The 57671-nt window shown below is 38.7% G+C and carries 53 protein-coding genes, 2 rRNA genes, 1 pseudogene, 2 riboswitches and 1 other annotated feature; of the genes and pseudogenes, 20 read left to right on the top strand and 36 right to left on the bottom strand.

Annotated features, from left to right (window positions below; translation table 11 throughout):
* Positions 1-113: 113 nt before the first annotated feature.
* Positions 114-284 carry a hypothetical protein gene (locus tag AC3CH7_RS21920; RefSeq protein ID WP_012292701.1) on the bottom strand — a complete coding sequence of 57 codons (171 nt, stop codon included), beginning with the start codon at positions 282-284 and terminating at the stop codon, positions 114-116.
* A 248-nt stretch (positions 285-532) separates the two neighbouring features.
* Between AC3CH7_RS21920 and AC3CH7_RS21915 the strand changes: the two genes are divergently transcribed.
* Together AC3CH7_RS21915 and gerQ are read left to right on the top strand one after the other, a co-directional pair.
* On the top strand, positions 533-958 hold the full coding sequence (locus tag AC3CH7_RS21915; RefSeq protein WP_012292700.1) for a cell wall hydrolase: 426 nt from the start codon (positions 533-535) through the stop codon (positions 956-958).
* 22 nt (positions 959-980) lie between these two features.
* The gene (gene gerQ, locus AC3CH7_RS21910) at positions 981-1316 is read left to right on the top strand and encodes a spore coat protein GerQ (protein WP_008176019.1); all 336 of its coding nucleotides are present in this window, start codon (positions 981-983) and stop codon (positions 1314-1316) included.
* Positions 1317-1391: 75 nt separating this feature from the next.
* Here the strand turns inward: gerQ and AC3CH7_RS21905 are convergent, their stop codons facing one another.
* The 5 genes from AC3CH7_RS21905 to AC3CH7_RS21885 form a co-directional block, all read right to left on the bottom strand.
* Positions 1392-2564 carry a M20 family metallopeptidase gene (locus AC3CH7_RS21905; RefSeq protein WP_031418450.1) on the bottom strand — a complete coding sequence of 391 codons (1173 nt, stop codon included), beginning with the start codon at positions 2562-2564 and terminating at the stop codon, positions 1392-1394.
* Positions 2565-2719: 155 nt separating this feature from the next.
* Entirely contained in the window at positions 2720-3100 is a 381-nt protein-coding gene (locus AC3CH7_RS21900; protein WP_012292698.1) for a DUF423 domain-containing protein, read from the bottom strand.
* Between the two features lie 27 nt (positions 3101-3127).
* Entirely contained in the window at positions 3128-3397 is a 270-nt protein-coding gene (locus tag AC3CH7_RS21895) for a YwdI family protein (RefSeq protein ID WP_012292697.1), read from the bottom strand.
* A complete protein-coding gene (locus tag AC3CH7_RS21890) occupies positions 3397-3573 on the bottom strand; it encodes a uracil-DNA glycosylase (RefSeq protein ID WP_488381888.1) in 177 nt (58 codons plus the stop codon). Before AC3CH7_RS21890 ends, AC3CH7_RS21895 begins: the two co-directional genes overlap by 1 nt.
* 75 nt (positions 3574-3648) lie before the next feature.
* Entirely contained in the window at positions 3649-4326 is a 678-nt protein-coding gene (locus AC3CH7_RS21885) for a uracil-DNA glycosylase (RefSeq protein WP_031418449.1), read from the bottom strand.
* Between the two features lie 174 nt (positions 4327-4500).
* Here AC3CH7_RS21885 and thiD point away from each other — a divergent pair, with 174 nt between their 5' ends.
* The 4 genes from thiD to bshB2 all read left to right on the top strand — a co-directional run bounded on the left by thiD (position 4501) and on the right by bshB2 (position 7470).
* Positions 4501-5331 carry a bifunctional hydroxymethylpyrimidine kinase/phosphomethylpyrimidine kinase gene (gene thiD, locus AC3CH7_RS21880; protein ID WP_036166839.1) on the top strand — a complete coding sequence of 277 codons (831 nt, stop codon included), beginning with the start codon at positions 4501-4503 and terminating at the stop codon, positions 5329-5331.
* Positions 5332-5597: 266 nt separating this feature from the next.
* On the top strand, positions 5598-5879 hold the full coding sequence (locus AC3CH7_RS21875) for a hypothetical protein (protein ID WP_031418447.1): 282 nt from the start codon (positions 5598-5600) through the stop codon (positions 5877-5879).
* Positions 5880-6416: 537 nt separating this feature from the next.
* Positions 6417-6767: a YojF family protein gene (locus AC3CH7_RS21870; protein ID WP_008176033.1), complete on the top strand. Its 351-nt coding sequence runs from the start codon at positions 6417-6419 to the stop codon at positions 6765-6767.
* Positions 6768-6780: 13 nt separating this feature from the next.
* Entirely contained in the window at positions 6781-7470 is a 690-nt protein-coding gene (gene bshB2, locus AC3CH7_RS21865; protein ID WP_012292692.1) for a bacillithiol biosynthesis deacetylase BshB2, read from the top strand.
* Between the two features lie 47 nt (positions 7471-7517).
* Here the strand turns inward: bshB2 and AC3CH7_RS21860 are convergent, their stop codons facing one another.
* A complete protein-coding gene (locus tag AC3CH7_RS21860; protein ID WP_488381887.1) occupies positions 7518-8261 on the bottom strand; it encodes a TerC family protein in 744 nt (247 codons plus the stop codon).
* Positions 8262-8596: 335 nt separating this feature from the next.
* Between AC3CH7_RS21860 and ilvA the strand changes: the two genes are divergently transcribed.
* Positions 8597-9859: a threonine ammonia-lyase IlvA gene (gene ilvA / locus AC3CH7_RS21855; RefSeq protein ID WP_012292690.1), complete on the top strand. Its 1263-nt coding sequence runs from the start codon at positions 8597-8599 to the stop codon at positions 9857-9859.
* Positions 9860-10078: 219 nt separating this feature from the next.
* Here ilvA and AC3CH7_RS21850 read toward each other — a convergent pair whose 3' ends face one another.
* From AC3CH7_RS21850 to AC3CH7_RS21840, 3 genes are all read right to left on the bottom strand, one after another.
* The gene (locus AC3CH7_RS21850) at positions 10079-10873 is read right to left on the bottom strand and encodes an ABC transporter ATP-binding protein (protein ID WP_031418445.1); all 795 of its coding nucleotides are present in this window, start codon (positions 10871-10873) and stop codon (positions 10079-10081) included.
* Positions 10866-11894 carry an ABC transporter permease gene (locus AC3CH7_RS21845; protein WP_012292688.1) on the bottom strand — a complete coding sequence of 343 codons (1029 nt, stop codon included), beginning with the start codon at positions 11892-11894 and terminating at the stop codon, positions 10866-10868. The genes AC3CH7_RS21850 and AC3CH7_RS21845 overlap by 8 nt, the downstream gene beginning before the upstream one ends.
* 81 nt (positions 11895-11975) lie before the next feature.
* Positions 11976-12998 carry an ABC transporter substrate-binding protein gene (locus AC3CH7_RS21840; RefSeq protein WP_031418444.1) on the bottom strand — a complete coding sequence of 341 codons (1023 nt, stop codon included), beginning with the start codon at positions 12996-12998 and terminating at the stop codon, positions 11976-11978.
* 738 nt (positions 12999-13736) lie between these two features.
* Between AC3CH7_RS21840 and AC3CH7_RS21835 the strand changes: the two are divergent.
* Positions 13737-15095, top strand: a pseudogene (locus AC3CH7_RS21835) (IS1182 family transposase).
* 171 nt (positions 15096-15266) lie between these two features.
* Here the strand turns inward: AC3CH7_RS21835 and AC3CH7_RS21830 are convergent.
* The 3 genes from AC3CH7_RS21830 to AC3CH7_RS21820 all read right to left on the bottom strand — a co-directional run bounded on the left by AC3CH7_RS21830 (position 15267) and on the right by AC3CH7_RS21820 (position 17450).
* Positions 15267-15722 (bottom strand): hypothetical protein, encoded by a 456-nt coding sequence (locus AC3CH7_RS21830; protein WP_099806414.1) that lies wholly within the window; start codon positions 15720-15722, stop codon positions 15267-15269.
* A gap of 30 nt (positions 15723-15752) precedes the next feature.
* Entirely contained in the window at positions 15753-16571 is an 819-nt protein-coding gene (locus tag AC3CH7_RS21825) for a hypothetical protein (protein WP_281486749.1), read from the bottom strand.
* 564 nt (positions 16572-17135) lie between these two features.
* Entirely contained in the window at positions 17136-17450 is a 315-nt protein-coding gene (locus AC3CH7_RS21820) for a hypothetical protein (protein WP_099806411.1), read from the bottom strand.
* On the opposite strand from AC3CH7_RS21820, the gene AC3CH7_RS21815 reads away from it, so the two are divergent.
* The 3 genes from AC3CH7_RS21815 to trpB all read left to right on the top strand — a co-directional run bounded on the left by AC3CH7_RS21815 (position 17449) and on the right by trpB (position 19716).
* Entirely contained in the window at positions 17449-17706 is a 258-nt protein-coding gene (locus tag AC3CH7_RS21815) for a site-specific integrase (protein ID WP_281486750.1), read from the top strand. The genes AC3CH7_RS21820 and AC3CH7_RS21815 overlap by 2 nt on opposite strands.
* Positions 17690-17734: riboswitch (PreQ1 riboswitch) on the top strand. (Overlaps the previous gene by 17 nt.)
* A 6-nt stretch (positions 17735-17740) precedes the next feature.
* Positions 17741-18226 carry a QueT transporter family protein gene (locus tag AC3CH7_RS21810; protein WP_031418436.1) on the top strand — a complete coding sequence of 162 codons (486 nt, stop codon included), beginning with the start codon at positions 17741-17743 and terminating at the stop codon, positions 18224-18226.
* Positions 18227-18292: 66 nt separating this feature from the next.
* Positions 18293-18493, top strand: a binding site (T-box leader).
* A 59-nt stretch (positions 18494-18552) separates the two neighbouring features.
* Positions 18553-19716: a tryptophan synthase subunit beta gene (gene trpB / locus AC3CH7_RS21805; RefSeq protein ID WP_031418434.1), complete on the top strand. Its 1164-nt coding sequence runs from the start codon at positions 18553-18555 to the stop codon at positions 19714-19716.
* A 180-nt stretch (positions 19717-19896) separates the two neighbouring features.
* Here the strand turns inward: trpB and AC3CH7_RS21800 are convergent, their stop codons facing one another.
* Both AC3CH7_RS21800 and AC3CH7_RS21795 read right to left on the bottom strand, forming a co-directional pair.
* Entirely contained in the window at positions 19897-20850 is a 954-nt protein-coding gene (locus AC3CH7_RS21800) for an L-threonine 3-dehydrogenase (protein ID WP_008176053.1), read from the bottom strand.
* A gap of 348 nt (positions 20851-21198) precedes the next feature.
* Positions 21199-22869 (bottom strand): HAMP domain-containing methyl-accepting chemotaxis protein, encoded by a 1671-nt coding sequence (locus tag AC3CH7_RS21795; RefSeq protein ID WP_488381886.1) that lies wholly within the window; start codon positions 22867-22869, stop codon positions 21199-21201.
* Between the two features lie 244 nt (positions 22870-23113).
* Between AC3CH7_RS21795 and AC3CH7_RS21790 the strand changes: the two genes are divergently transcribed.
* Positions 23114-24280 carry an FtsW/RodA/SpoVE family cell cycle protein gene (locus tag AC3CH7_RS21790; protein ID WP_031418432.1) on the top strand — a complete coding sequence of 389 codons (1167 nt, stop codon included), beginning with the start codon at positions 23114-23116 and terminating at the stop codon, positions 24278-24280.
* Positions 24281-24555: 275 nt separating this feature from the next.
* Here the strand turns inward: AC3CH7_RS21790 and AC3CH7_RS21785 are convergent, their stop codons facing one another.
* From AC3CH7_RS21785 to AC3CH7_RS21775, 3 genes are read right to left on the bottom strand one after another with little or no spacing between them, the layout of a single operon-like run.
* Positions 24556-25908 carry an aminotransferase gene (locus tag AC3CH7_RS21785; protein ID WP_488381885.1) on the bottom strand — a complete coding sequence of 451 codons (1353 nt, stop codon included), beginning with the start codon at positions 25906-25908 and terminating at the stop codon, positions 24556-24558.
* A gap of 34 nt (positions 25909-25942) precedes the next feature.
* Entirely contained in the window at positions 25943-27472 is a 1530-nt protein-coding gene (locus tag AC3CH7_RS21780) for a CoA-acylating methylmalonate-semialdehyde dehydrogenase (RefSeq protein ID WP_488381884.1), read from the bottom strand.
* A 24-nt stretch (positions 27473-27496) separates the two neighbouring features.
* A complete protein-coding gene (locus tag AC3CH7_RS21775) occupies positions 27497-28909 on the bottom strand; it encodes an amino acid permease (RefSeq protein ID WP_012292681.1) in 1413 nt (470 codons plus the stop codon).
* Positions 28910-29142: 233 nt separating this feature from the next.
* On the opposite strand from AC3CH7_RS21775, the gene AC3CH7_RS21770 reads away from it, so the two are divergent.
* Entirely contained in the window at positions 29143-30711 is a 1569-nt protein-coding gene (locus AC3CH7_RS21770) for a PucR family transcriptional regulator (protein WP_012292680.1), read from the top strand.
* Positions 30712-30758: 47 nt separating this feature from the next.
* Here the strand turns inward: AC3CH7_RS21770 and AC3CH7_RS21765 are convergent, their stop codons facing one another.
* On the bottom strand, positions 30759-31553 hold the full coding sequence (locus tag AC3CH7_RS21765) for a carbon-nitrogen family hydrolase (RefSeq protein WP_036166803.1): 795 nt from the start codon (positions 31551-31553) through the stop codon (positions 30759-30761).
* 96 nt (positions 31554-31649) lie between these two features.
* Here AC3CH7_RS21765 and AC3CH7_RS21760 point away from each other — a divergent pair, with 96 nt between their 5' ends.
* A complete protein-coding gene (locus AC3CH7_RS21760; protein ID WP_012292678.1) occupies positions 31650-32813 on the top strand; it encodes a pyridoxal phosphate-dependent aminotransferase in 1164 nt (387 codons plus the stop codon).
* A gap of 47 nt (positions 32814-32860) precedes the next feature.
* Here AC3CH7_RS21760 and AC3CH7_RS21755 read toward each other — a convergent pair whose 3' ends face one another.
* Positions 32861-33364 (bottom strand): PPC domain-containing DNA-binding protein, encoded by a 504-nt coding sequence (locus AC3CH7_RS21755; RefSeq protein ID WP_031418427.1) that lies wholly within the window; start codon positions 33362-33364, stop codon positions 32861-32863.
* A 122-nt stretch (positions 33365-33486) separates the two neighbouring features.
* A riboswitch (SAM riboswitch) is annotated at positions 33487-33592 on the top strand.
* An 89-nt stretch (positions 33593-33681) separates the two neighbouring features.
* Here AC3CH7_RS21755 and AC3CH7_RS21750 point away from each other — a divergent pair.
* From AC3CH7_RS21750 to AC3CH7_RS21725, 6 genes are all read left to right on the top strand, one after another.
* Positions 33682-34512 (top strand): MetQ/NlpA family ABC transporter substrate-binding protein, encoded by an 831-nt coding sequence (locus AC3CH7_RS21750; RefSeq protein WP_488381883.1) that lies wholly within the window; start codon positions 33682-33684, stop codon positions 34510-34512.
* A 104-nt stretch (positions 34513-34616) separates the two neighbouring features.
* Entirely contained in the window at positions 34617-35642 is a 1026-nt protein-coding gene (locus tag AC3CH7_RS21745; protein ID WP_012292675.1) for a methionine ABC transporter ATP-binding protein, read from the top strand.
* A complete protein-coding gene (locus tag AC3CH7_RS21740; protein ID WP_031418426.1) occupies positions 35635-36297 on the top strand; it encodes a methionine ABC transporter permease in 663 nt (220 codons plus the stop codon). The genes AC3CH7_RS21745 and AC3CH7_RS21740 overlap by 8 nt, the downstream gene beginning before the upstream one ends.
* 13 nt (positions 36298-36310) lie before the next feature.
* On the top strand, positions 36311-37090 hold the full coding sequence (locus AC3CH7_RS21735; protein WP_488381882.1) for an enoyl-CoA hydratase/isomerase family protein: 780 nt from the start codon (positions 36311-36313) through the stop codon (positions 37088-37090).
* A 14-nt stretch (positions 37091-37104) separates the two neighbouring features.
* Positions 37105-38265: an alpha-hydroxy acid oxidase gene (locus AC3CH7_RS21730; RefSeq protein WP_488381881.1), complete on the top strand. Its 1161-nt coding sequence runs from the start codon at positions 37105-37107 to the stop codon at positions 38263-38265.
* Positions 38262-39458, top strand: a complete 1197-nt coding sequence (locus AC3CH7_RS21725) for a CaiB/BaiF CoA transferase family protein (RefSeq protein ID WP_012292671.1) — start codon at positions 38262-38264, stop codon at positions 39456-39458. Before AC3CH7_RS21730 ends, AC3CH7_RS21725 begins: the two co-directional genes overlap by 4 nt.
* Positions 39459-39556: 98 nt before the next feature.
* On the opposite strand, the gene AC3CH7_RS21720 is transcribed toward AC3CH7_RS21725, so the two are convergent.
* From AC3CH7_RS21720 to AC3CH7_RS21645, 16 genes are all read right to left on the bottom strand, one after another.
* A complete protein-coding gene (locus AC3CH7_RS21720) occupies positions 39557-40756 on the bottom strand; it encodes a glycine C-acetyltransferase (RefSeq protein ID WP_012292670.1) in 1200 nt (399 codons plus the stop codon).
* A 58-nt stretch (positions 40757-40814) separates the two neighbouring features.
* On the bottom strand, positions 40815-41891 hold the full coding sequence (locus AC3CH7_RS21715) for a nucleotide kinase (protein WP_036160713.1): 1077 nt from the start codon (positions 41889-41891) through the stop codon (positions 40815-40817).
* A 101-nt stretch (positions 41892-41992) separates the two neighbouring features.
* Complete coding sequence (locus tag AC3CH7_RS21710) at positions 41993-42628, bottom strand: YczE/YyaS/YitT family protein (protein WP_036218148.1); 636 nt, start codon at positions 42626-42628, stop codon at positions 41993-41995.
* A gap of 132 nt (positions 42629-42760) precedes the next feature.
* Positions 42761-43252, bottom strand: coding sequence for a Cys-tRNA(Pro) deacylase (gene ybaK / locus AC3CH7_RS21705; protein WP_012292667.1), 492 nt, complete (start codon positions 43250-43252; stop codon positions 42761-42763).
* Between the two features lie 24 nt (positions 43253-43276).
* A complete protein-coding gene (locus tag AC3CH7_RS21700; RefSeq protein ID WP_488381880.1) occupies positions 43277-43990 on the bottom strand; it encodes a hypothetical protein in 714 nt (237 codons plus the stop codon).
* Positions 43991-44344: 354 nt separating this feature from the next.
* Positions 44345-44911, bottom strand: coding sequence for a VanZ family protein (locus AC3CH7_RS21695; protein ID WP_031418416.1), 567 nt, complete (start codon positions 44909-44911; stop codon positions 44345-44347).
* A gap of 132 nt (positions 44912-45043) precedes the next feature.
* The gene (locus AC3CH7_RS21690) at positions 45044-46582 is read right to left on the bottom strand and encodes an acyl-CoA carboxylase subunit beta (protein WP_036218143.1); all 1539 of its coding nucleotides are present in this window, start codon (positions 46580-46582) and stop codon (positions 45044-45046) included.
* 129 nt (positions 46583-46711) lie between these two features.
* Positions 46712-47494, bottom strand: coding sequence for an enoyl-CoA hydratase (locus AC3CH7_RS21685; protein ID WP_012292663.1), 783 nt, complete (start codon positions 47492-47494; stop codon positions 46712-46714).
* Positions 47491-48408, bottom strand: a complete 918-nt coding sequence (locus AC3CH7_RS21680; protein WP_031418414.1) for a hydroxymethylglutaryl-CoA lyase — start codon at positions 48406-48408, stop codon at positions 47491-47493. Before AC3CH7_RS21680 ends, AC3CH7_RS21685 begins: the two co-directional genes overlap by 4 nt.
* Positions 48409-48422: 14 nt before the next feature.
* Positions 48423-48635, bottom strand: a complete 213-nt coding sequence (locus tag AC3CH7_RS21675; protein ID WP_036160711.1) for an acetyl-CoA carboxylase biotin carboxyl carrier protein subunit — start codon at positions 48633-48635, stop codon at positions 48423-48425.
* Between the two features lie 70 nt (positions 48636-48705).
* Entirely contained in the window at positions 48706-50064 is a 1359-nt protein-coding gene (locus AC3CH7_RS21670) for an acetyl-CoA carboxylase biotin carboxylase subunit (protein WP_036218140.1), read from the bottom strand.
* A 15-nt stretch (positions 50065-50079) separates the two neighbouring features.
* Positions 50080-51714, bottom strand: a complete 1635-nt coding sequence (locus AC3CH7_RS21665) for an AMP-binding protein (RefSeq protein ID WP_036218137.1) — start codon at positions 51712-51714, stop codon at positions 50080-50082.
* 147 nt (positions 51715-51861) lie between these two features.
* On the bottom strand, positions 51862-53004 hold the full coding sequence (locus AC3CH7_RS21660; RefSeq protein ID WP_031418406.1) for an acyl-CoA dehydrogenase: 1143 nt from the start codon (positions 53002-53004) through the stop codon (positions 51862-51864).
* Positions 53005-53124: 120 nt separating this feature from the next.
* The gene (locus AC3CH7_RS21655; RefSeq protein ID WP_031418404.1) at positions 53125-53742 is read right to left on the bottom strand and encodes a TetR/AcrR family transcriptional regulator; all 618 of its coding nucleotides are present in this window, start codon (positions 53740-53742) and stop codon (positions 53125-53127) included.
* 1150 nt (positions 53743-54892) lie between these two features.
* Positions 54893-55008, bottom strand: a 5S ribosomal RNA gene (gene rrf, locus AC3CH7_RS21650).
* A gap of 186 nt (positions 55009-55194) precedes the next feature.
* Positions 55195-57671 (bottom strand): 23S ribosomal RNA (locus AC3CH7_RS21645); the annotation flags it as partial.

The following is a 57671-nucleotide window of genomic DNA, read 5'->3' as shown; positions in this document are numbered from 1 at the left end:
TTAGTATGTCTCGGAACAACGTTACTATACGGGCCAAGCTAAATTAGCTATAAAAATAAGAAAATGTCACCCCTCTGCGATGACACTTCCTTAATCCATGAATTTATTTTTTCTTAAGAGCTTTCATCCTTTACTTTTAAAATTAAGATGACCATTTGTATAAAAAAACCTGTCACAATAATTAAAATAAATAGATACCAATGGAGCGGCTGTCCATAAAACGCTCCTAGTAAAAAGGCTAGGACCGCGCTTAGTAATATACCAAACCATACCCCAATTTCCATAAATAGAATCACCTCACATGTATGGACTACACATGCAAATTACTGATTTCCTATTCCCCTATTTATATCTTTTTCTATTTACCCAATTTTTCATAAAAAGTATCTAACATGAATGGCTTTCAGATTATTTTTTACGGACTTGTCGTTATTACTACTGTATGCATAGTACCTTTGTTGTGTGAATTTCTTTCTTCAGAAAATTGAACATGTCTACAATACCATCATGCATATACTGACAGCGAGGAGGTATGAAAATCGCTGTTATTAAGACGAATGATGCCCAGACAGCCCTGCTAGCAAGGCTTATGCGTGCCGAGGCAGAAGGCGAAGGTGAGTTAGGCATGCTGATGGTTGGGAATGTTGGCGTTAATCGTGTAAGGGGGGATTGTTTAGATTTTGGTAATATTCGAACAATTGAACAGATGGTTTATCAACGTCCAGGTGGCTTTGAAGCAACTCAAAAAAGTTATTTTTATCAACGAGCACGTGATCAAGATATCCGGTTAGCCAAAAGAGTAATTCAAGGTGAGAGATTCCATCCAGCTAACCGTTCCTTGTGGTTTTTCATGCCTGCGGGTGATTGTCCTGCACAATGGTATGGCCAATGGAATACAGGCAGATACAAATCTCATTGCTTCTTCTCGCCAACTGAAGAAGATTGTCCTCAAATTTAAAAAGAAAGTAGGTTGATTATTGATGATGCCTTATTATTGGACACCAACAACGCAACAACAAATGACTCCTCCTCCAGTCACAATCCCGACCGGACGACCGCCTGGCCGTGAAGAGTCCTATATAGAAAATATTTTACGGTTGAATCGCGGAAAACCAGCTACCTTCCATTTTTCTTTTGAGCATGCAGTGGAACAAGGAAAAAACACAAAAACTGTACGTGGTGTGGTAGAAGCTGCTGGACGAGATCATGTTATCATTCGTGAACTTAAATCCAATCACCGCTTCTTATTCCCAATGATTTACTTTGATTTCGCTGAATATGATGAAGAAATGGCCTATTTTAACCAAAATCCATAAGAGCAATCATGTGTCTTAAAAATCCGCAATACTCTCACTGACAACCGTCGATGAGAGTATGCGGATTTTTATTTTTTAATCTTTTAAATATTCCAATGTAGCTTTACCTAAAGTTTTAGCAGCTATAAGCATTGCGCGTTCGTCAAAATCAAAGCGTGCGTGATGATGTGGATAAGCCGTTTCCCATTCTGGACTTTTCGCACCTGTGAAGAAGAATGTACCAGGTACTTTTTCTAAATAATAAGCAAAATCCTCTCCAACCATAAATGGTGGACAAGTTTTCACTTGCTCTACGCCTGGGACAGTTGACGCTAGCTGTGCCACAAACTCAGTTTCCTTCTGATGATTATAAACAGGTGGATAACCCCTAGTATAACGATATTCATAACTTGCACCAAAGGCTAGACAAGTAGCGTTTAGAACTGCTTCTAGTTCCTGCTCCATCTGTGTACGCACATCTTCCTCAAAGGTGCGAATTGTTCCTGCCAATTTAACACGATCAGCAATAACATTAAACGGATTAATCGCCTCGAAATGACCAATTGTTAAAACAGCTGACTTTAATGGATCAATACGTCGCGAGATAAGTTGTTGTGCGCTGATTACAAACTGTGAAGCAAGAGTAACCGCATCAATGGAGTGATGTGGTTCGGCACCATGTCCACCCTTCCCTTGAATGGCAATTTCTACTTTGTCCGCAGCTGCCATAATAGCGCCATCTTTCACTAAAATTTCCCCTATTGGAGTGGGAGCCCATAGATGAGTACCAAAAATAACATCTACACCATCTAAGCACCCATCCTCTATCATCGGCTTTGCCCCACCTGGCGCCACCTCTTCAGCGTGCTGATGAATAAATATAATATTGCCTGTAATTTCAGATTTCATATGATTGAGTGCTTTAGCTAATCCTAGTAATGTTGCTGTATGACCATCATGTCCACAAGCATGCATTTTACCAGCAACCTTTGATTTAAAGGGTATATCATTTTCTTCTTGGATCGCTAATGCATCAAAATCAGCGCGTAACGCCACAGTTTTTCCTGGCCTTGCACCGCGTAGCAGCGCTACTACACCTCTTCCACCTACCCCTTCACGTACCTCATGACCCAATTTTTTATGATAGGCAGCTATATAGGCTGGTGTCTCCACTTCTTCAAAGGATAGTTCAGGATACTCGTGCAAATGACGACGAATCCCTACCATTTCTTCATAATTTTCATCTAATAATGTAAATAGCTTTTCCATCCTACACAACCTCTCTTTTTGTATTTTCGAAATATTGCAAGTAATAGTAGTAGTGTACTATAAATTCTTACAAAAAGAATAGGATTTAAATCGTATTCTTACAAAATAAAGAAAAAACTCTCCTACAAATCATGTAAGAGAGTCATAATTTAAAATTAACGAGCATGTTTTAAAGCCGATAAAATAATAAGTATCCACCCAATTAAAAATAGAACACCACCGATTGGTGTAATTGCGCCCAATACTTTTATACCACTAATCGCTAGTACATATAAGCTACCTGAAAAGAAGACAATCCCAAGGTTAAAGAAAATTCCTGCCAAATTTAATTGCTTCACTTCACCAAATAATTTGGAACTCATTAATAATCCGATTACCAACAAACCAGTAGCATGGAACATTTGATATTGAACAGCCGTCTCCCAAATACCTCGACTATAATCATCTAAAATTTCTTTTAAAGCATGTGCACCAAAGGCACCAAAGGCTACTGCTAATAGGCCGTGAAGAGCCCCTGTCACGATAAATTTTTTCATTGCTCGTTACCCTACCTTTAATATTGTTTAAAAATCAAAAATTGAATCACCATTTGCTCCATCTTCTTCAACTTTGGATGTAGATAAACTTGGTAGCTTCATCTCTGATCCAAGCATTTGTGGTAAATGCTTAGAAGGTGGCGTGATAGATGGCGTATTACCAGGAGAATCTAACACCACATCACATAATGCACGAATGGCTGTAAGAGCTTCGCGGATCTGCTGATCATTCCCTGCATTTTTTGCACCAGATAATTGTTTTTCAAGTTGTTGTATAACGGCTTGATAAGGAATCATTACATTCTCCCACTTTCTACTTTTGGTACATATTTTAAACATTCCATACCTGAGGATTGTTTCACGACAACGGATGGAATTTGCTTTGTTTTAAAGCCATATGCGACACAGGCACGTGGAGTTTGAGGGTCCCAGGTTACTTTAAAAAATTGACATTGAAAACAATTCGCCTTCATCGTTGTCCCTCTCTTTCTTCTATTCTAACTGTATCACGATTTATGTAGTGTATAAAGTAAACGATTTGTGCCAATCTATGCTAAACACCAATCTATTGGTCGTTTATCCCATTCCACTAATTGTTGGTTAATCTTTGAATAAGGTTTACTACCAAAAAATCCTCGATAAGCACTTAACGGGCTAGGATGTGGTGCTTCTAATATGACATGGGGCGTTGCATGTTTACAAATTAATTGTTTTTTTCGCTGCGCTGGTTTACCCCATAGTACAAAAATAAGTGGCTCCTCTCTTGCGGCTAGTTTATCGATAACCGCATCAGTGAACTGCTCCCAGCCTTGATCTTTATGGGAATTCGCCTGTCCTGCTCGTACAGTAAGCACTGTATTCAAAAGCATGACACCTTGTTCTGCCCACTTCGTCAAGGTCCCATCTTGAGGAATAGGACAGCCTAGATCATCTTGTAGTTCTTGTAACATATTTCGTAAGCTAGGTGGATGCGGGATACCTGGCTTGACTGAAAAGCTTAAGCCATGTGCTTGATTAGGACCATGGTATGGGTCTTGTCCTAAAATAATGACCTTCACATCTTGATAAGCTGTTGTATAAAATGCATTCATCACATCCTGCATGGGCGGATAAATAGTTTGCGTTGAATATTCATTAGCAATAAATTGACGTAGCGCATGATAGTATGGTTTTTCTAACTCGTCTGCAAGTATTTCTTGCCAATCATTCGGGAATACTTGTTTCATTGTCCTTTAAGCCCCTTTCTTTTCTTACAACGGTACAAAAAACCAACCTTGAATTCAAGCCTCAGTTCAAACTGACCATTTAAAATTATCTAATTCTGACTATTTTTATAGAATCAGAATAAGACTATACTAAATGGTAATTTTAACACTCTCAACAATAAAGGAGATCTTTTCATGACTCTAAAAAAAACATTAACAATTGCTGGTTCAGATACATCCGGTGGCGCAGGTATGCAAGCCGATCTTAAAACATTTCAAGAGCACGGTACGTACGGTATGGTGGCATTAACAGTTGTTGTAACAATGGACCCGAATGGTTGGACACACAATGTTACACCATTACCAACTGACCTTTTACAAAAACAAATCGATACTGCTCTTTCAACAGGAATTGATGCTATCAAAACTGGCATGCTATCTACGGAAGAAATTATTCTTCTAGCTGGAGAAGCTATTGCAACATCAGGTACTACAAATGTTGTCATTGATCCCGTTATGATTTGTAAAGGTGACGATGAAGTTCTCAATCCTGGCAATACAGATGCAATGATACAACATCTTTTACCATTAGCAGCAGTCACAACTCCAAATCTTTTTGAAGCTGGTCAATTGGCTGGTACAGGTACTCCAAAAACGATTGATGAAATGAAAACAGCCGCACGAAAAATCCATGAACTAGGAGCTAAAGCTGTAGTCATTAAAGGTGGGAAAGCATTAGCCACTGAAAAAGCAACAGATCTATTCTTCGATGGACAAACATTCTATTTATTAGAATCTGAAAAAGTCGCTTCTACAAATAACCATGGGGCAGGCTGTACTTTTGCTGCTTCTGTTACTGCAAATCTGGCAAATGGACGGTCTGTTATGGATTCTGTTATTGAAGCAAAAGAGTTTGTATCCGCAGCCATTGCACATGGTTGGGCTCTTAACGATTACGTTGGTCCTGTCATGCATGGTGCAAAATCCCGCTTTGGTGCTCCACAAGTAACAGTGACTGAAATATAACCATGTGAACGGGATGTCTCAAAGATAGAGACATCCCTTTTTACACAAGGGAGGTTTCTAAGTCACCTCAGCCATACTCACATCCAGTATCTCGCTGAAAATATTACCTAACACTATGAGAAAAAAACGTAATTATTTAAATACTTCTACTACAAAACAAATAATGCGTTATTTTCTAGAGTTTTTGCTGACTAAAGATAAAAAATCGGACAAGATACGTTAGGACTTCATCCCCCATATATTAGCTTTAGATGGGAGGGAAAAAAATGAAAAAACATAAGGCAGAGAACTTAACTGAAGAATCAGGTTTATTAGCTGGAGAAATAACCTCTTCAAAAGTAGAAGTACTAGCTTCCATTGTCTTAACACTCGGCTACTCATTGTCCACCCTCGCCACAATAATGGCACTTCAGGAGGAAGAAGAACTAGCACAAGAAAAAAAGACCGAAAATCAAGATCAAAATCTATATATGAGACAAATGTTTAAACAGTTGCAAAATGTCAATAATCGTTTAGAAACGATCGAAAGAAAGCTTAATCGGTTCTAACCAATACATAGCCTATCCGTAATTTTAATAAAAAACCGCGAATCTCCGTCATAAAGAGAAACGCGGTTTTTTATTATACTATGATAATGAGCTTCATTCTTCTCCCTATTCTACAGCACAATCTGAGATGCTGAAGGAACGTCATCTATTGTACCAAGATAGAATTCGTTTTTACCTAGTTTTGCCATCCTTTAGCATTTTGTGCTGTCTACACACGATTTAGGAAGAAGCTATGGTTGCAATATCTTTCAGGTGTGAAACCGTATACAAAACGACACATTTTGTACATATTTTTTCACACCCCTTATATTGATACATTACAATAATTTTTTCAAGAATATTGCTTGGAAACTTGTCATAGATTAATAGTTAATGATTCATCTTGCCCTGATTTAGAATTAGATTAATCTAGATGAAATTATGTGGGAGGGATGTAAGTTACACAAATCATTAATTTGTACGTATGAAGCAATCAATTTCCCTTTGCTAATTTTTTTTACTATACTTAAAGGAGAAATGATCGAGAGGAGTGTTAAGATGCAAGAAGTACAAGTAGAGACGTTGCAAGAATTACTAAATTCTTTTGCCAACAAAGACGTTTATATTCATCTTGAGACGACAAACGGATCTTATGCAGCACATTATGATGAAAAGTTCTTTAATGCAGGTGCCTTTATACGCAACGCAAAAATTAATTATGAACTTGCTAAAGTTGTAGACAAGACACCTCATCGTGTTGGATTAAAATTACCTCATGGCTGGGTTTATGCACAAGGTATTACTCATTATGAATTAGATGATTTAGGCCGTTTATTAATGGCTGGATTAGATTACTCTGGAAAATTGGCGATTGCGCTTGAAATAAGTGAAACGCCATTTACTTACTAAGGGGGACGACTCTTTGAATTTACAACCACAACGTCATATTTTAATTGTGTACCCTCACCCAGATGATGAGGCTTTTTCAGTTGCTGGCACGATTGCCTACTATACAAAAAAAATGAATACACCTGTTACATATGCCTGCTTAACATTAGGTGAAATGGGCCGTAATTTAGGTAATCCTCCCTTTGCAACGCGCGAATCATTACCAGAAATACGTCGTAAAGAATTAATTGCAGCCGTTGAAGCAATGGGTATTCAAGATTTACGTATGATGGGTCTTCGTGATAAAACAATCGAATTTGAAGACGATGAGAAGATGGTGAAGCTGGTAGAAGGTTTAATTGAAGAGCTAATGCCTTCATTAATTATTACGTTCCTACCTGGTTTTGCGGTACATCCAGATCATGAAGCAACCGCACGTGCTGTCGTTGAAGCTGTACGTCGCATGCCTAAGGCTGCACGTCCGCAAGTATTTGGCTGTGCCTTCGCAAACGATACTATTGAAAAAAATGGCGAACCTCATGTGGTCTATGATATTCGCGAAATGCGAATGGATAAATTACAAGCTTTACAGGCACACGCATCACAAACTGGTTGGATGATGCAAGAAACAGAAAAACGCATTGATGATGGTGAACCGATGAGCGAGAGCTGGCTAAATGTTGAAAGATTCTACATTATTGATCCTGATAAATATGTAAAATAAATAAAAGGTTCTGTCCTCTTATGATTGGAGAACAGAGCCTCATTTTATTAGGTAGATTTTACTTTATTTACTTTATGCACGATAAACGTGATGGAAAAGGCAATCAATAAAAACAGGAAGAAAAAATAATGAGGTATATGAAGATTAACAACACTTACTAACATTTTTAACCCTATTACCCCAATAATGATGAAAGCAGTTGCTTCTAGCTCAGGTACTTTTTCGATCATAATTAAAAATACACCCGCTATTGTTCTCATCATTAAGATTCCTAACATACCTCCAATTAAAAGCACCCATACTTGATCTGAAACAGCAAAGGCAGCAAATATTGAATCAATAGAAAAAGCAATATCCATCAGCTCTACGGAAATAACTGTTGCCCAAAAGGTCCCAAAGAAACGAACCATCAAGCCTGATTTTTTTACCACCTTCACACTATCCTCATTTCCAATTTGAAGAAAATGAGCGATACAAAGCCATCCTAAATACAACGCTCCTAACACTTTAATAAACCAAAACTCTACAAGATAAACCCCTATTCCAATAAATAAAAATCTAAAAAAGTAGGCTCCTAGCATCCCATACATTAAAGCTCGTTTTCGTTGCTTATCCGGCAAATGTTTGACAAGTACTGCTAATACAAGTGCATTATCTGCTGATAGCAATCCTTCAATAATAATTAAGGAAAATATTAGTCCCCAGGATACAGGGTCCACTAATACTTCCCTCCACATTGCCCAATCAAAAAACTGACTATATGTAGATAGAATTCCTTGAATGATTTCCACTGCTTACCCTCCCACTTGTCCTAAGCTAATCTAGTATATGCTTGACCAATTTTGATATGAAAATTGTATTTTTTTGATCAAAGATATTGTGGACACCCCTCTAAAAAGAGCTCTTTTTTAAACGTGATTTGCTAGTAGGAGCACTATCATAGAAGTGATATATGACCGTGTTTGATACCTTTTTTGATATAAAAAGTATGTTGAATTAAGATAAAACGCTTACATAACAAAACGGACACGGAAAATTTAGAATTTACTAAAAATTAAGTCCAAAAAGCAAATAAAGTGTGCTATCATAGATAAATGTTTTAAACGTAAAATGGAGGATGAATACTATGGAAGTTGCTGATACTAGAACCGTGCAAGTGGAGAATGTTCTCATTGCACACCATTTTTTAAAAGACGTAGTTGTGCATACACCTCTACAAAGAAACGACTATTTATCAGAGAAATATGGTGCAAATATTTATTTTAAACGCGAGGATTTACAACATGTACGCTCATTCAAGCTTCGTGGCGCCTATTATAAAATTAAAAAAATCGAGGAAGAAGCGCGCAATGTTGGCGTTGTTTGTGCCAGCGCAGGCAACCACGCACAGGGTGTAGCTTATGCCTGTGCCCAATTAAAAATTCAAGCTAGCATTTTTATGCCTCAAACTACACCTAAGCAAAAAATAGACCAAGTGCGTATGTTTGGACGTGAGTATGTGGAAATTATTTTAGCGGGTGATACGTTCGATGACTCTGCTGAAAGCGCACTAAGCTTCTGTGAAGAACAAGGTAAAATCTTCATTCATCCATTTGACGATTTCGATGTTATTGCTGGGCAAGGAACTGTGGCGGTAGAAATCATGAATGATATGGAAGAGCCAATCGACTACGTTTTTGGCAGTATCGGTGGTGGTGGCTTAATGTCTGGTGTTTCTGCCTATATTAAAAACCTTTCTCCATCTAGCAAAATTATTGGTGTAGAGCCTGCCGGTGCTGGCAGTATGAAGGCTGCCTTTGCTGAAGGTGGCACAGTTGCTCTTGATTGGATTGACAAATTTGTCGATGGAGCTGCTGTAAAGTGTGTCGGTCATCATACTTATGATGTTTGTCGCCGTTATTTAGATGACATTATTCTTGTACCTGAAGGAAAAGTATGTACAACCATTTTAGATTTGTATAATAAGCATGCGATTATTGCTGAGCCTGCCGGTGCATTGTCAGTCGCAGCTCTTGATTTTTATAAAGAAGAAATCAAAGGAAAGTCTGTCGTAGTTATCATCAGTGGTGGGAATAACGATATTGGCCGTATGCAGGAAATTAAAGAAAAGTCTCTTATTCATGAAGGTTTACTTTACTACTTTATCGTTAGCTTCCCTCAACGGGCAGGCGCACTTCGTCAATTCCTAACTAGCGTACTCGGTCCTAATGATGATATTACTACCTTTGAATATACTAAGAAAAACAATAAAGAAAGCGGCCCTGCTCTAGTGGGTATTGAGCTCGGCGATCGATCGGATTACGAGGGATTACTAGCGAGAATGAATGAGTTTGGCTTCAAATATAAAGAAGTTAACAATGATATTCAGCTATTTGGCCTACTCGTCTAAAAGAAAGAGTCTCACTTTTAGCAAGTGAGGCTTTTTCTATGTTTAAATATTTGAGAGTCACCTCAACAGCATCTTTCTCAACCATTTATATAGATGAATGGAGCGAGGGAAGAAGCACGACCCTCACATCATTGTAAATGAAAAAACTATAGGCAAACCCAAATGTCATTGAGTTTGCCTATAGTCTTATACTCATACGAATGTATGAACGATATACCTTTATCCTAATAAAGCACGGTCCGAATTCATTTTCTCTCCACGAATGCGTTCAAATTCAGCCATTAAATCAGGTATCGTTAATTCATGTTTACGATTTTCTCCAACTTCTAAAATAATCTGACCTTTATCCATCATAATTAGACGATTCCCTAAATCTAAAGCTTGTTGCATATTATGCGTAACCATCAATGTCGTCAAATGATCTTTTTCTACTAAATACTTTGTAATGCGGGTGATTAGTTCTGCACGTGAAGGATCCAGCGCAGCTGTATGCTCATCTAACAATAATATGGATGGCTTTGTAAAAGTGGCCATTAAGAGAGACAAAGCTTGTCGTTCCCCACCTGAAAGTAACCCAACCTTTGCAGAAAGACGGTTTTCTAAATTTAATCCAAGCATCTCTAACGATTCAATAAAAAACTCACGACGTTTCTTGTCTACACCTCTTCTCAATCCTCTACTCTTATTGCGGGAGTAAGCTAGTGCCAAATTCTCCTCAATCGTCATAGCAGGTGCTGTCCCTGCCATTGGATCCTGGAAAACACGACCGATTAATTGCGAGCGCTTATACTCAGGCAAATGAGTAACATTGTTACCATCAATCGAGACCGTGCCAAAATCTGGTGTTAAGGCGCCAGAAATCATATTCATCATCGTTGATTTACCTGCCCCATTACTCCCAATAATAGTAACAAAATCACCAGGCTTTAAATGTAAGTTAATTTCTGCTAGAGCGATCTTTTCATCCGGTGTCCCTTCATTGAACACCTTATTTATACCGTGTAATTTAAGCAAGGCCTTTTCCTCCTTGCTCTACTGGTTTGACTTGTGTAAGTTCGGCAGCTCGTTTTGCCTTACGCTTTCGTTCCTTACGCTTGTTAATAAATTGAGGCAAAATCAACGCCAAAATGACAATGATAGCTGTAATTAATTTCATATCGCCAGAATCCAGGAAGTCTACACGTAATGCTAGCGCTAAAATAATACGATAAATAATAGCTCCAGCGATGACTGCAAAAGTGGTACGAATAATGGTCTTTGTACCAAAAATTGCTTCCCCGATAATAACAGATGCAAGCCCGATCACAATCATACCGATTCCCATACTTACATCAGCGAACTTTGAATATTGTGCGATTAAAGCTCCAGAAAATGCGACAAGTGCATTGGAAAGTCCTAGCCCTAGAATAATAAGTGTATCTGTATTAGCTGAGAAGCTGCGAATCATTCGTTTATTATCACCAGTAGCCCGAATAGCCAGCCCAACCTCTGTTTTTAAGAACCAATCTGCTCCTATTTTAATTAAAATCGTAATAATTACGATAACAATTAGTACACTCCAAGTACCTGGTACTTGCTGAATCCCCATGACTTTTAATAGGCTGTTGAGAGCATCATCAATCCCTAAATTACTCCAAAACGCTTGAAACTTTGAAAATATTGTTTCAGAGTTTAGTAATGGAATATTTGGGCGACCTATCGTATTTTCTGCAGTTAACCCCATGATCCGTAGGTTAATGGAATATAAAGCAATCATCATTAAAATCCCTGATAAAAGTGGGTTAATCTTCCCTTTTGTGTGAAGAATTCCTGTCATACATCCAGCAATAAATCCAGCAACAATTGCCACTAAAGTCGCTAAGATTGGGTGGTAGCCAAGCAAAACCATTGTTGCTGCTGTTGCCGCCCCTGTTACAAAGCTTCCATCAACCGTTAAATCCGGAAAATCTAACACCCGAAATGTTACATATACACCAAGTGCCATAATTGCATAGATGATTCCTTGCTCCACTGCGCCAAATAATGCTAAAAACATCGTTGAATCATCTCCTAAATCTCTTTATTATTCTACTGCTTGTAAATGAAGATAAAGCGGGGATGGTTCCCCCGCTTCAATCTATTTTTCTAGAAGTTCTGCACCCCAAGAATCTTTAATTTCAATTCCTAAATCATCTGCTACTTTTTTATTAATTAATAGCTTTAGATTTTGTGGAAATTGCGCTGGCGTTTCAGCAGGTGTTGCCTCACCTTTTAAAATTTTCACTGCCATTTGCCCAGCCTCATATCCGATATCGAAATATTCAAAACCATAAGCCGCCAAACCACCACGCGCTACAGAGTCAAGCTCTCCAACAATTAAAGGTAATTTATTGGCATTTGCTACATCAATAACAGACTCTAATGCAGAAACTACTGTATTATCCGTAATAATATAGAATGCATCGACCTTACCAATTAAGGATTCAGTGGCTTGCTTTACTTCCGCAGAAGTTGCTGCAGATGCCTCTTTAACCTCAAGACCTTGCTCAGCCATCACTTTTTTTACTTCTTTCACCTGTGCTACAGAGTTTTGCTCACCAGCGTTGTAGACCATACCAACGTTTTTAGCACCTAGCTCTTTTAAAAAGGCCACTGTTTTAGAAATCGTTTCAGGATGTAAATCGATAGTACCTGTAACATTTTTCCCTGGCTTCTCCATTGACTCTATGAGCTGAGCACCTACAGCATCTGTTACAGATGTGAAGATAATGGGAATATCACTTGTTGCTGTTGCCGCGGCCTGTGCAGAAGGTGTAGAGTTAGCAAATATTAAATCTACGTTTGCACTTACTAGATTGTTAGCAATCGTTGTGTTAAGACTATTATCGCCTTGTGCGATTTGTGAATCATACTCAACTTTTAAACCTGCATCTTCAATCGCCTTTTTAAAGCCTTCCGTCGCTGCATTTAGCGATGGATGCTCTACAATTTGCGTAATTCCGATTTTATATGTTTTATCATCTGCGTTCCCGCTGTCACTTGCGTTATTCGTTTCGTTTCCCTTTGATTCTGTTGAACTAGACCCACCACTACCACAAGCAGCCAGTAGTAATACTAGTCCAAAGAGTAAGAATGAAAGCTTTTTGACATTGCTCTTCACCATTAATCCCCCCGATTAAGTTCTGGAATATCTATCACACTTTATCCAAACAAAGTGTGAATGTATCGCTATATTATCGTTATTATTGAGCTCCGTCAACAACATTATGAATGTTCTGACTTTTGTATTTCACAAAAAATTTTAGTATTCCATTTAATTTGACGCTTTAAACCGCTAAACTACGCTATTTTTGTTATTCGATTCCTTTTTAAAAAATAGTAAAAAATATTTATGACAATTTTGCGAATTTAGTCATATAGATAAAAAGTCTGACATTTGACTTCTGCTAGATATGTATAATAAAATATTGACTTGTGTGAAAGCACCGTGGTTCGTAACCATCCCACGAAAAGATTGGGCTAAACTTACTTGCATTGAGTATTTTTATTAATGAAAACCCTGTATTATCAACGTTTTTAACTTTATGTACAAATTTTCGTTCGATTTAGTTAAGTCTGGTTTCTGTATCGTTTTACACATTTTTTACACAAAAGAAAATGACCACTCCTAATAGGGTGGTCATTTCAGACTGTAGACAAACTCAAAAAATTTGAGAGTTTGCCTACAGTCTTTTTTCTTTTACAATGAAAAAAAGTAAAGCCATTGATTTCCACTACGGGCGGACGCTTTCCGCGGGCGGGGTCGCCGCCCTTCGTTCCAATCAACTTCTACATAAAGTACTTACTTTACTTTTATCTACATAGGGTGTTGAAAAGTAAATTTTTGAGGTGATAAACGATGATGACGAAGAATCAAACCAATGAACGAGAACAATTAGAAATGTTAACGATTGATCAATTAGTTCCCAACGATCATTTAGTGCGAAAACTAGAGGCTGCTATTGATTTTTCATTTATCTATCCTTTAGTCGAACATCTCTATTCACCTAATGGGCGTCCTAGTATTGATCCTGTTGTTCTCTTTAAAATGACGTTTATTCAGTACGTTTTTGGTATTCGGTCCATGCGTCAAACCATCAAAGAAATTGAAACGAATATGGCGTATCGTTGGTTTTTAGGATTTGGCTTCCATACAGAAGTCCCGCATTTCTCTACCTTCGGTAAAAATTATGTCCGTCGCTTTCAAGACACCGATATATTTGAGCAGATATTCTATCGTATTTTAAAAGAGATTATACATCAAGGACTCCTCCATGCAGACCATTTATTTATCGATTCCACGCATGTGAAAGCGAGTGCGAATAAACGGAAGTATGATAAAAAGGTTGTGCGAAAAGAAACACGGGCTTATGAAGAGAAGCTTCAATTAGAGTTAAATATGGATCGTGAGGAACACGGAAAAAAGCCCTTTCCCCCGGAGAAGTTTGAAAAGGAAGAATGGAAAGAAATAAAGGAAAGTACGACAGGTCCTGAAAGTGGCTATTACGTGAAGGATGAACGTACGAAACAGTTTGCCTATTCTTTCCATGCAGCCACAGATGAAAAAGGCTTTGTCTTAGGTGCCATTGTGACTCCGGGAAATGTGCATGATAGCCATGTATTGCAGCCACTTGTGGAAAGGGTCATTCAAAACGTTCAAAAACCATAAGCTGTTGCGGCAGACGCAGCCTATAAAACACCAGCGATTACGAACTTTTTGTTAGAGAATCAAATGTTGCCTGTTCTTCCATATACACGTCCTAAAACGAAAGATGGATTCTTCCGAAAGCATGAGTATATATATGACGAGCACGCACTATAATTGTTATCTTTGCCCACAAGGGCAGATATTGAAGTATGCGACAACGACGAAGGTAGGATATCGCCAATATAAATCGAATCCTTTGATTTGTGCGAAGTGTCCAAGCCTTTCCCAATGTACAGAAAGTAAGCATCATCAAAAACTCATTCAACATCATATTTGGGAGTCGTATGATGTGGAGGAAGCTGAACATTTACGCCATTCCTATGACATCAAACAGATTTATGCCAAGCGCAAAGAAACGATTGAGCGTGTCTTTGCGGATGCAAAAGAAAAGCATGGTATGCGATGGACAACCTTAAGAGATCTAAAAAAATTGTCCATGTGCAGGCGATGCTTACTTTTGCTACCATGAATTTAAAGAAACTAGCTACTTGGACGTGGCAGACAGCTTAAGAGAGCATCTATGCTCGAAGAGTATGTTGGATACAGCAATGATTTACCAAATAATGAAAATGAAAGAGATAGAAAAATGACAAAAGCCTTCGAGAATGAACTTCTCGACGGCTTTTGTCTCAGTCTGAAAGGAGTAGCACATGCTACTCTTTTTCAATAAAATTATTCAATTCAAGCTTCTTCATAAGCATTTTTCATTCCGTTATATAAATTAATGTCTTTAAAATCATCTTTATTAATGTGAAGTTGTACACTTACCTCATACAAAAAATAAAGCCATTCCGTATCATTTTCCTCAACAGCTTTAGCACAAGCATTTTCTATATATACACTATTCACATGACGTTCTAGACCCTTTATATAATCTAAGGCTTTTGATGCTCCTGGCCAATTCAAATCCTTAAATAATTCATATAAATTAGGCAAGGCCAATTTGTTATTTGGATAGCCGATAGATATGACGACATCGACTGCGTTCTCCCAACATTCTTTTGAATATTTTTGAAATATAAGTGGCAATTGTTCATTGGTAATTTGACAAAGAAATGCTTTTGCTTCGTTTTGAATTGTCTTTGGTAAATTCCAATTCAAATTATAGGAATAATAAATCACTAAATTATCTTCCATAAAAATTCATACCTTTCATAGAAATGTTGCTTATTTAACTTTCACAGAAATTCCCTGTAGAATCCTAGTGTATTTATGCGGTTTGTCATTTGCATTGTCTCGACTATCAATCCAACCTTTCATATCTGATGACTTATCTGTTTTTACAGAAACATGATTACCACCATCTTTAATAGCTTTTAATGACCCTGTTTTATTTACAGCTTCTATGGTAGTTGCTGTAAACGAACCACTAGGCATTTTTAAGTTATAAGAAAGCCCTCCAGTATCTTGAGGTCTTGGAGTTAAATTTGTGCCATTTCCACTACCACTGCGATAAATAATTGTTGGATTTTTGTCTTTCAATCTCTCAATCAGTTCAGGTTTTACTTGATCCTTCGCAACTACTACTACAGTAACTAATGATGCTGCAATAATCATAGCAAGTAAGGTGTCAAATGCCCAAGCCGCAACAGGGATTAAAGGAATAGCAATCCTGGGTTGAATCCAATTATCAGAAATGTCACTACTCACAACTTCTCCGTTTTGTAGTTGTTGCTCTTTTAATTGTTCAATGTCTAATTCTTCACCACTATTTAAATCAATAGCTTTTGTTGAAAATAATTCTGTCTCTGTATCATATGTTAATTCATATACTATTTCGTTTAAAGTTAGTGTATAGGTTTCTATATTGCCATTTATACTATATTTTGTGTTATTTTCGGCATAATTTTCTAAATACTGTGTACTTAACTCAATATTACTATCCTCTAATGAACTCTCTGCTTTTGCAACAGCATTATTAAATTGAAATACATTAAAAAATGCTATTGTAAAAACTATTGTTAACACTAAAAATTTCTTTAACATTTAATCATTCCACCTTTATTATTTTCAAAATATAAATGAGCAAATTCACAAACAAGTGGATAGAGCTTTTCCCTGGGAGTATAGTGTCGACGCTATAAGCTCTTTCTAGTAGTATTTTTTGCTCATTTAGGTTAACAATGTTAATAATAACATTTTTTTCTATAATAACTAATTTTTTAAAAAATAGTACTATTTAGAAAATAAAGGTAATTTCGAGTTAATAATCTCCTAAATGTGATGGATTTATAGAATAGAAGTAATGAATTTTAACATAAAAAAATCCACCCCTACAAGATGGAAATTTCGGATTTCAGGAATCATGTGTTTTGCTATCTATATCAAACAATAACACTCTTGATAAATTAATAATAAATTTAGCCTCATTTTCCTCTAATATATCTTTGTTAGGGTGAGAGAAAACATGATTATTTCTAACATCATTCATGTTCTCTAAAAACTTGCCAATAGCGTTGACTGTTTGATTAATGGGTTTGTGATGATCTTTTACATTAATATTGAATTTTGGATGGGATATTTTCAACCTTCCCCACATATCTTGAATTTTTATAGTTCATCAAAGGTAATATTCTGTTCATCACATATTGCTTTTAAATATCCATGTAGTGCTGTGTGAGCACAATCTACGGCACTACTAAAAGAATGTTTATCGATCAAAGTATCTGCTTGCAACAATACTTCTTTTACAAACTCTATATCATGCTTAAGTTCTCCATATTCAATTAGTTCTCCCTTTAATTGTGTAATCCACTGTGTTATTTTTCCATGCAACTTCTCTTTATTAGAAAATTCAACTTGTTTTAGTAATCCATTCTCTAGTATTTCTTCGAAAATCTCTAATGGATACTTTTTTCTATTCATGGTTTACCTCATTCATGCCAGCATTTTATTTTATAAAGGAATTTCAGTTCAGTATATTTCCGAACGACTTGGACATGCAGATGTAGATACAACAATTCGAATTTACACTCACCTCATTAAAGAACTTCGTGAAGAAGATGAGAGAAATACAATGAATATTTTAGCCGCTTTAATATTTTACACATTATTTACACATAGTTATTTACAAACCCGCATGAATACTGATATGATTGCACTTGCTCTACGTGGTTCGTAACCATCCCACGAAAAAAAACTAAGGAGAAATGAATATGAAAATAAAGTTTTTAGCAGCAAGTGGTATTATTGCAGCTCTATACATTGCTGTGACGATGCTTGTTGCACCATTTGGTTTTACAGAGGTGCAGTTCCGTGTATCTGAAATTTTTAACCATTTAGTGGCCTTTAATCCACGCTTTGCCGTTGGTATCATAATTGGAGTATTTATTGCTAATATCTTTTCACCACTTGGTATCTACGACTTAGTATTTGGTGTTGGACATTCTATGATTACATTGGGTTTGTTCATTTTGATTTGTAAATTTGTTAAAAATATTTGGGCACGCTTAATCATCAATACATTCTTATTTACTTGTACAATGTTTATAATTGCCTTTGAATTGAATTTAGCCTTAGAGCTACCATTCTTTTGGACTTGGCTAACGGTGGCAGCAGGTGAATTCGTTGTTTTAGCGGTGGGTGCACCTATTATGTATATACTCAATAAACGCCTTCACTTTAAAGAGATGATTGAATAGACGAGTCTTACAAGATTCGTCTTTTTTTCTTGACAATATTCTGAAAACATTCTACAATTCTTTCTAATAAATGCGAAGAAGAAGAGTAGTAGCAAGCATCGTTACTTAAAGAGAGCTGGTGGTCGGTGTAAACCAGTAGTACGTACTTGTGAATGGACTTCAGAGCAGCCTTACTCCAATGTAAGGCCGATTGGCTCCCCGTTATCGGAGTTAGAAAGCGCGCATCAATTGCGAATAAAGGTGGCACCACGGTTACTCGTCCTTTTTACAGAGGATTGGAGTGGCTTTTTTTTATGAAAAAATGAGCGTAGAGGAGTCGAGAAAAGATGAGTACAGTAGCAGAGAATAAAGGATATTTCGGAGAATTTGGTGGAAGCTTCGTTCCAGAGGAGCTTCAGCATGTATTAACTATTTTGGATGAAAATTTCCAAAAATTCAAAGATGATGCAGACTTTAATACAGAATTGAATTATTATTTCAATGAATATGTCGGTCGCAAATCCCCTCTTTATTTTGCAGAAAATTTAACAAAGCAATTGGCTGGCGCAAAAATATATTTAAAGCGTGAGGATCTTAACCATACGGGCTCACATAAAATCAATAATGTATTGGGTCAAATTTTATTAGCAAAACGTATGGGAGCAAATCGCGTTATTGCTGAAACCGGTGCAGGACAACACGGTGTGGCAACCGCTACTGCCTGTGCCATGTTCGGGATGGATTGTACTATTTATATGGGGTTAGAGGATACTAAACGTCAGGCATTAAATGTATTTCGAATGGAGCTTCTTGGAGCAAAGGTAGTAGCTGTTGATAAGGGGCAAGGACGTTTAAAGGATGCCGTTGATGAAGCATTCGCTGATTTGGTGGCAAACTACGAAACGACATTTTATTTATTGGGCTCTGCTGTTGGGCCGCACCCATTCCCCTCAATGGTTAAACATTTCCAATCAGTTATTAGCCGCGAAAGCCGCGAGCAAATTTTGGAGAAAGAAGGAAAACTACCAACCGCTGTCCTAGCCTGTGTTGGCGGTGGAAGTAATGCTATAGGGGCATTCGCAGAGTTTATTGCTGATAAAAATGTTCGTCTTATCGGAATAGAGCCAGATCAAGCTGCTACACTTAACGAAGGAACGCCTGGAGAACTGCACGGCTTCAAATGCTTAGTGCTACAGGACGCAGAGGGAAACCCTCTACCAACATACTCGATTGCCGCAGGGTTAGATTACCCAGGTGCGGGACCTGAGCACAGTCACTTAAAAACAATTGGTCGTGCAGAGTATGTTACCGTGACAAATGAAGAAGTCCTAGAGGCATTTCAGGTGCTATCGAAGGTAGAAGGTATTATTCCTGCACTCGAAAGCTCTCATGCAGTTGCCCATGCACTAAAACTAGCGCCTACTCTTACAACTGATGACATTATTATTATTAATATCTCAGGTCGTGGCGATAAGGACGTTGAGCAAGTTTTTCATATGTTAAATAAATAATTTAAACCTGAAAGAGCGATTTCCTAAACCGGAAATCGCTCTTCAACTTTCACTAATGATGTAATGTCTGCTGATCTTGAAACACAAGTATAAACGAATCTATTCCAATAAGAATATATATCCCCCATTTATTTCATAAAAAAACGGATGAAGTCTATCACATCATCCGTTCAATCGCTATTATGAAATCGCTCTTTTATGCAGTTTAATTTTTAGCTTTTCTAACATATCTACCGTCATTTTTGACAAATCGTACTCTGCTTTAAAGCCCCACTCTTTTTGTGCCGCTTCAATATTTATTGAGTTTGGCCAGCTATCTGCTATTGCCTGACGAACTGGGTCAACCTGATAGTTCATTGTAAAGTTCGGTAAATGTTTTTTTATTTCAGCTGCGATTTGCGATGGTTCAAAACTCATTGCTGTTATATTAAAAGCATTACGGTGAACAAGCTTACTACCATCGGCTTCCATTAAATCGACAATTGCCTGTAAAGCATCTGGCATGTACATCATATCCATATACGTACCTTCTTGAATATAAGATGTATACTTACCTTGTTCAATCGCTTCGTAGAAAATCTCTACCGCATAATCAGTTGTACCACCGCCAGGGGGTGTTACATAAGAAATTAAACCTGGGAAACGGACACCACGTGTATCTACTCCAAAACGGCTGAAGTAATAATCACATAATAATTCGCCAGCCACTTTATTAACACCATACATAGTTGTCGGGCGTTGCAATGTATCCTGAGGTGTGTCTTCCTTCGGTGTAGATGGTCCGAATGCCCCTATTGAGCTTGGTGTGAAGAATTGCATATTTAACTCTCGTGAAACTTCCAAAGCATTCATTAATCCACCCATATTTAAATTCCAAGCCAACAAAGGATTTCTTTCAGCTGTAGCTGATAATAGTGCTGCTAAATGCATCATTGTATCAGCACCAAAGTCCTTTGCTAAATCATGCATTCTTTGTCCATCTGTAACGTCCAATATCTCAAACGGGCCCTCAGTATGGTCAAGCTTTCTAATGTCAGTAGCAAGTATATTGTCCTCTCCATAAATACTACGAAGTTTTTCTACAAGCTCAGAACCAATTTGACCAAGTGCTCCGGTAACCATAATTTTTTTCATTTCTCAAAACCTCCACATGTGAACAATTGTACTTATGGAAAGTACAAAAATATATTAATAAACATTGATTTAATAACACTTTCAATGAAATTCATTATAATGTGTTCGTTTTGAAAATACAACAATTATATTAAAAATATTCATAAAAGAAACATACTATCCCTTACTTCTCAGTATATGAACATTTTAAATTATTGTGCTACAAAAATATATCAAATACATTTGTATATTCACAGAGGACATATTTTGAAACTACCATCCAACAAGTTATTAGAGCAAATAAAAAGAATCCCCTTTGCTAACTTTACAAAGGAGATTCAATCGCCCATTAAGATATGAATGACTAAATTATATTGAAAAACGTTTAACGGCTATTTGTAGCACTTTTGATACCTTTCGTAATTCTTTAATATAATTATGGAAATGTTGCTGTGCTGTTAATTGATTGGCTGTTAAAGCAGCAACATGCTTTGTCGATACTGTATTCGTATCAGATAACGATGTCAACATAACCGCATCATCACTAACTTTTTTTGTATGATTGGCAATCTCTTGAACTGTAGAAGATACTTCCATAATATAAGGCTTGATTGTATGTACTTTTTCTAAAATTTGATCAAAACTGGAAGCCGTTTGTCCTGTTACAGTAACGCCTTTCTCGGTTGCCACTAGAACGCCCTCCATCATTTGCACTGCATAGCTTGAATCCAAATGAATGTTTTGTACAATGGATGTAATAGTTTGTGTAGAATGGACGGTTTGCTCCGCAAGCTTACGTACCTCATTCGCTACTACTGCAAATCCCTTGCCATGCTCGCCCGCTCTTGCCGCTTCAATAGATGCATTTAACGCCAATAGATTTGTTTGAGCTGTTATTCTTTCGATGACCTCTATCATTTGATAGATAGATGATGCTCGTTGAACTAAATTAAAAATGGCTGTATTGGATTTCTCGACAGCTTGCTTAATCGTCTGCATTTGCGCCAAATTGGCCTGCACAATTTCAGTACCGCTCTCCGCATCTCTAGCAGTTTTATGGGCGAAATTTTCCACAATTTGAATTTTCTCTAATATGACCTGTACATCATTTAAAACTTCTTCTAGTGATGATGTATTGGAGGCCAATTTATTAGTAGACGCAGCTGTTGAATCTGAAATAGACTGTACATCTTTAGCTATTTTTAATGTTGTTGTAGAGGATTCCTCTGAGGACTCCTGCAATTTCCCAGTCATTTTCTCCACTTCGTAGGCACTGTCCGTAACTGTATGGAGTAAACGTTTCACTTCTGTGACCATTTGATTGTAAGAAAGCACTACCTCACCTAGCTCATCATGAGCCACATAACTTGCATTGGCAGTGAAATTACCCTGTTCAGCTTGCTTTAATAATGATTTCAATTGTCGTGTAGGTACATTGACTGCCTTTGTTGCTATAAATCCTATAATAATAACTAGCATCACAACTGTTAAACACACCCCACCAAGCAGCCAATAACCAAATTGTACATCTTCTTGATAGGACTGTTGTTGGTCTTTTGCTCGTTGAACAAGATAGTTTTGAGTTTCTTCTAATAATGTATGAATTTCCTGACTTATTGGTAGAAACGTCTGTGAATAAAATTTCTCTTGTTCACTTTGTTTCAATTGCTGGTAGCCCTCAATCTTTTCTCTCTGCTTTCCTAGCAAGGATTTATACTTATTAATTTGATGACTCATTTTTTTATCAATTTCTTGCCCTTTTAAATGGTCTAACGGCTTATCCACGTCTTTTAAAATGGCTGACATTCTTTTATAATCACCATCAGAATCAACGATAAAATCTAATTGACGTTGCGATTCCTCCAGCTCATTTAGCCATCCAATTGGAACAAGCCCCTGTTTGTAACTCTCACTTGCATGCCACGACATTTTTCTCAAATAATCCACACTAAATACACCTAGCAATACATTCGATAATACACAAACAATCATAAGTACAAGTAACTTGTCCTTCACCTTAATGAAACGAAAAAAATGCATGATCTCTGGCTCCTCCTCCAACTCTTACCAATAATGATAGTATGAAGATATAAAGCCAGTGTTATATTTTTGTAAAGATTAGACGAAGAATTAAGAAATTATGCCCACTCACTCATCCCATATAGGTAATTTACCGTACAAATCAACATGTACAAATATCCTTTATTTGCATCATGTAAATAGTTGCAACCTTCCACACATTACCAGCGTTTATAATATTAACTATAGAAAGAAGGTGTTACATTTGTCGCAGCTTAAGAAATTGGATGGAAGTTTAGTTGTGAGCCTCTTTTTCATTGGAGGTTTTAGCTGTCTTTTTGTCCATTCTAGCAGTGTCAATTTCGGACAATATACCAGTTCCTTCATTATGAAGCAATTTATCTTTTATCTCATTGGGTTTATGATCATGTTTGGGATTTCCTTACTTGATATTGAACAATTAAAAAAGATTGGATGGCCGTTTTATGGATTAGCCGTAGCATTAACTGCTGGACTCATAGTAGCACCAGAAAGTATTGCACGGACGATAAACGAGGCTAAATCTTGGTATCAAATACCATTTCTAGGCTCCCTTCAGCCATCTGAGTTCTTAAAATTCGCCTTTTTAATTGTTGTGAGTAAAGTCATTATCTCTCATCAAGAGAAAAATGGACGCCCCTCTTATCTAGCTGATTTATGGCTATTAGTAAAAATCGGACTCATCGTCCTTCCTCCATCGCTCCTTGTTTATAAACAACCCGACACAGGCATGGTTATGTTATACATGGCAATGATTCTACCCATGATACTTTTTTCGGGTATTCATAGAAAGTTACTGATTGTGTTTACGGCCATTCCTCTAGTTCTTATCAGTACAGTTGTAGTACTTTATGTCAGATTTAATGATTTTTTCACGGAAAAAATTTTAGGTGCCCTATCAGGACATCAAGTATCTCGTATTTATGGTTGGCTGCAGCCTTATGATTACATAGATTCTTCGTTTCAAGTACGCCAGGGCTTTTTAGCCATTGGATCGGGTGAATTTATCGGAAAAGGCTATCTGAATAACAATGTTTATGTACCAGAAAAACATACTGATTTTATTTTTTCTACTATTGCTGAGGAATTAGGGTTTGCTGGCGGTGCATTCGTCATTGCTTTACTGTTTTTTGTCATCTACAGGATTGTGCTTATTACAGTTGAAGCAAAAGACCCTTTTATGACATTAATGGGCGCAGGAATATCAAGCTTACTAGCCTTCCAAATTACTCAAAATATTGGCATGACCCTTGGACTTTTACCAGTCACGGGAGTTACTTTGCCTTTTTTAAGCTACGGGGGCAGCTCACTTTTGTCAAATTTCATGCTAATGGGAATTGTCATGATTATTCATAAATCCTATAAGGGGTATATGTTTAAAAGAGAAGACTAAGAGATGCAAGTAGAGAAGGATTTTCTCTACTTGCTAGATAAAAAGGGATTATTCTGATTGATTGTTCGTTTAAAAAGAAGTAATTAAAAGAATATCCCTCGCCAGGACACTTTTGATAGATAATTATCAAAAAAAATTTTATAAACTACAGTTCACCTTTTTCCAGTATTATTTTACATAAATTGATTGTTATTTTATTGATTGAACCTTTTTCTGATTTCATAAAAAGGTTCTAAAAGCTCTTATTTAGAGTCCTTTAGAACCAATAGTATTTATTAAAGCTTCTTTAAACTCTCAACGACCACATCAAGTATGCGCTGAAGATCTGCTTGCACAATATTTAGTGGTGGTGATAGTGTCAGAACATTATTAAAGCCGGCTACTGTTGCCCCATTTTTCCCAATAATCACCCCTTGTTCTTTGCATGCAGCAATAACAGCATTTACCTTCTCCACTGGTAAAGGTTCTTTCGAGACTTTATCTACTACTAACTCAATTCCAATTAATAAACCTCTGCCCCGCACATCTCCTACATTCGGATGATCCTGTAAATTTTCTTGCAATGTTTGTAATGTGGCCTTCCCCATCTCCTTGGAGCGGTCGAACAATGCTTCTTGCTCTAGAATTTCAATATTTTTTAATGCAACTGCACATGCCACTGGAGAGCCCCCAAATGTATTGACATGGCGGAAATAGCCATAGGCATCTGTGCCAGTGAAAGCCTCATAAATCTCACGCTTTACGGCAGTTGCTGATAATGGTAAGTATGCACTCGTAATCCCTTTAGCCATTGTAATAATATCTGGTTTCACACCATAATTCATAAATCCAAATGGCTTACCTGTTCGACCAAAGCCACAAATAACTTCATCCACTATCATTAAAGCACCATGCTTTTTACATACTTCCTCTATGCCTTTTAAATAGTTTTCAGGAGGCATAATGACGCCGCCACCTGTTATAATTGGCTCTAAAATCATGGCTGCAATCGTATCACTCAGTTCCCATGTCATCGTTTTATCGACAGCCCTTACGCTGGCTAAATCTAATGGCGCAATAGCATCATCTTCATGTTCACGGTATTGATCAGGCGGTGCAACATGGATAAAGCCAGGAGACAGAGGCTCGTATTTATATTTCCGTTCCGCTTGCCCTGTTGCTGCTAATGCCCCAAAGGAATTTCCATGGTAGGCGCGGTAGCGAGAGACAATCTTATAGCGGGAGCTTTGCCCTTTTTGCTGGTGATATTGTCGTGCTATTTTAAAAGCTGTTTCATTCGCTTCTGATCCACTATTAGAGAAGAAAATAACGTACTCCCCACCAAGCAAGTCATTTAGTTTTTCACCTAGCTGTACGGCTGGTAAATGTCCCTGCGATAATGGTGCATAGGCATTCTTCATCATTTGCTCATGTGCGGCATCTGCCAGTTCCTTACGTCCATAGCCCACATTTACACACCATAGCCCAGCCATGGCATCAATATATTCGATGCCATCTGTATCTATTATTCTTGCACCATCTGATTTTTCCACTACATAGGTTGCTTGTGGATTGTAGGGTTTCATTGAATGCCATACATATTGCTCATCCTTTGTTAAAACATCACTTTTAAGATTGATCTGTGTCATTGCCGAACACCCTCTCATTTATTTTTTCAGTAGATTAGCTTTTTGCATCGTTATTACTTGGGAAGGCAAAGGAGCTTGTTGCATCTTCCATTTCATCTGGCCAACGCTCCGAGATTGTTTTAGCCTTTGTAAAAAATCTCGCTTGATCCGGACCAAACATATGCCCTTCACCAAACTTAGAGCGCTTCCATCCCCCGAAATTATGGTAGCCGACAGGAATTGGAATCGGTACATTAACCCCTACCATGCCCACTTCAATCTCTTCTTGGAATTTACGAGCTGCTGCACCACTGCTGGTAAACATCGTTACACCATTACCAAGTTCATGGTCATTAATTAATTCAATAGCTTCTTGTAATGTCTCTACACCCACTACTATGCGGGCTGGACCAAATACCTCCTCTTTGAAGATAGTCATATCAGGCGTAATATTATTGAGTAGTGTTGGTCCAACATAAAAACCATTAGATGTTTCGCATACTTTAGGATTTCGTCCGTCAATGACAAGGTTTGCCCCCTCATTAACAGCCCCATCAATATAGCTGATAATCGTTTCCTTCGATTGTTGGCTAATAACTGGACCAAAATCGACATCATCTTCTGTATAAGGACCTATCTTTAGCTGTGAAATCTTCTGCTTCAATATGTCTGTAAAACGCTGCTCGGTATCTTGACCAACAACAAGCGCTCCAGAAATCGCCATACAGCGCTGTGATGCTGCCCCGTATGCAGCACCTAAAAAGGCGTTCGCAGTTTGCTCCAAGTTGGCATCTGGCATAACAATCATAAAATTCTTACCACCACCAAAAGCAGCCACACGTTTATTATGCTTTGTTCCCGTTTGATAAATATATTCGGCTACTGGCGTAGAGCCTACAAAGGAAATGGCTTGAATCTCTTTGTTTTCTAGAAGCTCATTGACCGCTTCTTTATCGCCATTCACTACTGTCCAAATACCATCAGGGAGTCCCGCCTCTTTCCATAATTGACTTAAAAATAATGCAGAATGAGGAACACGTTCAGATGGCTTTAAAATAACAGCATTCCCTACTGCCACAGCCATACTTGTAATAGCTAAAGGGACCATAACAGGGAAATTAAAAGGCGCAATCGTTGCCACTACACCGAGTGGTGATTTGGCAGAAAAAGCATTAATATTGCCACCTACATTGACGGAATACTCCCCTTTTAGTAATTGTGGGGCACTAATCGCCATATCTACCGATTCAATCCCTCGAATAATTTCGCCCTTCGCATCCTCTTTAGTTTTCCCGCTTTCCTGACAAATCACTTCAATAAGCTCTTCCTGCTTTGTTACTAACAATTGTCGGAATCGATGTACAACCTCAACCCTCTTCCCAATGGACATCTTTTTCCATGCAGGAAAGGCTTCCTTAGCCTGTTGAATGGCCTGCTGTACTTCGTCTTTTGAAGCAAGCGGTACTCTCGCTATCGTTTCACCTGTTGTTGGATTATACACATCTGAAAATCTCCCACTAGTACCAGCTACCTCTTCCCCTTTGATAAAATGTGTTAGCGTTTTCATTTTTTGTTGTACTGTCATCATTTAACCTCTCCTTACATGGGATTATTGTTCAAAATCAAATTCGTCTTTGTTAAAAATAGAGCTTGATTCATCGACCTGTTTTATCACCTTATTTCTTTGCGTAAGTAAATAAAAAATCATGACCACGGCAACGACAACACATGTAAATAGAATTTGTGAGCGCATAGACTCAATAAAGAACATGGCCATTAATAAGGCAGTTGTAGCTACTATGGTGAAATACGTTAGATAAGGAAATAGCCACATCTTCACCTTCAGTAGCTCAGGATTTTCGCGTTCAATCTTTCTACGCATTTTCAATTGTGAAAAGGCGATGATTAAATAAAGAATCAAAGTAATAGCACTACAAGAGCTTAGCAAAAACATAAATACTTTATCAGGTGAAACATAATTCATAATAACGGCAATATAAGAGAAAAATGTTGCGGCTAAAATTGCATTCACTGGTGCACCATTTTTATTTAATTTTAAAAAAGCTTTCGGTGCCTCCCCCTTCTCTGCTAAAGAAAATACCATTCGTGATGTTGCATAAAGTGCAGAATTTAAACACGATAGCACAGCTGTTAAAACAACAAAATTCATAATTTGTGCAGCGGCAGGAATACCAATATAATCTAGCACTGCTACATAAGGGCTTGTTAAAATATCAGAGGAGTGCCAAGGCAATAACGTCACAACAACTGTTATTGAGCCTACATAGAAAATTAAAATGCGCCAAGTAATCGAATTCGTAGCTTTTGTGACAGCTGCTAACGGTTCATCTGACTCACCAGCAGCGATAGCCACAATCTCTGTCCCCATAAAAGAAAAAATAACAATGACAACACCCATTAATACAGCGCCAAAGCCGTTTGGTAAAAATCCACCCTGCTCAACTAGATTCGTCAGACCAACAGCGTTAAAGTTTGGTGCTATACCAAAAATAATAAATGCGCCTAGACCTAAAAAAACTACTATACTTGCAACCTTAATAAGAGAGAACCAATATTCAAATTCGCCAAAGGCTTTTACAGAAAGAACATTTGTTAAAGTAAGTGCTACTGTTAAAAGTAAACTTAAGAGCCATAAAGGAATTCCGTCATACCAATATTGAATAATCGCCGCTGCTGCCGTTGCCTCTAATGCGATAGCAATGACCCAGAAAAACCAATACAGCCAACCAATCATAAAGCCTGCCCATGGACCAATTGCTTCATGTGCATAGTGTGCAAACGACCCACTTGTTGGATTGACAGCCGCCATCTCACCTAGCATACGCATCACTAAGATGACAATAATTCCTGCAAATATATACGACAAAATTGCTCCTGGACCCGCCAAGTTAATGACTGAGCCACTGCCCATAAATAAGCCAGCCCCAATTACACCCGCTATCGCGATCATCGTCATATGCCGTTTCTTTAATCCTCTTTGTAAATGCGTTTGTTGCTCCATATCTGACACCTCTTTTATTAGATTGGATTATCGCTTACAAAAATCTTACATGTTTCATATCGTTGAAGTAATAGACAAACTGTAAATTTCTATACAATTGTTTTAAACATAATGTAAAATAGACTAAATATTCTTAAAATATTACTTTATTTAGTTTTCTAGCTATTTAATAACAGTAAACAGCAATAATAGATAAAAAAGTCATAAAAGATGTTTCCAAAGGAGGAGCTATATTGAGCCAATTCCAACTTAAAGTACTTCATGTTTTAGACAATAAATACTTTCAGAATGCAGAGGTAGTTGCAGGTCATGAGGGGTTATTAAGAATCGTAAAGTGGGCACATGTTCTTGAAATAGTCCATGTAGATAATTTTTTAGTTGGAGAAGAGCTGGTGTTAACGACGGGGATCAGTCTTCAACATGGCATTGAAGATTTTATGACGTTTATTGAATCCTTAATTGAAAAAAATTGTGCTGCCCTTTGTATTGAGTATGGCTCTTCTATTCAAGCAGTTCCAGAAGCAATACTTGCTATTGCAAATCGTCATCAGTTCCCGATTATTGTTTTTCATGAAGCGGTTCCTTTTGTTCGCATTACACAGGATTTACATAGTCAAATTATAAATCAGCAGTATTTAATGGTTTCGACACTAGAATCCTACTCACAAACTTTAAATAAAAATACGGTGTTAGGACAAAATACGGAAGACATCTTACAAAATATGTATATCGAATTAAAAACACAAATTATGTTTTCTATTAAGGGACGGGAACCCGTCTTATATCCTAATATGACTAAAAGTAAACGTCAGCAATTATTAGCATTGAATAAATATGCTCAGCAATTTAAACATGAGCCCATCTATATTTTTGATCAGCATTATGCAGATTTAACCTTATTCCGTGAAGATGGTCTATTTTCAGAGTTTGAATTATTAATTTTAGACCGTACAGCAACAGCATTAGCACAATTATTAATGCGAGAGTTCTATATTGAGGAGAAAAAGAATATTGAGGACGCCTCAATTTTAGCTGATTGGATCGACCAAAAGCTATCCAAGGAAGAAATCTATAAATTTATCGTTTCCCACTATACCAACTTTTCACAATCTAGTGGCGTTGTCTTTATTTTGGCCACTCCTAGTACAGTCATGAAAGCGCAGGAGGATATTGTCTATAGTAAACTTTATTACCGTAATCTCTTTGAACAGCATGGCTTTATCCCGTTTTTATTCGAAAGAAAAAGCTATGTCATTTTTATTTTACTTCATGCCAAAGATTGTCGAGCGATTCGTGAAATACTAAATAGCATCTTCACCTCGCTTCCTAAAACTGAATTTTATAAAAAACAGCAAACTCAAGAGTTTCAAATAGCAGTTGGTAAAGTTGTTGCAGATGTACAAGATATCTTCAAAAGCTATCAAACTGCTTTAGAAACATTATATATTTGCCGCAAGGTGCAAGCTTCATCATTCTTTTACGACGATTTGCATTTGTATCATTTAATCTATAAATTACAAATGCAGGTGAATTTAAAGGAAGTTATAAATGACTATTTACAGCCAGTTATTGAGTATGATGAAAAATATAACAGCAAGCTCCTTGAAACATTACAAGTCTATTTACAATCAAACGGCTCCAAGCAGCAAACGGCTAACCAATTGTTTATTGTTCGTCAAACACTGTATCACCGCTTAAAAAAGCTTGAAAGTTTACTCGGAGAAAATTTCATGAAGGGTCATAATCGCATCACTCTAGAATTTATGCTCCTTGCAAACTCCTTAATTGATGACAAGAGTTAAAAAATAGGCACGTTCAAGAGGCCTCTCCCCTTCAACGTGCCATCTCATTATCCTTTCACCACAACATCTTGATAAAGTCCTGGTCGACGATCATCGTATACAGGAATTCTTCCACGTACTTCATCAACTATGGAGAAATCTACATCAATTACTGCAACTTCCTCGTCTTCAGCACCAACCCAAAGCACTTCACCCCATGGCTGAATAATCATCGATTGCCCATTAAAGTTTTCTACTTTTCTCGAAATACGGTTAACTGCTATAACAAAGCATTGGTTTTCAATCGCTCGCGCTTGCAGCAATGTTTTCCAATGATCAATTCTAGGTGTCGGCCATTGAGCTGGTACAAACAGCACCTTCGCTCCTTGGAGGGCATGTGCACGTAACCACTCAGGGAAACGAATATCATAGCAAATGACACCAGCCGCTTCAATTGGTCCTAGCGCAAATCGATTCATATCATCTCCAGCCTCTAAATAAAGATGCTCGTCCATTAAACGAAAAAGATGTGCCTTGCTATATTCCCCAACAAGTACTCCATTGTTATCAAATGTATACATCGTATTGTAAAACTTGTCGTCCTTTTTTGTGGAAACGGAGCCACCGACAATATGTACACTAAGCTCCTTCGCTAAGTTAGCTAAAAATACTTTTGAACGCTCACCATTGACATCCGCCAATTCTGGTAGTTTCTCCAATGCGTAGCCTGTATTCCACATTTCCGGTAGCACAATAATTTCTGCCCCTAGTTTTGCTGCTTCACGAATCTTGTCCTCCGCCCGTATAAAATTTTCTTCTACTTTGCCGAAGCCAATGTTTAACTGAATACAACCGATTTTCATAATAATTCCTCCTATAGACAATTAACAAAAAAAGTAATACTATTTGCTTCATATTCTTTAATAATAATTATTATATTCTGAAAAAGGTGATCATGCATGGAATTCTCGAAAAAACTACAGCAATTACCCACTCAATTTTTTGCGGCGCTTGTCCAAAAAGTAAACAATGCCTTGGAAGAAGGACGCGATGTGATTAATCTTGGTCAAGGAAATCCCGACCAGCCTACGCCTACTCATATTATTCAAGCATTACAGGGAGCAGCTGAAAATCCTCAAAACCACAAATATTCGCCATTTCGTGGTATCGCCGAACTACGTCAAGCGGCTGCCGACTTTTATAAACGGGAATATGATGTGGAGATTAATCCCGATACTGAAGTAGCGATTCTTGGTGGCACAAAAATTGGTCTTGTTGAGCTACCTTTGGCTGTGTTAAATCCAGGGGATACAATGCTATTACCAGACCCTGGCTATCCAGACTACTTATCAGGTGTTGTATTAGGTGATGTAAATTTTGAAGTGTTGCCACTTTTTGCTGAGAATCATTTCTTACCTGATTATGATGCCCTACCTAAAGAAGTTAAGGAAAAGGCCAAGTTACTGTACTTAAATTACCCAAATAATCCTACGGGTGGTACAGCAACACTTGAATTTTTTGAAGAAACTGTTCGCTTTGCTAAGGAGCATAATATCATCGTATCACATGATTTTGCATATGGTGCAATTGGATTTGATGGCAATAAGCCTATTAGCTTTTTACAGGCCAATGGCGCAAAAGAAGTTGGAATCGAAATGTACACATTATCAAAAACTTATAATATGGCAGGTTGGCGTATAGGCTTTGCTGTTGGTAATGCTGATTTAATTGCTGCGATTAATCTTATTCAGGATCATTTGTTTTGTAGTCAATTTCCAGCTATTCAACAAGCAGCAGCTATTGCCCTTACAGCTTCACAGGAATGTGCAGATGAGCTAAGAGCTACCTATGAGCGTCGTCGAAATGTTCTAATCGAAGAAGCGCATAGAATTGGCTGGCAAGTAACAGCACCAAAAGGCTCCTTCTTTGCCTGGCTCCCTGTCCCATTAGGTTTTACAAGCGAACAATTCGCCGATATATTGCTCGACAAAGCTGATATTGCAGTAGCCGCAGGTAATGGCTTTGGTCAATATGGGGAAGGCTATGTGCGTATTGGCTTGCTTGTAAGCGAGGAACGTTTACGAGAGGCCATCCAAAGAATTGAGCAATTGAAATTATTTTAACATGTAACCATATAGAGTCCTGTAGCTTTCACTAGCTACAGGACTTACTATTTTTCAATTTTCCTTGGAAAATCTAACACATGTTCTAATGGATAAAATTGTACGTGACCTGTTTCATCATCCATCTGACGGATATGCTGAATGCCTTGCACTTCTGCCAGTACTACATCTGCTGTTATGACGATATTTCCGCCCTTTATAAAATGACCGCCTGAAACCACTCCCCATTGATCACTCATGGAACCATGGAAATGCGTTTCATATCCTGCATCACGCTTACAAACCACTCCTGAACCTTGGATAAACTCGAGTGGCCCCTCTTTCTCTACCACATCACTAAATCGAACTTTAATGTGGGAGGTTTCATCGGGTACTAAATAAACAAAGCTACTTTTTTGAAAACTACCAATACAACTAATAATGGTTGCTGAATCAATATTATTCTCTTCACAAAGTGCCTCTATTCCTTCAATGATGTCTGTCCCCATGAGAAGACGTGCACTAATCACCTTACCAAATGAACCTATGCCATAATTAACTCTTACTGGCATTCTTCCCCCTCCTTCGCGACAAAATATTATAACAATATAAAAAATTTCAAAAATATTTATTGACTTACTATACCCTATAAATTATATTAGTTCTATCGGAAATACAAAAATATAATATGAATCTCTTATCAAGAGTAGCTGAGGGACTGGCCCTATGAAGCTCGGCAACCTCCTTTTATGAAGGAAGGTGCTAAATCCTGCAAACGAAATTCGTTTGATAGATAAGAGAGGACTTTTTTTCATGAGCCTCTCTTAATTTATAAGAGAGTTTTTTTATTTTCAAAAAACCGATAAAACAATTTTTGGAGGTAGTTTTCATGAAGAAGAAAAATAAATTTTTAGTAGGTTTAGCAAGTCTTACATTAGTAGCAGCACTAGCGGGCTGTGGCTCTAAAGAAGATAGTACAGGAAAAAGCGACGCTATCGATGAAAATAAAATTGTCGTGGGTGTCACTTCAGGACCTCATGAGCAAATTGCAGAGGTAGCTGCTAAAGTCGCAAAGGAAAAGGGGCTAGAAGTAGAACTAAAATCTTTTTCTGATTATGTTTTACCCAATACATCCTTAGCTGAAGGAGATCTTGATGCAAACAGCTATCAGCATAAACCTTTCCTCGATACTTTTAATAAAGATCACGATACAGATTTAGTACCAGTTGGCAAAACAATTTTAAATCCTATGGGGATTTACTCTGAAAAATATAAATCATTGGATGACGTTCCTGAAGGCGCAACATTTGGCTTACCGAATGACCCAACAAATGGAGCGCGAGCTCTCTTTGTTTTACAAGAGGCAGGCTATATTAAATTAAAAGATGGAGCGGACTTAACAGCATCTGTTCGTGACGTGGAAGAAAACAAAAAGAATTTAAAATTCATAGAATTAGAAGCCGCACAAATTCCTAAGCAGCTTAGTGAAGTAGATGTAGCTGCTATTAATACGAACTTTGCGCTGGAAGCTGGCATTAATCCACAAGAGGACTCTATTCTTTTAGAATCTACTGACTCTCCATATGTGAACTACATTGTCGTTCGTGCTGAAAATGAAAATGACCCAACAATTAAAAAATTCGTTGAGGCTTACCAGTCTGATGAAGTGCGCCAATTCATTGAAGAGGAATTCAAAGGTTCTGTAATCCCTATCTGGTAATACATGCCAAAAGCTGATATAAGGCTGAGAATCTGCCAATTGTCCACTATGGAAATCGCGCAGATTCTTGCTTTTTAGAAGCTAAGAAAGGAGCAAGTAATCTGATGATTCAATTACAAAATATATCAAAAGAATATAAGACGAAAAAAGGCAGTATTAAGGCAGTGGACGGAATTAATCTTCATGTAAAAAAAGGACAAATTCATGGTGTAATTGGGTATAGTGGTGCCGGTAAAAGTACGCTTATTCGTTGTGTTAATTTACTAGAGCGTCCCTCAGCAGGCAAGGTTTTGATTGATAATGTGGATATTACTACCCTTTCACTTCATGACTTACGTCAAACACGGCAAAAGATTGGCATGATTTTTCAACATTTTAATCTCTTAAAGACAGCAACAGTTTATAACAATATTGCGGTTCCCTTAAAGCTACTTGGTTATAACGAAACAGAAGTCCAAAATCGTGTGGCTAAATATGCCGAAATTGTAGGTTTAACAGAAAAGCTAGATAGCTACCCCAATCAGCTTTCAGGTGGACAAAAGCAACGTGTCGCAATTGCACGCGCTCTAGCGCAAGAGCCAGAGATTTTACTTAGTGATGAAGCAACAAGTGCCCTTGATCCTGAAACGACAGAGGCCATTCTTGAACTATTGTTAAAAATTAATCGTGAATTAGGAATTACAATCCTACTGATTACACATGAAATGAATGTTATTCAGAAAATATGTGATGAGGTATCTGTTCTAGAGGCCGGGAAAGTAGTTGAATTTGGTACGGCTATTGAGCTCTTTGCAAAGCCCCAACACCCTACTACAAGAAAGTTTTTAAGTACCATTTCACAGCGTAACTTAACTCCTTCTCTTATTGAGCAGCTAAATGTTTCAGGTAGCGTCATTCGTTTAACATTTCTTGGGGAAAGTACTGGGAAGCCATTATTAGCTGAAGTCAGCAAAGTATATGATGTACAACCAAACATCCTAACAGCCAATATTATTGAATTAAAAAACGGCATTGTCGGTAATATTGTGGTGCATTTAAACGGAGAGCCAAGCATTGTTCAAAAAGCGCTAACCTATTTTGCAGAGAATGGCGTTACTGTTGAAGAGTTAGGAGGAGAATTCCATGAATAATTTCTTTCATGATTGGTCTGAGGTTATTGGCAAAGCAATTATCGAAACATTTCAAATGGTCGGAATTTCATTATTCTTTTCCATTCTAATCGGTATACCTTTAGGTCTTTTAATTGTTTTAACACGACCTGGTCAATCCTTTGAAAATAAATTTTTCTATCAATTATTTAATTTAATCATCAATATTATCCGTTCAGTGCCATTCATCATCTTACTATTCTTCATTTTACCTTTTACAAAGGTTATCGTCGGTACAACGATTGGTGTTAAAGGCGTTATTGTTCCGCTTGTAGTTTATACAGCTCCTTATATTGCAAGACTGATGGAGTCAGCGCTTTTAGAGGTTGATTCTGGCGTTATCGAAGCCTACACAGCCATGGGTATTAAACGTCGCCATATCATTTGGCATGTATTATTACGTGAAGCACGCCCATCCATTATTTTAGGCTTAACGATTGCTACAATTGGATTGATTGGCGCAACAGCAATGGCGGGAATGGTTGGTGCTGGTGGTTTAGGCGACCTCGCTTACCGTTATGGTCATTTACGCTACGAGGTAGATGTCATGTATGCAACGGTGTTTATTTTAATCATCCTTGTACAAAGCATACAATCCATAGGCAATCGCATTTCAGCCAAATTGAAGAAAGACTAGGAGGAAGATATCCATGGCAACTGAGATTTATGTAGAGAAAAACGGCTATATCGCAACGCTAGTGTTAAACCGTCCCGACAAACGGAATTCTTTATCGAGAGCAATGTTCCAAGCGATCATAGACGAGCTAGAAGAGTTACGTACAGATATGTCTATCAAGCTATTAATTGTACGGGGTGTCAATGAAGTCGCCTTTTCCTCAGGCGCAGATATTAGTGAATTTTTAGATACCCGCTATGCGTCAGATAATGCTAAAGCCTATAATAATCTAGCTTTAAAGGCCATTGATGTCCTCTATAAATTTCCACATCCTACGATTGCCATGATTCAGGGCTTAGCGATTGGCGGCGGCTTAGAGTTAGCCAATGCATGTGACTTTAGATTGGCAACACCAAAGAGTAAGCTTGGCATTACCGCTGCGAACATTGGGATTGTCTATAATCTTGAAAGCACTAAACGACTTATAAATATTGTGGGTGTCGCGAAGGCTAAAGAGATTTTATACACAGCAAACATTTTTACAGCGGAGGAAGGAAAAAGCATTGGTTTGATTACTGCCCTTCATGAGCCGCAGGAAATTGAAAATGCCACTTTGCATTTTGCAGAGCATCTTTTAAAGAAATCACCTATTGCCAATGCAGGTAGTAAAAAAATAATTCAAGCTATTGTGGATGGTGAAAATGAAGAGAGTGATGAACTGGCTCAATTGATTCTCGATTCATTTAGTTCTGATGATTATAACGAAGGTATTCAAGCTTTTTTAAATAAAAGAAAGCCTATTTTCAATAAATAAGTGAGGTAGTAACGATGACAAATACAACTGATGGTGACCTACTCTTAAAAAATATCACTGCCCAAGCGCCCTTCCCCATTTGCTTTGCAGATTTAGAAAAAGCAGTAGCTGAAAAAATTCCCGCCGGACCATTCGGCTACATTCGCTCAGGAGCTGGCGGTGAACAAACATTACGCAATAATCGTTCAGCTTTTGAAAAGTACTCCATTGTTCCCCGCTTTTTAAATGATGTTTCAAACGTTCATACATCCATTAATTTATTCGGAAAAACATATCCAACACCATTGCTCTTTGCACCTGTAGGCATGAACGGAATGGTTCACGAGGAAGGTGAACTTGCCGCTGTACGCGCTGCCCAGCAATTAAATATGCCCTATATTCAAAGCACAGTCTCCACCTATGCACTCGAAGATGTTGCCGAAGCTGCCCCTTCAGCAACAAAATGGTTTCAATTGTATTGGTCTACAAATGAGGAAATTGCATTTAGTATGGCCGCACGAGCAGAGTCAGCAGGCTTTGAAGCCATTGTTTTAACAGTCGATACAGTAATGCTTGGATGGCGAGAAGAAGATGTACGCAATCAATTTTCACCATTAAAGCTAGGCTACGCAAAAGGAAATTACAAAAATGATCCTGTCTTTATGGCTTCTTTGCCTAATGATTCATTTGAATCGTATGTACAAGGCGTCTTGCAAAATGTCTTCCACCCTACACTCAATTGGGAGCATGTTCGTGAATTAAAACGGCGTACAAATCTCCCTATATTATTAAAGGGAATTCTACATCCTGAAGACGCAAAGCTAGCAATTGTAAATGGGGTTGACGGTATTATCGTATCGAACCATGGCGGCCGACAATTAGACGGTGTTATTGGGTCACTTGATGCCCTTCCCTCCATCGTGAGTGCTGTCAAAGGACAAATCCCTATTATTTTAGATAGCGGTGTATATCGCGGGATGGATGCCTTAAAGGCGCTTGCTTTAGGAGCTGATGCTGTGGCAATTGGGCGGCCCTTCATCTATGGTCTAGCCCTTGAAGGACAACAGGGTGTCGAAAGAGTCATGACAAATATCTATGATGAATTAAAGGTTTCCATTGCATTAGCAGGCACAACCTCCATCGAAGGGTTACGTACGATTACATTAGTCAAAAATGATGGGATGGAGGTCAAATGAAACAAGCATTAGACGGTTTAAAAGTTGTAGATTTATCTCAAGTTTTAGCTGGCCCTTATTGTACGATGGTCTTAGCAGATATGGGCGCAGAAGTCATAAAAATCGAGAAATATCCAAACGGAGACGACACCCGAGCAATGGGTCCGTTTATTAATGAAGAAAGTCATATGTATATGATGGTTAATCGCAATAAAAAAGGTGTTTGTATAAATTTAAAAACGCCAGATGGTTTGGCTTTATTCAAAGAGCTTATCCAGTCTGTAGATGTGCTGGTGGAAAACTACCGGCCAGGTGTTACGGAAAAACTAGGTATAGATTATGATACTTTAAAGGCTCTTAATCCCGGACTCATTTACTGCTCTATTTCTGGGTACGGACAAACGGGTCCTTATAGCCAAAAAGGTGGCTATGATATTATGGCACAGGGTTTAAGTGGCTTAATGCATATGACTGGCGAAGCGCAGGGTCGGCCTGTAAAAGTTGGCTTTGCTGTCAATGATATTGCTGCTGCCCAAACGGCCTTACAATCTATTTTAATGGCCTATATTTATAAGCTACGCAGTGGCGAGGGACAATATATAGATGTCTCTTTAGTAGAGTCAGGGCTTGCTTGGACTGTTTGGGAGGCTGCTGCCTACTTTGGTCAAGGCGAATTACCAGAACGAACAGGAACTGCCCATCGAGTATCCGCACCCTATCAAGGCTTTAAAACACAGGATGACTATATTTTATTAGGTGCTGGCAATCAAAAGCTGTGGGAAATCTTTGCGACAAAGGTTGTCAAACGTCCTGATTGGTTAGACAATCCCCTCTTTATTACTAACTATTCACGTGCCCAACATGTGAAAGCTTTAGAGGTAGAAATAGAGAGCGAATTAGCGAAACATCCAGCGACCTACTGGCTGGAGCTTTTAGATGAGCACGGCGTACCATCTAGCCCAATCTATTCCTATGACCAAACATTGAATGATCCCCATATTTTAGAGCGTGGCATGGTCTTGTCTTATGACCATCCGACTGCTGGGCCAATGAGGACATTAGGTTTCCCAGCAAAATTCTCACGCACACCGGGACAATTAACTAGTGCAGCGCCCACTTTAGGACAGCATAATGAAGAAATTTTGCAGGCATTAAACATCACTGATCATGAAGTTCAACAGCTAAAAAAAGCGCATGTAATTAGCTCAAAATAAGTACCCCTTTATTTTAAAGATCACTTTATAGAATTTAATTGGAACGAAGCGCTCGTTTTAAAAAAGGCTACCTCAGCTGTGGAGGTAGCCTTTTCGTATTATTGAATTACACCTAGTTCACGACCAACTTTTTCGTAAATTGCTAACGCATTATCAAGCATTTCTTTTGTATGAGCTGCAGTTGGCATATTACGAACACGACCTGTACCTTTAGGAACGGTTGGGAATACGATTGATTTCGCATAAACGCCTTCTTCAAATAAGCGTTTTGAAAACTCTTGTGTCAGCTTTTCATCTCCAATAATACAAGGAGTAATTGGTGTTTCAGATTCACCAATATTAAAGCCAAGCTTCTCTAGTCCCGCTTTTAAATAGTTACCATTATCCCACAGCTTATCGTGAAGCTCTGTAGAATCAATTAGCATTTGTACAGCAGCTGTAATGGCTGCCACATCACCTGGTGGTAAAGCAGTTGAGAACAAGAATGGACGAGAGCGAACTTTTAACCAATCAATTAAATTCTTCTTACCAGCTACATAGCCCCCTACAACACCAATTGCTTTTGATAGTGTACCAATTTGGAAGTCAATCTCTTTTTCAAGTCCAAAGTGCTTCACAGTTCCTTTGCCTTTACCAGTTACACCTGAACCATGTGCATCATCAACATAAGTAATTAAATCAAATTCTTTGGCAATTTCCACAATCTCCGGCAATTTAGCAATGTCGCCATCCATTGAGAATACACCATCCGTAATAACCATCACTTTATTGTATAAACCAGATTCTTTTGCCGCTTTTGCCTTGGCACGTAAATCATCCATATCTGAGTGATTAAACGCAATGATTTTCGCCTTAGATAAACGACAACCATCAATAATAGAGGCATGGTTTAATTGATCAGAAAGTATTGCATCATTTTTATCCATAACAGCTGAAATAGCTGCCATGTTACAATTAAAGCCAGATTGATAAGAAATAGCTGCTTCAGTTCCTTTAAATTCAGCAAGCTTTTCTTCTAATTTAACGTGTAAGTCCAGTGTCCCGTTAATGGTACGAACAGCACCTGCCCCAACACCATATTTTTCAATCGTTTCTTTGGCAATACGCTTTAATTCTTCATTCGTTGCTAAGCCTAGATAATTGTTAGAAGATAAGTTAACAAGATTTTTGCCACGTACCTGTATTATCGGGCCATTTGCACCCTCTACTGGATCAATTTCATTGTATAAGCCTTGTTCATGTAGGGCTTGTAGGTTTTCGTCTAAAAATGCATTCAATACTTTTGACAAGCGTATCATCCTTTCCTAGGAAAACAGTTCTAGTTCCTAGTTTAGCATAAGCAAGCCTATAGCTAAATTATTTTGTTAATCTTTCGAATAATGACGCTGTTTTTTCTCGCCACAAAGAGGCAGATAGGCAATTATCCAATAAACGCCGCACTGTATATTCTGCCTCTGCATAACGCTTTGAGTAGCCCATCGCATCTTGCATGGCTTCTTTATAGCACGCTCGTACTTCCTCAATTGCTAATTCTGCCTCTTCCGTAAGCGCACAATGTTGTCCTATATCAAATATCTTATCGCCTAATCGACCATCCTGTGGGTTAAAAATATGAGGTTCTGTACTATCAAAGATACAGAAATTTAGTTCAGGGATAATGACCATATCAACAGATCCTGCATCTAAGCCACACCATATAATTTGTGCATCGAGTCCCCTTGCATTCGCCTCGTCTGCTAGACCTTTCATCAAGGAGGATTTGCCTGTACCCGGTTTACCTTTAATCATTAATCTTGTCGATATATTTTTCGTTATGCTTTCCACTGTATTTTCTGCCCCTCTAGGAGTCAATGTTCCAAGTAAACGGTGTGTTCGCTCACCCGTTTTATTTAAAACAATAGATTGGAAGACTTCCGATTTTAAATTTTCCACCTGTTCATTTAATGCCTGCCAATTCATGCAGCTTTGCGTCACAACCTCCCAATCATCGTGGAGCTTGATAGCTTGATTTAGCTTGGCAATACATTTATCACGCCAAGCCGTACGTTCCTGTACTGCTTCAGCAAGTTGCTCTCCTATTTTCTCAAGCTGGATATCTTCCAAGCAATCATAAAAAGACATAACACGATGCTTCGTACCAAGTAATGTTGGCCCAATACCCCATTCCGATGCCCAGACATACAGTCTATTACAACCCTTTACATAAACAGCCTCGACTACTTCCTCTAATAACGCATGCTTAAACCATTCGACAGCAAAGCCTTGTTTAACATAAAAATAACCTAGCTCTTTCAATAGTTCTGATCCTTTAGATGTGGAGGCACCTTGTAAAAAATAAACTAGCTCCGCTTCCTCCATCATTTCTTTATATAAATGTTTCACACCTTGCCCAGTCAATGCATGTCCAAAATAATACGTCACATTTCCGTTCAAATGTCGTTCCTCCTTTTGTTTCTGCCTTGCATTATATGAAGGAACACTAAAAAAGATGAAAAGCTACTCCTATCCTTAACAGATAAAAGTAGCTTTACAGTTTAATAAAAAGGCTTCATGTCTTCAATATGACCAATACATTTCATTAATACTTTGCGGCAATAAGGTAATGAATATTGCACAATATATCCCGAAGTTAAAGCAATTAATACTGTTCCCACTCCAACCGGGCCACCTAGTAGCCATCCTACAATAGTTACTAGCACTTCGATCCCCATTCTCGCAGTTTTAATAGTTCCGCCAAATTTTTCGACAAGTATCATCATTAAAGTATCGCGAGGGCCTGCACCCATATTTGGAGCAATATACATACCACAGCCAAAGCTTAAGACAAATAAACCAATGGTAAAATATGTTATTTGCAGACCATACACATCTGTTGAAGGCAATAGCCAGTTAAATACATCGATGAATGAACCGATTAGTAGCATATTCAGCCATGTACCAATTTTAGGCCACTCACGCAATACAATTGATGTAGATGCGACAATAAAAAGACCTGTTAATATAGACCATGTACCAATCGTTAATCCAAAGTTTTGAAATAACCCTACATGCAAGACATCCCAAGGGCTCGTTCCAATTATCTTCCCTTTAATAGACATCGTAATCCCCAATGACATCACAATCAAGCCGCCAATAAAAAATGTCCAGCGCCACCCCATTATTTTGCGCATTCCCTATCCCTCTCTTTATATTTGATAACGCTCTAACTGTATCATGTTTTCTGCAAATATCGTGAAATCGTGCTTGTAAATGGAAGGATGGATAACCCTATTCTATTAAAATAAAAAACTACCCATTTTTCACTAATGGATAGTTGTAATTGGCGCAAGCTGGGCCTTTGTAATATTCTTCAAATCATTAAGTTGAACATGGATTTGCATACCTATTTTCCCTGCACTTACAATAATACTGCCTTGTTGTTGAGCAGTTTTATCGATTACCGTAGGATACAATTTTTTCATGCCTACAGGCGAGCATCCACCACGGACATATCCTGTATAGTTAAGTAAATCTTTTACAGGTAGCATATCAATTTTCTTTTCTCCAACTACCTTTGCGGCAGCCTTTAAATCCAGTTCCTCAGCCACTGGAATAACAAATACAAATAGCCTTTGTGCACTTGCCTTTGCTACTAATGTTTTAAAAACACGGGTAACCGGCTGACCAATTTTTTCGGCAACAGATACACCGTCTACTTGACCGTCTCCAATTTCATATTCCATCACATCAAATTGGATTTTTTGCTGCTCTAATAATCTTATCGCATTTGTTTTGGCATGCTTTGCCTTCGCCATAACCGTAATCTCCTATCTACAACATTAGGCTATCAAAGAGAACATCGAATCATTTCCTGGACGATAGCCATTCTTCGTCATTTGAACATGTGCTGCATACTTTTCAGATGCCTGTTTGAAGGCTCTCAATTTTAAAGTAGCATCATGGCTCTTACCGAAAATTGTATCTGCAAATGGGTCCAATTTCAATTCCTTCGAGAAACGTTCAGGAACCTTAACTGTAGTCACTTCATTGACAAAAGGTTGGTCCTGTTCATCTGTTGAGTTAACTTCATGTAGAATATGCTGAATTTGAGCATTCACGTTTTCTGCTAACCTTACATCTTGAGCAGATGGCTTTGACGATGATAATGCTGCATTTCGCATTTGCTCTAAAACCTGTAACGTATCATTCAAATCCGGATTATTTACAACAGGTGCTCCGTCATGATTACCACTTGCCCATTTATAAGCCTGCTCATGTGCATGGACATTCTTTGAAGTCTGCTGCAAATCATCCATAATGGCCAGCTGTTGGGGTGTTACTACTTCTGTATCTTCTTGTTGCTGCTCGTATAAATCTTGATCTGTGCGCCCTAATAGTAGGTTTTCAAGTTCCAGCAATAATGGATTTTTCTTTGGCTGAAAATACATGGCATTCTTTCGATATGCATCTCCCGCTTCTTTACGTTGCAGAAACTTTTTACGATTAAATGGGGACGATAATCTCTCTTGCTCCATTGAATTATATATTTTCATAGTTTTCACCTCATCCTTCTATCTTCATATGCTAACTTGTTACTAGATATGAACATCTTTTATGACAAAATCTATTCCTCCGAAACAGCTTCTATACACTTATTATCGGAATTTTCATTATTAAATTCAAGCACAAATGACTACTAACCACCTAAAGAAGCAAAAATTAATATCATTTTTAGGTTAAAATACCCACTATCTTAGAATATACTCCTCAGTCGTTTATTACTTTCATTTCGATTTCAATAAAAATTACTACCATTTACACAAAATAAATAGTGTTAATAAATAAAAAAAACCCCCATAAAAGTTAGATTGATGTCTAAACCTTTTACGGGGTAACTGGCTGTTTTCTCATTTTTTCGGTGTAAGCAATAGCCCCTTATAAGCTAAATACCCGAGCCATGCACCAATTGTATTTAAAATTAAATCATCAATATCGGCAGAGCCTACTGTAAAAATAAATTGAATAGTTTCCACGCTAAGGCTGGAAAAAAAGCCTAAGCAAAGTATAACGCCTGCTTTGCGGAATTTCTTCGATAGTAATGGCAGTAAAAAGCCCATAGGGGTGAAAATTAATAAGTTACCAAGTAAGTTAATAATTATTGTATCCCAATTAAAATACTGAGAGTAGTTAATATAGCGGAATATCGTTTCAAAGGGAATAAAATTAGTAGTTAATCGCCAACTGCTGTAATCAAACAGCCCTAAATCACCGACTGAATAATCACCTTTCCATAATATAACGACTACATTAACTAAGCGATCAATCACCAATTTATAAAAAGCCAAACAAGAATAGATGCTAAATAACATCCAACCCACTATTTTTATTGGCAAATAATATGTATCAATAACATCTCGATATGGTAATGGGAGCTTGGCATTACCTTGAACATCCGTTATGTTGTTTTTAGACATGCTAAACACCCTCTTCCCTTTATTCCTTCCCATATTTTAATATGCTCCTTTACACCATGCAAGTAGCTGTTAAATTTTTATCAACTAAAAAAGACTGCCTCCTGATAGAGAGACAGCCTTCCCAGTAAGTATTTATACTGGGTTTACCCCATGCTTACGCTGTGAGAAAAGTAAGTATTTTGACATGTAAAGATCTAAACGATTTTCAAGCACCTTACGTAAATCATTTGGCTCAATTACATCATCAATAATTAGTTCTGATGCTAATCGATACACATCTATCTCCTCTTGGTACTCTTTTCGTTTTTCAGCAATAAAGCTTGCTTGCTCTTCTTTTGGAAGCTCAGCAATTTTATTGGCATAAACTGCATTGACTGCAGCTTCTGGACCCATTACTGCAATTTGAGCATTTGATAATGCGATACAGCAGTCTGGCTCAAAGGCAGGACCAGCCATGGCATATAAACCAGCTCCATATGCTTTACGAACAATGACTGTTAGCTTTGGAACAGTTGCTTCACTCATCGCAAAAATCATTTTTGCGCCATGACGGATAATCCCAGCTTTTTCGACCTGTGTGCCGATCATAAAGCCTGGGACGTCCGCTAAAAATAGAAGCGGTATATTGAAAGCATCACAAAGTGAAATGAACTTAGCCGCTTTATCCGCAGAATCGTGGAATAGTACGCCTCCCTTAACGCGAGGCTGATTCGCTATAATTCCTACTGATTGCCCATTAATACGTGCTAGACCAGTAATTAATTCCGGTGCAAATAATTTCTTCACCTCACAAAACGAATCTTCATCAATAATACGTTCAATTAGCTTATACATATCAAAAGGAACGTTTTGATTTTGTGGTATCAATTCCTCAATCGATTTATCAAATGTAGCAGGTGGCTTAGGTACCTCCACCTTGCTACGTTCAGCGTAGTTATTAGGGAAATAGCCTAAATATTTACGAGCATAGGCAATGGCCTCTTGTTCTGTTTTGGCAAGCACATCTCCACAGCCGGAAACTGAACAGTGCATTTTTGCGCCACCCATCGTTTCTAAATCTACTTTCTCTCCAATAACCATTTCAGCCATTCGAGGAGATCCTAAATACATGGATGCGTTCCCTTCAACCATGACAACGATATCACAAAATGCAGGAATGTAGGCGCCACCTGCCGCGGACGGACCAAATAGTAAACAAATTTGTGGTACTTTACCTGATAACTTGACTTGGTTGTAGAAAATGCGACCAGCACCCCTTCTACCTGGGAACATTTCTAACTGATCTGTAATACGTGCCCCTGCTGAATCGACTAAATATAGTAACGGACAGTTAAGTTTTTCTGCAGTTTCTTGAATACGAATCATCTTTTCAACGGTACGTTTTCCCCATGATCCTGCTTTAATCGTTGAGTCATTAGCTAATATACAAACGGTACGACCATGAATTTTACCAATCCCTGTGACGACACCATCAGCAGGTAAGTCGCCTGCCAAACAGTTTGCATAGAGGCCATCCTCTGATTGAAGACCATCATCTAATAATAATTCAAGTCGTTCACGTACAAATAGCTTCCCTTGCTGTGCATTTTTATCATGATATTTTGGTAAACCGCCAGAAAGAATTTTATCTTTCATTGTAGGTGGCGTGTTTTCTGTTGAAATATTGCTCATTTTATTTCCTCCCTTTGCCCATTCAATTACGCCAAATTATTTTTTTAGCGCCCCTATTCCCTTTGTCAATGCGCAAAAAAATCAACTTAGATTTCAGTCAGAGTGATTAATCTGATCGGATTCTCTTACTTATTTTCCTGAATATTGTGGTGCTCGCTTTTCTTGGAAGGCAAGTAAGCCCTCTAATCGGTCTTCAGTTGGGATCAGTGCACTATATGCAAGTGATTCGATTTTCAAACCGGTAGCTAAATCTACCTCAACCCCCTGATTCATAGCTACTTTAGCCTGTACTAACGATAATGGTGCATTTTTTGCCATTTCTAGTGCAAGCTGCTGTGCCCTTTCCATTACCTCATGTGCCTCATGAACATACTCAACGATGCCATAATTTTTGGCTTCCTCAGCATTTAAGCGACGTGCTGTATATATTAATTCCTTTGCCTTCCCAAGGCCAATGAGACGTGGAAGTCGTTGCGTTCCTCCTGCCCCTGGAATAATACCGAGAGAGGTTTCAGTGAGACCTAGCTTGACATGTGCTGCTGCCACACGTAAGTCGCAAGCTAAGGCTAATTCTAGACCACCACCAAAAGCTACTCCATTTAGTACTGCAATGACAGGCTGAGCGAGTGTCTCCACTTTTGCGACTGTTGCACCAATCAACTGGACGATTTGCTTCACTTGTCGATCAGACATACCTTTACGTTCTTTTAAATCAGCCCCTGCACAGAATGCTTTTTCTCCAGCACCTGTTAGTAAGACTACTCGCACTGCTGGATCACCGTTGATTTGATCCAACGTCCCAGATAGCTCTTGCAGTAACTGTACTGACATCGCGTTCGCAGCCTCTGGTCTTAAGAGAGTAATCAGTCCAATACTTCCCTCCAGTAATTCAAAACGAACGAGTTGAGTCATAATGGATTCGCACTCCTTTCATTACGGACAATCGCCATTTGCTTTGAAGCTACAGCTTTGCCTAATTTCTGTTCAATAAAGAGTGCAGCCTCTAGTATTTTTTGTTGATCCACACCAGTTTGAACACCCATTTCATCAAATAAGTAAAGTAAGTCTTCCGTGGCTACATTACCCGAAGCTCCCTTTGCATATGGACAGCCCCCTAGACCACCAAGCGCACTATCAAATTTGGTTACACCCATCTCTAAAGATTTCATAATGTTGGCAAGCGCCGTGCCACGTGTATCATGAAAATGCATAGCAAAATTTTCAGCGGAATACCTTTTTAATAGTTCCTCTAAAAGAAACTCAACCTGAGTTGGTACACCAACGCCAATCGTGTCGCCTAGGGATATCTCCGTTACACCCATCTCCAATAATTTATCTGTAACACGTAGCACCTTATCAGGATGTATATATCCCTCATAGGGACAGCCAAGAACTGTAGAAATATAGCCTCGAACTTTCTTTTTTGACGCTTTAGCTCCTAATACTACTTCCTCTAAAATAGGAAATGTTTCGTCAATGGTTTTGTTAATATTACTTTGATTATGACTTTCACTAGCAGACATAAATATACTTACTTCATCTACTTCCGCCTGCAACGCCCTTTCTAGCCCTCGCATATTAGGTACAAGTGCCGCGTAAGTAATATCATTGTTCCTTTTAATGGCTTGAAGAACCTCGACAGCATCCGCCAACTGTGGAATCCATTTCGGATGAACAAATGAAGTCACTTCGATGTAATTTAATCCCGTTTGGCTTAACAAATTCACTAATTGTATTTTATCTGCTGTTGTAATATGTTTTTTTTCGTTTTGTAAGCCATCACGGGGACCAACTTCTTTAATCACGACCTGCTTAGGTAGTTGCATTAAGAGGCCTCCTCTTATTCAATTTCTAAAATATCATCATCAACGTTAATAAAATCTCCCTCATTGGCGATGATTTTTGTTACCACGCCATCTTCTTCGGCTGCAATCGGAATTTCCATTTTCATTGATTCTAAAATAGCTACATCTTGACCTGCTGTTACTTTTTCACCTTCTACTACGACGATTTTCCATACTGTACCGGCCATGCTTGCTTTTACTGTTGCCATTAACACTCACTCCTACTATTCATTAATTTTGCATTCGCACTCTCTGTGAAGCGCGAATGCTATTACATACTTACTTTGACTCTGCTAATTGAGGTAAATAAAATTGTTCTACAAATTTTGTTGTCGTATAGCCTTTTAAAAACTGTTCATGCGTAACAGTTTTCAGCAGCATCGGAATATTCGTTTGAATACCCTCCACTTTATATGTTTTCAGTGCTTGGATTAATTTCTCACAGGCAATGTCCCTTGTTTCTCCCCACACTACCAATTTACTAATCATGGGGTCATAGAATGGTGTAACTGCAGAACCTGTCTCTACACCACACTCATGTCGAACCCCTTCCCCTGTTGGTAATTCTAGAGCTGTGATCGTACCTGGAGACGGGAAAAATGTAGAAGGATTCTCAGCGTATATACGCACTTCAATCGCATGACCCTGTTTCGTAATACTTTCTTTTGTAAATGAGAGAGGTTGCTGTGCAGCAATTTTTAATTGCTCTTCTACTAAATCAAGCTTTGTAATTTCCTCTGTCACAGGATGCTCTACTTGTAATCTTGTATTCATTTCTAAGAAATAAAAGTTTTGATTCTCATCCACCAAATACTCAATCGTTCCAGCGTTGACATAGCCAATATGCTTCGCTGCCTTCACTGAGGCTTCAAGCATCCTATCTCTTGTTTCCTGTGAAATGAATGGTGATGGTGCTTCTTCTACTACTTTTTGATTTCTTCGTTGGATCGAACATTCACGTTCAAATAACGGAACTACATTGCCTTGATGATCAGCAATAATTTGTACTTCAACATGGTGAGGGTTAGCAATAAATCGCTCCATGTACATCGTGCCATCACCGAAAAATGACTGGGCACGTTTTTGATTTCCCTCAAATGCTTTTGCTAGTTCCTCTGCATTTTCAACAAGTTGCATACCGATACCGCCACCGCCTGCCGATGCCTTTAACATAATTGGATAGCCTAAACGTTCAGCGATTTCAGTAGCTTCTTCTGCATCCTTTATAGGTGCCTCTACACCCTCTACAATGGGAACCCCAGCGGCTTTCATTGTTTTTCGTGCTTCTAATTTACTTCCCATTGAAGCAATTACATCAGCACTTGGTCCTATAAAAATTAAACCTTCCTCTTCACAGCGCTTTGCAAACTCTGCATTTTCTGATAGTAGACCATAGCCAGGATGAACAGCCTCGACGCCATTTTCTAGTGCAATCTCTAGAATACGTTCTATATTTAAATAGCTTTGTGCAACAGGCGGTTTCCCTACACAATATGCCTCATCCGCATCCTTCACATGTAAGCTTTCAGCATCAGCCTCAGAATAAATAGCAACCGTATTAATATTTAGGCGCTTGCATGTTCTGATAACACGTCTAGCAATCTCCCCACGATTTGCAATTAATACTTTATTAAACATATTCACTGCCCCTCCTTATCTGACGGTCATGACAAAATTTTCTCGTAATTTATATTTTTGAACCTTTCCTGAAGCAGTCATTGGATAATGATCGATAAAGAAAATATGTTTTGGGATTTTATGTCTAGAGATTTTATCCCGACAATATTCTCGAATCTCCTCTTCTGTTGCCTGCTCACCTTCTCTTAAAATAATCCAAGCTGCCGCTTCCTCCCCATACACAGGATCAGGAACCCCTGCAACCTGAACATCTGATATTTTTGGGTGTGTATAAAGAAACTCTTCAATTTCACGGGGATATAAATTTTCACCACCGCGAATAATCATATCCTTTAAACGACCGGTTACACGGACATAGCCCGCTTCATCCATCGTTGCCAAATCACCAGTATGCAGCCAGCCATCTTGATCAATGGCAAGATCGGTTTCTTCTTGGTTTTTATAGTAGCCTTTCATTACATGGTACCCTCTTGTACATAGCTCCCCTTGTTCATTTGTGGGTGCTTCCTCGTTCGTCCCAGGAACAACAATTTTCGCCTCTAAGTTTGGTAAGGCACGGCCAACCGTCTCCACTTTTAACGTTAACGGATCATCCGTTCTCGTTTGTGTAATCACTGGAGATGATTCTGTTTGACCATAGCAAATCGTAATATCTGTCATGCCCATTTTCTCAATGACCGCTTTCATTACCTCTATCGGACAATTAGAGCCTGCCATGACTCCTGTCCGTAAAGTTGAAAGGTTGAAAGACTCAAAATTCGGTAAATTAAGCTCACTAATAAACATCGTTGGAACGCCATGTAAGGCTGTGCACTTTTCTTGTTGAACCGTCCTTAGCACCTCTTCAGGTGAAAATTCTTGTACTGGCACCATCGTTCCACCACTAGTTGTAATAGCTAATGTTCCGATAACACAGCCAAAGCAGTGGAAAAATGGAACAGGAATGCATAAGCGGTCCTCTGCTGTTAAACGCATACACTCTGCAATGTTGACCGCATTGTTAACTAAGTTAAAATGTGTTAACATCACACCTTTAGGAAAACCTGTCGTACCAGATGTATATTGAATATTAATCACATCATTATAATGAAGAGATTGCTCTCTTTGTTCTAATTGTTCCTCTGTTACTTGATTGGCCGCTGCTACTACATCTGACCAATTCAATACACCGGGATACTTAGTCTCGCCGATTAAAATAACATTTTTTAATAAAGGTAGTCGCTTTGATTGCAAATTACCTGGTTCACAATGTTCAAGCTCCGGACATAACTCTTGAAGTGTATGGATAAAAGAATGGTCTCGATAATTTTCAATTAAAAATATCGTTTTGGCATCAGACTGCTTTAATAGATACTCCAATTCACTAGCACGATAATTAGTATTTACTGTAACGATTGGAGCCCCCATCTTGCCTGTACCAAATTGAAGCTGTACCCACTCAGGAACATTGGTCGTCCATACAGCAATATGGTCTCCTTTTTCAATCCCTAAAGCCATTAAGCCCCTTGCTACCAATCGTGCTTGACGATTTAGCTGCTCATAAGTCATTCGTAAATTCCTATCTGCATAGACCAAAGCCTCATTTTGCGGGTACTTTTTAGATTGTTCATCTAGCAATTGACCAATTGTTTGATACACAAGTTCTGCCATGAAGATCCCCCTTGTTAATGCTATTAAACGTCTTTCAGCAATGAGATAAATGCGGATTTAAGCTATTTTTTAGTAGGTGTCTCGGTATCGGAAAGAAGTGCTCTATGCAGCACAAAGCTGCTCCCGGACACAATGTGTTGAAAATCATTAACAGCCAATTAAGCGAGAAATAACAAGACGCTGAATTTCAGATGTTCCTTCACCAATTTCCATTAATTTAATATCACGTAAATGACGTTCTACATCGTATTCTTTCATATATCCAGAACCTCCATGAATTTGAATGGCTTGATTACATGTACGGAAGCCCATTTCAGAAGCAAATAATTTAGCCATTGCCGCTTCTTTACCAAATGGTTTCTTTTGATCTTTTAGCCATGCCGCTTTATGTACAAGCGTACGAGCAAGCTCTATTTCCATCGCCATATCTGCTAATTTAAATTGGATCGCCTGTAGCTTCGAAATAGGTGCACCAAATTGCTCGCGTTCTTTTGCGAACTTCAGTGCCTTCTCATAAGCGGCCTGTGCAATTCCTACAGAAAGAGCTGCAATTGAAATACGACCACCATCTAAAGTGTTTAAAAACTGGCTAAAGCCTCGCTTTTCATCGCCTAATAGATTGGATCGAGGAACGCGAACATTTTGTAAAACAATTTCACATGTATTAGAACCACGGACACCCATTTTGTCATAATTACAATTAATCGTTACACCTGGAGTATTCGTTGGCACAATAATAGAAGAAATAATCTTTTTGCCATCCTCCCGTTTTCCCGTTACTGCAGTTACGATTATTTGTCGAGCGTATCCTGCATTGGTAATCCAGCATTTTTCTCCATTAATAACATAATCATCTCCATCAATGACAGCCGTAGTGCGTGTACCGCCTGCATCTGAACCTGCATTAGGCTCTGTTAAACCGAATGATCCTAATGTCTCACCCTTTGCCAATGGAACAAGCCATTCTTGCTTTTGCTCCTCCGTACCAAAGTTGTAAATTGGCGAAGCGCCTAAGCTAACAGCAGCTGCATAACTTAAGCCAGTGCCCCCACATGCACGACCAATTTCCTCTACAGCTAAAGCGTAGGACACCGTATCACCACCTGAACCACCATATTCTTCAGGGAACGGGATACCCAATAAGCCTAGTTCCGCCATCTTTTTAAAGCTTTCTATTCTCATTGTCGATGTCTCATCAACCTCACGAGCATACGGTTTAATCTCTTTTTCAGCAAAATCACGTACCATGTCTCGAATCATCACTTGCTCTTTTGTTAATTCAAAATTCATCCCTAATCCCCCTAATGTCAAATTTGCCATAGTAGATTTAGCTCAAAGATAATTCCCTTCAAGTAAATACCGACTAGTCGGTTTGTAAAAGCAAATAATAAAACCAGTGTTTTCTACTGGCTACCCCTTTATCATAAATTGCTTTGCTTCCTCCATTGCTTGTTCTGTTACAATCGCACGTAGTACCATGTCCGTAAAAACATCTGTAATTTGCACCATTGTTAATGGCCCGGATTGCTTAAACCATTTATATGTCCAGTTAATCATCCCCACAATCGCCATCGTAACAATGGTACAAGGCAATTCTGTACGAAAAACCTTCTTTTCTTGGCCTTCTGCTATCACTTTTTGCAAGATGTCCAGATAATGATCTCGTTTTTTATGAATAATCTCACTATACTCCTCTGAGAGTGAACGACTTTCCTCATAAAAAATTGTAATATGTGCTTGATACATATCAAATACTTGCGTCAGCGTTTGTAGCATCGCACATAACCTGGTAATGGGCGTATCGTATTTGTCATATGCATCTTGTGATTGTTGAATAACATATGAAATAAAAACATCATGAATTTCATACAACAATTCATCTTTTGATTTAAAATTATGATAAAATCCACCTTTTGATGCCCCTATATATTCAACGATACGATCAACAGTTACATTGTGATAACCATCCTGCTGAAACAGCTCAACTGAAGCGTCTACAATTCTTTGCTTTAATGTTTTCTTTACCATAGGCCCTATCATCCTTCGTCTAGCTCTATACTCCATCACTCCTTATAATCAGGAAAACAACTCTCTTTCATAAAAGAATTCTTTTTTTTCCTAATTATAAAAATACTATGACCATATAAATATAGCATTCTCAAAATTTGGTGTCTAGCAACAAATAGATTTTTCCTATTAATACGAGCATAAAAATAACATTAAACAGAATTTAAAGAACCAGGAACACATACATACCTTATGTTATAACACTCGTCTTCATGACATTTTTAAACTTTTCTTTTCTCTTTACACCATCAAACCATTTTTCACTGCTGTTCAAGAAACCATTTATAATCTCAAATTAAATGGCAATAACCTTAACTTACTGTTTATCCTTAAATTATAAGAAAGGTGAAATTTAAATTTGCAAAGATACACTGTAATTAACGCACACATTTCTAATTACTCTAACCCTATCTTTTAAAAAAAGACAAGACGTATTGTAAGGAAAAGAATACACTCAATTACTCAAATTGATTTTTTATAAATTCATGGTTACAAATAAAGAAGGATGGATTCAGAGGAAAATTTTAACTACCCTAAATAACCCTGATATTGCATCAAGATTGTTCAGCCCATGAACTAACAATTAATCAAGTTGAACTATTAATAGGGATAAAGCACTTAAACAATTGGACTTACTGTAAAATAGATAATGGGGAATTTGGGATGGACTCCTACTTAATGTTTGTCAACACTATATGTCTAGCATTATAAATCTGGTGAAATACCTGATTTTTTTCTTTGCACAATACCTTTCAATTATTCACTAGGCAAACTACTGATTCGGTACATACCTGTAAAGAATCCTGCTAGATAGGCGAACATTTTGGATTACCGAACTTTTATGGTTATGGTACTTTCTATTGTGCATCTGACATGTATAGTTAGGTGGTGAAAGTCTATTCACAAGTCGTGAATACTGTCTTTATGTACGATTCACCTTAATTATTATTAAATTCGTTATAAAGATTGATTATTGGACTAGCCTGCAACTTTAGTTTAAAAAGAATTTGAATGATTGGACCTATACATAGAAAGAGTTTTCATGCTTGGATGGTTTCTTACTAATAGTTGCAAATAAAAAAACAGCCAGCACACAGCTGACTGCTTTGTTGCCTAGCGACGTCCTACTCTCACAGGGGGAAGCCCCCAACTACCATCGGCGCTAAAGAGCTTAACTTCCGTGTTCGGTATGGGAACGGGTGTGACCTCTTTGCCATCATCACTAGACTATGTTCGGCTTTCAATATACATCGCATTTCTTCGTCAGCTTCTGTCGTTCAGTCAGTCACGTACTTGAGTACGCTCCTTCCCTCTCTCCATTGCTTCCTCGAACTACTCGTATCTTGAAACCCTTTATAAAAGAAATTATTCTTTCAAAACTGGATAAACGGTTCATTGAATGCTTCAAACTTTTTGGTTAAGTCCTCGATCGATTAGTATTCGTCAGCTCCATGTGTCACCACACTTCCACCTCGAACCTATCTACCTCATCGTCTTTGAGGGATCTTACTTACTTGCGTAATGGGAAATCTCATCTTGAGGGGGGCTTCATGCTTAGATGCTTTCAGCACTTATCCCGTCCACACATAGCTACCCAGCGATGCCTTTGGCAAGACAACTGGTACACCAGCGGTGTGTCCATCCCGGTCCTCTCGTACTAAGGACAGCTCCTCTCAAATTTCCTACGCCCACGACGGATAGGGACCGAACTGTCTCACGACGTTCTGAACCCAGCTCGCGTACCGCTTTAATGGGCGAACAGCCCAACCCTTGGGACCGACTACAGCCCCAGGATGCGATGAGCCGACATCGAGGTGCCAAACCTCCCCGTCGATGTGGACTCTTGGGGGAGATAAGCCTGTTATCCCCGGGGTAGCTTTTATCCGTTGAGCGATGGCCCTTCCATGCGGAACCACCGGATCACTAAGCCCGTCTTTCGACCCTGCTCGACTTGTAGGTCTCGCAGTCAAGCTCCCTTGTGCCTTTACACTCTACGAATGATTTCCAACCATTCTGAGGGAACCTTTGGGCGCCTCCGTTACCTTTTAGGAGGCGACCGCCCCAGTCAAACTGTCCGCCTGACACTGTCTCCTGCCCCGCTAAGGGGCATGGGTTAGAATTTCAATACAACCAGGGTAGTATCCCACCGACGCCTCCTTCGAAGCTGGCGCTCCGAGATCTCTGGCTCCTACCTATCCTGTACAAGTTGTACCAAAATTCAATATCAGGCTACAGTAAAGCTCCACGGGGTCTTTCCGTCCTGTCGCGGGTAACCTGCATCTTCACAGGTACTATAATTTCACCGAGTCTCTCGTTGAGACAGTGCCCAGATCGTTACGCCTTTCGTGCGGGTCGGAACTTACCCGACAAGGAATTTCGCTACCTTAGGACCGTTATAGTTACGGCCGCCGTTTACTGGGGCTTCAATTCGCAGCTTCGCTTGCGCTAACCACTCCTCTTAACCTTCCAGCACCGGGCAGGCGTCAGCCCCTATACGTCACCTTACGGTTTTGCAGAGACCTGTGTTTTTGCTAAACAGTCGCCTGGGCCTATTCACTGCGGCTCTCATGCGCTTGCACGCTCAAGAGCACCCCTTCTCCCGAAGTTACGGGGTCATTTTGCCGAGTTCCTTAACGAGAGTTCTCTCGCACACCTTAGGATTCTCTCCTCGACTACCTGTGTCGGTTTGCGGTACGGGCACCTCTCACCTCGATAGAGGCTTTTCTTGGCAGTGTGAAATCAGGAACTTCGTCCATACGGACTCGCCATCACAGCTCAACGTTACAGTGTGCGGATTTGCCTACACACACGCCTTACTGCTTGGACGCGCATAACCAACAGCGCGCTTACCCTATCCTACTGCGTCCCCCCATTTCTCAAACGGTGAGGAGGTGGTACAGGAATATCAACCTGTTGTCCATCGCCTACGCCTATCGGCCTCGGCTTAGGTCCCGACTAACCCTGAGCGGACGAGCCTTCCTCAGGAAACCTTAGTCATACGGTGGACGGGATTCTCACCCGTCTTTCGCTACTCATACCGGCATTCTCACTTCTAAGCGCTCCACCAGTCCTTCCGGTCTGACTTCAACGCACTTAGAACGCTCTCCTACCACTGACATCGTAGATGTCAATCCACAGCTTCGGTGAATCGTTTAGCCCCGATACATTTTCGGCGCAGCGTCACTCGACCAGTGAGCTATTACGCACTCTTTAAATGATGGCTGCTTCTAAGCCAACATCCTGGTTGTCTGTGCAACGCCACATCCTTTTCCACTTAACGATTACTTTGGGACCTTAGCTGGTGGTCTGGGCTGTTTCCCTTTTGACTACGGATCTTATCACTCGCAGTCTGACTCCCGTGTATAAATATCTGGCATTCGGAGTTTGTCTGAATTCGGTAAACCGGGATGGCCCCCTAGTCCAAACAGTGCTCTACCTCCAGTATTCTCATCACGAGGCTAGCCCTAAAGCTATTTCGGAGAGAACCAGCTATCTCCAAGTTCGATTGGAATTTCTCCGCTACCCACACCTCATCCCCGCACTTTTCAACGTGCGTGGGTTCGGGCCTCCAGTAAGTGTTACCTTACCTTCACCCTGGACATGGGTAGATCACCTGGTTTCGGGTCTACGACCACGTACTATTTCGCCCTATTCAGACTCGCTTTCGCTGCGGCTCCGCCTTCTAAAGCTTAACCTCGCACGTAATCGTAACTCGCCGGTTCATTCTACAAAAGGCACGCTATCACCCATTAACGGGCTCTAACTACTTGTAGGCACACGGTTTCAGGATCTCTTTCACTCCCCTTCCGGGGTGCTTTTCACCTTTCCCTCACGGTACTGGTTCACTATCGGTCACTAGGTAGTATTTAGCCTTGGGAGATGGTCCTCCC

The organism is Lysinibacillus sp. F12, assembly GCF_057773605.1.
Note: the sequence above shows the minus strand (reverse complement) of the source record. Positions and strands in the feature narration are given on the sequence as shown.

Excerpts from the sequence above, each read along its gene's own strand:
- AC3CH7_RS21920 (WP_012292701.1), bottom strand. The coding sequence starts at position 284 with ATGGAAATTGGGGTATGGTTTGGTATATTACTAAGCGCGGTCCTAGCC.
- AC3CH7_RS21915 (WP_012292700.1), top strand. The coding sequence starts at position 533 with ATGAAAATCGCTGTTATTAAGACGAATGATGCCCAGACAGCCCTGCTA.
- gerQ (WP_008176019.1), top strand. The coding sequence starts at position 981 with ATGATGCCTTATTATTGGACACCAACAACGCAACAACAAATGACTCCT.
- AC3CH7_RS21905 (WP_031418450.1), bottom strand. The coding sequence starts at position 2,564 with ATGGAAAAGCTATTTACATTATTAGATGAAAATTATGAAGAAATGGTA.
- AC3CH7_RS21900 (WP_012292698.1), bottom strand. The coding sequence starts at position 3,100 with ATGAAAAAATTTATCGTGACAGGGGCTCTTCACGGCCTATTAGCAGTA.
- AC3CH7_RS21895 (WP_012292697.1), bottom strand. The coding sequence starts at position 3,397 with ATGATTCCTTATCAAGCCGTTATACAACAACTTGAAAAACAATTATCT.
- AC3CH7_RS21890 (WP_488381888.1), bottom strand. The coding sequence starts at position 3,573 with ATGAAGGCGAATTGTTTTCAATGTCAATTTTTTAAAGTAACCTGGGAC.
- AC3CH7_RS21885 (WP_031418449.1), bottom strand. The coding sequence starts at position 4,326 with ATGAAACAAGTATTCCCGAATGATTGGCAAGAAATACTTGCAGACGAG.
- thiD (WP_036166839.1), top strand. The coding sequence starts at position 4,501 with ATGACTCTAAAAAAAACATTAACAATTGCTGGTTCAGATACATCCGGT.
- AC3CH7_RS21875 (WP_031418447.1), top strand. The coding sequence starts at position 5,598 with ATGAAAAAACATAAGGCAGAGAACTTAACTGAAGAATCAGGTTTATTA.
- AC3CH7_RS21870 (WP_008176033.1), top strand. The coding sequence starts at position 6,417 with ATGCAAGAAGTACAAGTAGAGACGTTGCAAGAATTACTAAATTCTTTT.
- ilvA (WP_012292690.1), top strand. The coding sequence starts at position 8,597 with ATGGAAGTTGCTGATACTAGAACCGTGCAAGTGGAGAATGTTCTCATT.
- AC3CH7_RS21845 (WP_012292688.1), bottom strand. The coding sequence starts at position 11,894 with ATGTTTTTAGCATTATTTGGCGCAGTGGAGCAAGGAATCATCTATGCA.
- AC3CH7_RS21830 (WP_099806414.1), bottom strand. The coding sequence starts at position 15,722 with ATGGAAGATAATTTAGTGATTTATTATTCCTATAATTTGAATTGGAAT.
- AC3CH7_RS21825 (WP_281486749.1), bottom strand. The coding sequence starts at position 16,571 with ATGTTAAAGAAATTTTTAGTGTTAACAATAGTTTTTACAATAGCATTT.
- AC3CH7_RS21815 (WP_281486750.1), top strand. The coding sequence starts at position 17,449 with ATGGTTTACCTCATTCATGCCAGCATTTTATTTTATAAAGGAATTTCA.
- AC3CH7_RS21820 (WP_099806411.1), bottom strand. The coding sequence starts at position 17,450 with ATGAATAGAAAAAAGTATCCATTAGAGATTTTCGAAGAAATACTAGAG.
- AC3CH7_RS21810 (WP_031418436.1), top strand. The coding sequence starts at position 17,741 with ATGAAAATAAAGTTTTTAGCAGCAAGTGGTATTATTGCAGCTCTATAC.
- trpB (WP_031418434.1), top strand. The coding sequence starts at position 18,553 with ATGAGTACAGTAGCAGAGAATAAAGGATATTTCGGAGAATTTGGTGGA.
- AC3CH7_RS21800 (WP_008176053.1), bottom strand. The coding sequence starts at position 20,850 with ATGAAAAAAATTATGGTTACCGGAGCACTTGGTCAAATTGGTTCTGAG.
- AC3CH7_RS21795 (WP_488381886.1), bottom strand. The coding sequence starts at position 22,869 with ATGCATTTTTTTCGTTTCATTAAGGTGAAGGACAAGTTACTTGTACTT.
- AC3CH7_RS21785 (WP_488381885.1), bottom strand. The coding sequence starts at position 25,908 with ATGACACAGATCAATCTTAAAAGTGATGTTTTAACAAAGGATGAGCAA.
- AC3CH7_RS21780 (WP_488381884.1), bottom strand. The coding sequence starts at position 27,472 with ATGACAGTACAACAAAAAATGAAAACGCTAACACATTTTATCAAAGGG.
- AC3CH7_RS21775 (WP_012292681.1), bottom strand. The coding sequence starts at position 28,909 with ATGGAGCAACAAACGCATTTACAAAGAGGATTAAAGAAACGGCATATG.
- AC3CH7_RS21765 (WP_036166803.1), bottom strand. The coding sequence starts at position 31,553 with ATGAAAATCGGTTGTATTCAGTTAAACATTGGCTTCGGCAAAGTAGAA.
- AC3CH7_RS21760 (WP_012292678.1), top strand. The coding sequence starts at position 31,650 with ATGGAATTCTCGAAAAAACTACAGCAATTACCCACTCAATTTTTTGCG.
- AC3CH7_RS21755 (WP_031418427.1), bottom strand. The coding sequence starts at position 33,364 with ATGCCAGTAAGAGTTAATTATGGCATAGGTTCATTTGGTAAGGTGATT.
- AC3CH7_RS21750 (WP_488381883.1), top strand. The coding sequence starts at position 33,682 with ATGAAGAAGAAAAATAAATTTTTAGTAGGTTTAGCAAGTCTTACATTA.
- AC3CH7_RS21745 (WP_012292675.1), top strand. The coding sequence starts at position 34,617 with ATGATTCAATTACAAAATATATCAAAAGAATATAAGACGAAAAAAGGC.
- AC3CH7_RS21740 (WP_031418426.1), top strand. The coding sequence starts at position 35,635 with ATGAATAATTTCTTTCATGATTGGTCTGAGGTTATTGGCAAAGCAATT.
- AC3CH7_RS21735 (WP_488381882.1), top strand. The coding sequence starts at position 36,311 with ATGGCAACTGAGATTTATGTAGAGAAAAACGGCTATATCGCAACGCTA.
- AC3CH7_RS21730 (WP_488381881.1), top strand. The coding sequence starts at position 37,105 with ATGACAAATACAACTGATGGTGACCTACTCTTAAAAAATATCACTGCC.
- AC3CH7_RS21725 (WP_012292671.1), top strand. The coding sequence starts at position 38,262 with ATGAAACAAGCATTAGACGGTTTAAAAGTTGTAGATTTATCTCAAGTT.
- AC3CH7_RS21720 (WP_012292670.1), bottom strand. The coding sequence starts at position 40,756 with ATGATACGCTTGTCAAAAGTATTGAATGCATTTTTAGACGAAAACCTA.
- AC3CH7_RS21710 (WP_036218148.1), bottom strand. The coding sequence starts at position 42,628 with ATGCGCAAAATAATGGGGTGGCGCTGGACATTTTTTATTGGCGGCTTG.
- ybaK (WP_012292667.1), bottom strand. The coding sequence starts at position 43,252 with ATGGCGAAGGCAAAGCATGCCAAAACAAATGCGATAAGATTATTAGAG.
- AC3CH7_RS21700 (WP_488381880.1), bottom strand. The coding sequence starts at position 43,990 with ATGAAAATATATAATTCAATGGAGCAAGAGAGATTATCGTCCCCATTT.
- AC3CH7_RS21695 (WP_031418416.1), bottom strand. The coding sequence starts at position 44,911 with ATGTCTAAAAACAACATAACGGATGTTCAAGGTAATGCCAAGCTCCCA.
- AC3CH7_RS21690 (WP_036218143.1), bottom strand. The coding sequence starts at position 46,582 with ATGAGCAATATTTCAACAGAAAACACGCCACCTACAATGAAAGATAAA.
- AC3CH7_RS21685 (WP_012292663.1), bottom strand. The coding sequence starts at position 47,494 with ATGACTCAACTCGTTCGTTTTGAATTACTGGAGGGAAGTATTGGACTG.
- AC3CH7_RS21680 (WP_031418414.1), bottom strand. The coding sequence starts at position 48,408 with ATGCAACTACCTAAGCAGGTCGTGATTAAAGAAGTTGGTCCCCGTGAT.
- AC3CH7_RS21675 (WP_036160711.1), bottom strand. The coding sequence starts at position 48,635 with ATGGCAACAGTAAAAGCAAGCATGGCCGGTACAGTATGGAAAATCGTC.
- AC3CH7_RS21670 (WP_036218140.1), bottom strand. The coding sequence starts at position 50,064 with ATGTTTAATAAAGTATTAATTGCAAATCGTGGGGAGATTGCTAGACGT.
- AC3CH7_RS21665 (WP_036218137.1), bottom strand. The coding sequence starts at position 51,714 with ATGGCAGAACTTGTGTATCAAACAATTGGTCAATTGCTAGATGAACAA.
- AC3CH7_RS21660 (WP_031418406.1), bottom strand. The coding sequence starts at position 53,004 with ATGAATTTTGAATTAACAAAAGAGCAAGTGATGATTCGAGACATGGTA.
- AC3CH7_RS21655 (WP_031418404.1), bottom strand. The coding sequence starts at position 53,742 with ATGGTAAAGAAAACATTAAAGCAAAGAATTGTAGACGCTTCAGTTGAG.